The 55,277-nt window shown below is 72.4% G+C and carries 56 protein-coding genes (1 of these 56 running past the window's edge); 17 read left to right on the plus strand and 39 right to left on the minus strand.

The features are described from left to right. The 3 genes from C4V41_RS56165 to C4V41_RS56180 all read left to right on the plus strand — a co-directional run. Window positions 1–888 (plus strand): serine hydrolase domain-containing protein (locus tag C4V41_RS56165; RefSeq protein WP_103964277.1); only part of this gene is annotated, 888 nt, incomplete at its 5' end. Window positions 889–1,059: 171 nt separating this feature from the next. Beyond that, window positions 1,060–2,322 (plus strand): hypothetical protein, encoded by a 1,263-nt coding sequence (locus C4V41_RS63685; RefSeq protein ID WP_200824946.1) that lies wholly within the window; start codon window positions 1,060–1,062, stop codon window positions 2,320–2,322. Beyond that, window positions 2,312–4,459: a DUF6055 domain-containing protein gene (locus tag C4V41_RS56180; protein WP_200824947.1), complete on the plus strand. Its 2,148-nt coding sequence runs from the start codon at window positions 2,312–2,314 to the stop codon at window positions 4,457–4,459. Before C4V41_RS63685 ends, C4V41_RS56180 begins: the two co-directional genes overlap by 11 nt. Window positions 4,460–4,490: 31 nt before the next feature. Here C4V41_RS56180 and C4V41_RS56190 read toward each other — a convergent pair whose 3' ends face one another. The 6 genes from C4V41_RS56190 to C4V41_RS56215 all read right to left on the minus strand — a co-directional run bounded on the left by C4V41_RS56190 (window position 4,491) and on the right by C4V41_RS56215 (window position 8,986). Next, a complete protein-coding gene (locus C4V41_RS56190) occupies window positions 4,491–5,243 on the minus strand; it encodes a DUF1932 domain-containing protein (RefSeq protein ID WP_200824948.1) in 753 nt (250 codons plus the stop codon). A 30-nt stretch (window positions 5,244–5,273) separates the two neighbouring features. After that, on the minus strand, window positions 5,274–6,035 hold the full coding sequence (locus C4V41_RS56195) for an IclR family transcriptional regulator (RefSeq protein WP_235031014.1): 762 nt from the start codon (window positions 6,033–6,035) through the stop codon (window positions 5,274–5,276). A 55-nt stretch (window positions 6,036–6,090) separates the two neighbouring features. Next, window positions 6,091–6,327 (minus strand): RraA family protein, encoded by a 237-nt coding sequence (locus C4V41_RS56200; protein WP_103964279.1) that lies wholly within the window; start codon window positions 6,325–6,327, stop codon window positions 6,091–6,093. Next, complete coding sequence (locus C4V41_RS56205) at window positions 6,303–7,085, minus strand: tripartite tricarboxylate transporter permease (protein ID WP_200824949.1); 783 nt, start codon at window positions 7,083–7,085, stop codon at window positions 6,303–6,305. Before C4V41_RS56205 ends, C4V41_RS56200 begins: the two co-directional genes overlap by 25 nt. Then, window positions 7,085–7,609 (minus strand): tripartite tricarboxylate transporter TctB family protein, encoded by a 525-nt coding sequence (locus tag C4V41_RS56210; RefSeq protein ID WP_103964280.1) that lies wholly within the window; start codon window positions 7,607–7,609, stop codon window positions 7,085–7,087. The genes C4V41_RS56205 and C4V41_RS56210 overlap by 1 nt, the downstream gene beginning before the upstream one ends. Before the next feature lie 441 nt (window positions 7,610–8,050). After that, window positions 8,051–8,986, minus strand: a complete 936-nt coding sequence (locus C4V41_RS56215) for a zinc metalloprotease (RefSeq protein ID WP_200824950.1) — start codon at window positions 8,984–8,986, stop codon at window positions 8,051–8,053. 117 nt (window positions 8,987–9,103) lie between these two features. Between C4V41_RS56215 and C4V41_RS56220 the strand changes: the two genes are divergently transcribed. Further along, window positions 9,104–9,889, plus strand: coding sequence for a MerR family transcriptional regulator (locus C4V41_RS56220; protein ID WP_103964281.1), 786 nt, complete (start codon window positions 9,104–9,106; stop codon window positions 9,887–9,889). A gap of 25 nt (window positions 9,890–9,914) precedes the next feature. Continuing rightward, a complete protein-coding gene (locus C4V41_RS56225; RefSeq protein ID WP_103964282.1) occupies window positions 9,915–11,969 on the plus strand; it encodes a prolyl oligopeptidase family serine peptidase in 2,055 nt (684 codons plus the stop codon). Here C4V41_RS56225 and C4V41_RS56230 read toward each other — a convergent pair. From C4V41_RS56230 to C4V41_RS56250, 5 genes are read right to left on the minus strand one after another with little or no spacing between them, the layout of a single operon-like run. Then, window positions 11,956–14,613, minus strand: coding sequence for a sugar-binding protein (locus C4V41_RS56230; RefSeq protein WP_103964283.1), 2,658 nt, complete (start codon window positions 14,611–14,613; stop codon window positions 11,956–11,958). The two genes, C4V41_RS56225 and C4V41_RS56230, sit on opposite strands and share 14 nt — an antisense overlap. A gap of 15 nt (window positions 14,614–14,628) precedes the next feature. Further along, window positions 14,629–15,429, minus strand: a complete 801-nt coding sequence (locus tag C4V41_RS56235) for a carbohydrate ABC transporter permease (RefSeq protein ID WP_103964284.1) — start codon at window positions 15,427–15,429, stop codon at window positions 14,629–14,631. Continuing rightward, window positions 15,426–16,304: a carbohydrate ABC transporter permease gene (locus C4V41_RS56240; RefSeq protein WP_103964285.1), complete on the minus strand. Its 879-nt coding sequence runs from the start codon at window positions 16,302–16,304 to the stop codon at window positions 15,426–15,428. Before C4V41_RS56240 ends, C4V41_RS56235 begins: the two co-directional genes overlap by 4 nt. A 1-nt stretch (window position 16,305) precedes the next feature. After that, window positions 16,306–17,682: an extracellular solute-binding protein gene (locus tag C4V41_RS56245; RefSeq protein ID WP_103964286.1), complete on the minus strand. Its 1,377-nt coding sequence runs from the start codon at window positions 17,680–17,682 to the stop codon at window positions 16,306–16,308. Window positions 17,683–17,687: 5 nt separating this feature from the next. Further along, on the minus strand, window positions 17,688–18,899 hold the full coding sequence (locus tag C4V41_RS56250; protein ID WP_103964287.1) for a PfkB family carbohydrate kinase: 1,212 nt from the start codon (window positions 18,897–18,899) through the stop codon (window positions 17,688–17,690). A 132-nt stretch (window positions 18,900–19,031) separates the two neighbouring features. Here C4V41_RS56250 and C4V41_RS56255 point away from each other — a divergent pair, with 132 nt between their 5' ends. Together C4V41_RS56255 and C4V41_RS56260 are read left to right on the plus strand one after the other, a co-directional pair. Next, window positions 19,032–19,790 carry a DeoR/GlpR family DNA-binding transcription regulator gene (locus C4V41_RS56255; protein WP_103964288.1) on the plus strand — a complete coding sequence of 253 codons (759 nt, stop codon included), beginning with the start codon at window positions 19,032–19,034 and terminating at the stop codon, window positions 19,788–19,790. Window positions 19,791–19,800: 10 nt separating this feature from the next. Next, window positions 19,801–21,141, plus strand: coding sequence for a 6-phospho-beta-glucosidase (locus C4V41_RS56260; protein ID WP_103964289.1), 1,341 nt, complete (start codon window positions 19,801–19,803; stop codon window positions 21,139–21,141). Window position 21,142: 1 nt separating this feature from the next. On the opposite strand, the gene C4V41_RS56265 is transcribed toward C4V41_RS56260, so the two are convergent. From C4V41_RS56265 to C4V41_RS56275, 3 genes are all read right to left on the minus strand, one after another. Further along, entirely contained in the window at window positions 21,143–23,551 is a 2,409-nt protein-coding gene (locus C4V41_RS56265) for a PQQ-dependent sugar dehydrogenase (RefSeq protein WP_103964290.1), read from the minus strand. Window positions 23,552–23,767: 216 nt separating this feature from the next. Next, window positions 23,768–24,541, minus strand: coding sequence for an SDR family oxidoreductase (locus C4V41_RS56270; protein ID WP_103964291.1), 774 nt, complete (start codon window positions 24,539–24,541; stop codon window positions 23,768–23,770). A 194-nt stretch (window positions 24,542–24,735) separates the two neighbouring features. Next, window positions 24,736–25,203, minus strand: coding sequence for a MarR family winged helix-turn-helix transcriptional regulator (locus C4V41_RS56275; RefSeq protein ID WP_200824951.1), 468 nt, complete (start codon window positions 25,201–25,203; stop codon window positions 24,736–24,738). 84 nt (window positions 25,204–25,287) lie between these two features. On the opposite strand from C4V41_RS56275, the gene C4V41_RS56280 reads away from it, so the two are divergent. Further along, complete coding sequence (locus C4V41_RS56280; RefSeq protein WP_235031015.1) at window positions 25,288–26,547, plus strand: hypothetical protein; 1,260 nt, start codon at window positions 25,288–25,290, stop codon at window positions 26,545–26,547. Here C4V41_RS56280 and C4V41_RS56285 read toward each other — a convergent pair. Continuing rightward, window positions 26,519–26,944 (minus strand): type II toxin-antitoxin system PemK/MazF family toxin, encoded by a 426-nt coding sequence (locus tag C4V41_RS56285; protein WP_103964293.1) that lies wholly within the window; start codon window positions 26,942–26,944, stop codon window positions 26,519–26,521. The two genes, C4V41_RS56280 and C4V41_RS56285, sit on opposite strands and share 29 nt — an antisense overlap. A 457-nt stretch (window positions 26,945–27,401) precedes the next feature. Then, a complete protein-coding gene (locus tag C4V41_RS65705; protein WP_268808927.1) occupies window positions 27,402–28,655 on the minus strand; it encodes a helix-turn-helix domain-containing protein in 1,254 nt (417 codons plus the stop codon). A 118-nt stretch (window positions 28,656–28,773) separates the two neighbouring features. Here C4V41_RS65705 and C4V41_RS56300 point away from each other — a divergent pair, with 118 nt between their 5' ends. Continuing rightward, the gene (locus tag C4V41_RS56300; protein ID WP_103964294.1) at window positions 28,774–29,127 is read left to right on the plus strand and encodes a VOC family protein; all 354 of its coding nucleotides are present in this window, start codon (window positions 28,774–28,776) and stop codon (window positions 29,125–29,127) included. Here the strand turns inward: C4V41_RS56300 and C4V41_RS56305 are convergent. Next, window positions 29,111–30,190 (minus strand): epoxide hydrolase family protein, encoded by a 1,080-nt coding sequence (locus tag C4V41_RS56305; RefSeq protein ID WP_103964295.1) that lies wholly within the window; start codon window positions 30,188–30,190, stop codon window positions 29,111–29,113. The genes C4V41_RS56300 and C4V41_RS56305 overlap by 17 nt on opposite strands. A 50-nt stretch (window positions 30,191–30,240) precedes the next feature. Between C4V41_RS56305 and C4V41_RS63690 the strand changes: the two genes are divergently transcribed. Together C4V41_RS63690 and C4V41_RS56320 are read left to right on the plus strand one after the other, a co-directional pair. Then, on the plus strand, window positions 30,241–31,185 hold the full coding sequence (locus tag C4V41_RS63690; RefSeq protein WP_200824952.1) for a helix-turn-helix transcriptional regulator: 945 nt from the start codon (window positions 30,241–30,243) through the stop codon (window positions 31,183–31,185). Window positions 31,186–31,189: 4 nt separating this feature from the next. Further along, window positions 31,190–31,963 (plus strand): thioesterase family protein, encoded by a 774-nt coding sequence (locus C4V41_RS56320; RefSeq protein WP_235031016.1) that lies wholly within the window; start codon window positions 31,190–31,192, stop codon window positions 31,961–31,963. 9 nt (window positions 31,964–31,972) lie between these two features. Here the strand turns inward: C4V41_RS56320 and gndA are convergent, their stop codons facing one another. Continuing rightward, a complete protein-coding gene (gene gndA / locus C4V41_RS56325; protein ID WP_103964296.1) occupies window positions 31,973–33,397 on the minus strand; it encodes an NADP-dependent phosphogluconate dehydrogenase in 1,425 nt (474 codons plus the stop codon). Window positions 33,398–33,459: 62 nt separating this feature from the next. Then, window positions 33,460–34,152: an HAD family hydrolase gene (locus C4V41_RS56330; RefSeq protein ID WP_103964297.1), complete on the minus strand. Its 693-nt coding sequence runs from the start codon at window positions 34,150–34,152 to the stop codon at window positions 33,460–33,462. Between the two features lie 23 nt (window positions 34,153–34,175). Here C4V41_RS56330 and C4V41_RS56335 point away from each other — a divergent pair, with 23 nt between their 5' ends. Beyond that, window positions 34,176–34,808 carry an SDR family oxidoreductase gene (locus tag C4V41_RS56335; protein WP_103964346.1) on the plus strand — a complete coding sequence of 211 codons (633 nt, stop codon included), beginning with the start codon at window positions 34,176–34,178 and terminating at the stop codon, window positions 34,806–34,808. Here C4V41_RS56335 and ptsP read toward each other — a convergent pair. Genes ptsP through C4V41_RS56370 form a run of 8 tightly spaced genes read right to left on the minus strand, consistent with a single transcriptional unit; the run spans window position 34,798 to window position 41,341 of the window. Next, window positions 34,798–36,465: a phosphoenolpyruvate--protein phosphotransferase gene (gene ptsP / locus C4V41_RS56340; protein ID WP_103964298.1), complete on the minus strand. Its 1,668-nt coding sequence runs from the start codon at window positions 36,463–36,465 to the stop codon at window positions 34,798–34,800. The genes C4V41_RS56335 and ptsP overlap by 11 nt on opposite strands. Then, window positions 36,458–36,739 carry an HPr family phosphocarrier protein gene (locus C4V41_RS56345; RefSeq protein ID WP_103964299.1) on the minus strand — a complete coding sequence of 94 codons (282 nt, stop codon included), beginning with the start codon at window positions 36,737–36,739 and terminating at the stop codon, window positions 36,458–36,460. The genes ptsP and C4V41_RS56345 overlap by 8 nt, the downstream gene beginning before the upstream one ends. Before the next feature lie 11 nt (window positions 36,740–36,750). After that, window positions 36,751–37,755 carry a zinc-dependent dehydrogenase gene (locus C4V41_RS56350; protein ID WP_103964300.1) on the minus strand — a complete coding sequence of 335 codons (1,005 nt, stop codon included), beginning with the start codon at window positions 37,753–37,755 and terminating at the stop codon, window positions 36,751–36,753. Then, window positions 37,752–38,177 carry a PTS sugar transporter subunit IIA gene (locus C4V41_RS56355; protein WP_103964301.1) on the minus strand — a complete coding sequence of 142 codons (426 nt, stop codon included), beginning with the start codon at window positions 38,175–38,177 and terminating at the stop codon, window positions 37,752–37,754. Before C4V41_RS56355 ends, C4V41_RS56350 begins: the two co-directional genes overlap by 4 nt. Further along, a complete protein-coding gene (locus tag C4V41_RS63695) occupies window positions 38,170–38,478 on the minus strand; it encodes a PTS lactose transporter subunit IIB (protein WP_200824953.1) in 309 nt (102 codons plus the stop codon). The genes C4V41_RS56355 and C4V41_RS63695 overlap by 8 nt, the downstream gene beginning before the upstream one ends. A gap of 3 nt (window positions 38,479–38,481) precedes the next feature. Continuing rightward, window positions 38,482–39,588 carry a PTS mannitol transporter subunit IICB gene (mtlA, locus tag C4V41_RS56360; RefSeq protein WP_200824954.1) on the minus strand — a complete coding sequence of 369 codons (1,107 nt, stop codon included), beginning with the start codon at window positions 39,586–39,588 and terminating at the stop codon, window positions 38,482–38,484. A 32-nt stretch (window positions 39,589–39,620) separates the two neighbouring features. After that, the gene (gene pfkB, locus C4V41_RS56365) at window positions 39,621–40,583 is read right to left on the minus strand and encodes a 1-phosphofructokinase (protein ID WP_103964302.1); all 963 of its coding nucleotides are present in this window, start codon (window positions 40,581–40,583) and stop codon (window positions 39,621–39,623) included. Next, on the minus strand, window positions 40,580–41,341 hold the full coding sequence (locus tag C4V41_RS56370) for a DeoR/GlpR family DNA-binding transcription regulator (RefSeq protein WP_103964303.1): 762 nt from the start codon (window positions 41,339–41,341) through the stop codon (window positions 40,580–40,582). The genes pfkB and C4V41_RS56370 overlap by 4 nt, the downstream gene beginning before the upstream one ends. 108 nt (window positions 41,342–41,449) lie before the next feature. On the opposite strand from C4V41_RS56370, the gene C4V41_RS56375 reads away from it, so the two are divergent. Then, the gene (locus C4V41_RS56375) at window positions 41,450–42,310 is read left to right on the plus strand and encodes a D-alanyl-D-alanine carboxypeptidase family protein (RefSeq protein WP_103964304.1); all 861 of its coding nucleotides are present in this window, start codon (window positions 41,450–41,452) and stop codon (window positions 42,308–42,310) included. Here the strand turns inward: C4V41_RS56375 and C4V41_RS63700 are convergent. Both C4V41_RS63700 and C4V41_RS63705 read right to left on the minus strand, forming a co-directional pair. Beyond that, on the minus strand, window positions 42,303–42,494 hold the full coding sequence (locus C4V41_RS63700; protein WP_200824955.1) for a hypothetical protein: 192 nt from the start codon (window positions 42,492–42,494) through the stop codon (window positions 42,303–42,305). The genes C4V41_RS56375 and C4V41_RS63700 overlap by 8 nt on opposite strands. Beyond that, on the minus strand, window positions 42,491–42,745 hold the full coding sequence (locus C4V41_RS63705) for a hypothetical protein (protein ID WP_200824956.1): 255 nt from the start codon (window positions 42,743–42,745) through the stop codon (window positions 42,491–42,493). Before C4V41_RS63705 ends, C4V41_RS63700 begins: the two co-directional genes overlap by 4 nt. 21 nt (window positions 42,746–42,766) lie before the next feature. Between C4V41_RS63705 and C4V41_RS56385 the strand changes: the two genes are divergently transcribed. Further along, window positions 42,767–43,633 carry a hypothetical protein gene (locus C4V41_RS56385; protein WP_200824957.1) on the plus strand — a complete coding sequence of 289 codons (867 nt, stop codon included), beginning with the start codon at window positions 42,767–42,769 and terminating at the stop codon, window positions 43,631–43,633. A gap of 33 nt (window positions 43,634–43,666) precedes the next feature. Here the strand turns inward: C4V41_RS56385 and C4V41_RS56390 are convergent, their stop codons facing one another. The 5 genes from C4V41_RS56390 to def form a co-directional block, all read right to left on the minus strand. Beyond that, on the minus strand, window positions 43,667–44,026 hold the full coding sequence (locus tag C4V41_RS56390) for an MmcQ/YjbR family DNA-binding protein (protein ID WP_103964305.1): 360 nt from the start codon (window positions 44,024–44,026) through the stop codon (window positions 43,667–43,669). A 9-nt stretch (window positions 44,027–44,035) separates the two neighbouring features. Continuing rightward, window positions 44,036–44,452, minus strand: a complete 417-nt coding sequence (locus tag C4V41_RS56395) for a CBS domain-containing protein (RefSeq protein WP_103964306.1) — start codon at window positions 44,450–44,452, stop codon at window positions 44,036–44,038. 84 nt (window positions 44,453–44,536) lie between these two features. Continuing rightward, the gene (locus C4V41_RS56400; protein WP_103964307.1) at window positions 44,537–45,940 is read right to left on the minus strand and encodes a pyridoxal phosphate-dependent decarboxylase family protein; all 1,404 of its coding nucleotides are present in this window, start codon (window positions 45,938–45,940) and stop codon (window positions 44,537–44,539) included. Further along, window positions 45,933–46,553 carry a helix-turn-helix domain-containing protein gene (locus tag C4V41_RS56405; protein WP_103964308.1) on the minus strand — a complete coding sequence of 207 codons (621 nt, stop codon included), beginning with the start codon at window positions 46,551–46,553 and terminating at the stop codon, window positions 45,933–45,935. The genes C4V41_RS56400 and C4V41_RS56405 overlap by 8 nt, the downstream gene beginning before the upstream one ends. Before the next feature lie 7 nt (window positions 46,554–46,560). Then, the gene (gene def, locus C4V41_RS56410; protein ID WP_235031017.1) at window positions 46,561–47,094 is read right to left on the minus strand and encodes a peptide deformylase; all 534 of its coding nucleotides are present in this window, start codon (window positions 47,092–47,094) and stop codon (window positions 46,561–46,563) included. A 140-nt stretch (window positions 47,095–47,234) separates the two neighbouring features. Here def and C4V41_RS56415 point away from each other — a divergent pair, with 140 nt between their 5' ends. After that, the gene (locus tag C4V41_RS56415; protein WP_103964310.1) at window positions 47,235–48,032 is read left to right on the plus strand and encodes a class I SAM-dependent methyltransferase; all 798 of its coding nucleotides are present in this window, start codon (window positions 47,235–47,237) and stop codon (window positions 48,030–48,032) included. Between the two features lie 51 nt (window positions 48,033–48,083). Here C4V41_RS56415 and C4V41_RS56420 read toward each other — a convergent pair whose 3' ends face one another. Together C4V41_RS56420 and C4V41_RS56425 are read right to left on the minus strand one after the other, a co-directional pair. Beyond that, window positions 48,084–48,596 carry a hypothetical protein gene (locus tag C4V41_RS56420; RefSeq protein WP_235031024.1) on the minus strand — a complete coding sequence of 171 codons (513 nt, stop codon included), beginning with the start codon at window positions 48,594–48,596 and terminating at the stop codon, window positions 48,084–48,086. Window positions 48,597–48,674: 78 nt separating this feature from the next. Next, window positions 48,675–49,610, minus strand: coding sequence for a hypothetical protein (locus C4V41_RS56425; RefSeq protein ID WP_103964312.1), 936 nt, complete (start codon window positions 49,608–49,610; stop codon window positions 48,675–48,677). 133 nt (window positions 49,611–49,743) lie between these two features. Between C4V41_RS56425 and C4V41_RS56430 the strand changes: the two genes are divergently transcribed. Both C4V41_RS56430 and C4V41_RS56435 read left to right on the plus strand, forming a co-directional pair. Further along, a complete protein-coding gene (locus tag C4V41_RS56430) occupies window positions 49,744–50,691 on the plus strand; it encodes a GNAT family N-acetyltransferase (RefSeq protein ID WP_103964313.1) in 948 nt (315 codons plus the stop codon). Between the two features lie 36 nt (window positions 50,692–50,727). Beyond that, window positions 50,728–51,489 (plus strand): arylamine N-acetyltransferase family protein, encoded by a 762-nt coding sequence (locus C4V41_RS56435; RefSeq protein ID WP_103964314.1) that lies wholly within the window; start codon window positions 50,728–50,730, stop codon window positions 51,487–51,489. A gap of 22 nt (window positions 51,490–51,511) precedes the next feature. Here C4V41_RS56435 and C4V41_RS56440 read toward each other — a convergent pair whose 3' ends face one another. The 3 genes in view from C4V41_RS56440 to C4V41_RS56450 are tightly spaced (each overlapping or abutting the next) and all read right to left on the minus strand, a layout consistent with a single transcriptional unit that may run on beyond the window. Then, window positions 51,512–54,193: an ATP-binding protein gene (locus C4V41_RS56440; RefSeq protein WP_103964315.1), complete on the minus strand. Its 2,682-nt coding sequence runs from the start codon at window positions 54,191–54,193 to the stop codon at window positions 51,512–51,514. Continuing rightward, window positions 54,193–54,939 (minus strand): nucleotidyltransferase domain-containing protein, encoded by a 747-nt coding sequence (locus C4V41_RS56445; protein ID WP_103964316.1) that lies wholly within the window; start codon window positions 54,937–54,939, stop codon window positions 54,193–54,195. The genes C4V41_RS56440 and C4V41_RS56445 overlap by 1 nt, the downstream gene beginning before the upstream one ends. Next, window positions 54,936–55,277: the 3' portion of a nucleotidyltransferase domain-containing protein gene (locus tag C4V41_RS56450; RefSeq protein WP_235031018.1), read on the minus strand. The gene runs 297 nt beyond the window's last position; only the last 342 of its 639 coding nucleotides appear in the window; its start codon lies beyond the right edge, outside the window — the gene reads right to left on this strand; its stop codon occupies window positions 54,936–54,938. The genes C4V41_RS56445 and C4V41_RS56450 overlap by 4 nt, the downstream gene beginning before the upstream one ends.

Below are 55,277 nucleotides of genomic sequence, written 5' to 3' on the forward strand. Positions count from 1 at the left end.
CGGCGGGTGCTCAAGAGCATCGACGCCCCGCTGGAGGAGACCGTGCCGGCCCACCGCTCGATCACCGTCCGCGACCTGCTGACCTTCACCTTCGGCTTCGGGGCGGTGCTGGCGGCGCCGGACACCTACCCGATCCAGACCGCGATCCACGAGCTCGGCCTGGACACCACCTCACCGGACTTCGGGCCCGATGAGTGGATCCGCCGGCTGGGCGAGCTGCCGCTGATGTACCAGCCGGGCGAGCTGTGGCAATACCACACCGGCGCCGACGTGCTCGGCGTGCTCATCGGCCGGGTGAGCGGGCGGACGCCGGAGGAGTTCCTGCGCGAGCGGCTGTTCGGCCCGCTGGGCATGCACGACACCGGCTTCCACGTGCCCGCCGCCAAGATCGACCGGCTGCCGACCAGCTACGCGCACAACCCCGAGAACGGCGAACCGGTCGTGTGGGACGAGGCCGCCGGCGGCAAGTACAGCAAACCCCCGGTCTTCGAGGCCGGCGGCGACGGGCTGGTGTCGACCGTGGACGACTACCACGCCTTCTACCGCATGCTGCTCAACAAGAGCGACCAGCGGATCCTGTCACGCGCCTCGGTCGCGCTGATGACGATGGACCACCTGACCCCTGCGCAGAAGACCGAGAAGGACGCCTTCGGCGACCACTTCGGCCGGCACGGCGGCTACGGCTTCGGCATGGCCGTGCGCACCCACCGCCGCGACCTGGCCTCACCCGGCCAGTTCGGCTGGGACGGCGGCCTGGGCACCACCGCCTACGCCGACCCGGCCGAGGGCCTCGTCGGCATCCTGCTCACCCAGAGCGCCATGGACTCGCCCCACACCCAGCTCCTGCACCGCGACTTCTGGACCACCGCGTACCAGACGCTCGCGTAAGTGAGGTGTGGAAGTTTCACCCCGGGCCGCAGGTCACTGACAGGCCTTCCTGACGATGGCGGCGCGGGCCTTGACAAGGCCCGCCGCTGCGCCAACACTCTCACTCCACCGCAAGTGTGTGACATAGCACTTCGGGGCCCAAGGTGTTAGCGTTAACAGGGAGAATCCGCAGTGAGACGATTAGCGTCCGTCATCCTCGCCGGGCTTGTTGGCGCCGGCCTGTTCCTCATTCCCGCCGCGCCCGCGTCGGCGGCCCCCGTCAACCTGGCCCCCTCGGCCACCCCGACCGCGTCCTACACCTCCTCCTGGGAGAGCGTGGCCGCGATCAACGACAACATCGACCCGCCGAGCTCGAACGACACCGTCAACCGCCGCTGGGGCACCTGGCCCAACACCGGCGAGCAGTGGGCGCTGCTGACCTGGTCGCAGGCCCAGACACTCACCTCGGCGCAGGTCTACTTCTTCGACGACAACGGCGGCGTGCGCGTGCCGGCCTCGTGGAAGCTGCAGCGGTGGACCGGCAGCGCGTACGCCGACATCCCCGGCAGCTACCCGGTCGCGATCAACGCCTACAACACCGTCAGCTTCTCCGCCGTGTCCACGACCAGGCTGCGCGTCCTGCTGCAGAGCGGCCAGGGCTCGGTCGGCCTGCTGGAGGTCAAGGCCATCGGCGAGGGCACGCCGCCGCCCCAGACCGGCTGGAACCCGCCCGCGAACCTGGTCACCCCGCTCAACCAGGTGTGGCAGCACGTCGAGAGCACCTACCCCAACCTGTACGGGTTCCGCAACTACGGCTGGGACCAGGTCATGGCCAACAAGGGCTCGATCAACTACTGCGTCCGCTGGGACACCAGCGCCACGGTGACCGCCGCCCAGCGTGACCAGATCCACGCCACCCTGACCCGCCAGTTCAAGAAGTGGATGGACCTCATGGTCGGCCACAACGGCTGGCCGTACAGCAACGTGCCGCTCAAGGTGGTCGGCTGGGCCGTCAGGGACCGCGCGCAGCTCCAGTGGAGCGACAACTCGGTCGACATCTACGTGAACAACATCCGCGAGAACGCGCCGCAGTGCGCCGAGCCGTGCGGCCGCTTCTTCAACCAGAGCGGCAACTACCCCAACTGCCCGGGCGGCGCGTCGCACCACTACGACATGTCGCTGTGGCTGACCGCCGGGTTCGGCGGCGGCGCCGGAGGCGACTGGGGGCAGCGGATCGGCAGCGAGTACTACATGTCGAACCTCAACACCGACAACGTGCACATCCTGCTGCATGAGATGGGCCATTCCTTCGGCCTGGACGACTTCTACGACTGGACGCCGAGCGGCGTGGGCGGCTTCCTGATGAAGGCCGGCAGCGCCGCCCAGATCACGGAGTTCGACGCCTGGATGTTCCGTGACTGGTGGCGCCATCTGAGGAGCCGGTATGGCGTCTAGGGTCGCGGCGGTCCTCTGTCTCATCCTCGCGCTGCTGGTCACACCGGCGGAGGCGGCGACGATGGCGAAGACCGTCTACATCCCCGCCCGCTGGCAGAGCACCGGCGAGGTGCCGTGGGTCAGCTCCCGCACGAAGGAGTCGGCCAACTTCATCCTGCTCTGGGGCGACCGCTCGGGTACGAACCCCGCGAGCGCCCCCGAGCCGTACCGGTTCGACCCGGACAACGTGCTGAGCCAGTTGGAGAACCTGTACTCCTTCTACGTGAACACCATGAAGTTCACGCCGGAGACCGGCCTGCTGGCCCAGCACAAGATCATCGTCATCGTCACCAGGACCTGGTCGAACGCCCCGCTTGACGCGTGGGCCACGGGCGGTTCGACGGACGGCAGGGTCGGCGTCATCAACATCGCCCCGGGGGCCGCGCTGCCCGGGTCGTGGGGGCTGGCGCACGAGCTCGGCCACGTGTTCCAGAACTACACCTTCCTCGGCCGGTCGGGCTACGGGTTCACGCACGCCAGCGCCGGGACGTTCTGGGAGGCCAGCGCCGAGTTCATGGCGATGCAGGTCTATCCGAAGACGGCGGCCGGCGACCTGACCAGGTTCATCCGCACCGAGAACCTGGCCTACAGCAGCAGCCGCCACCACTACGGCGCCTGGATGCTGCTGCAGTACATCAAGGAGCGCGACGGCCTGGCGATGTTCAACCGGATCTGGAACGAGGCCAGGAACACCGAGCACCCACTGGAGGTCTACCGCCGGATCTCCGGCATCGACCAGGCGGAGCTCAACCGCCGCCTCGGCGAGTACGCCCAGCGCAACGTCACCTGGGACTACGTCAACCGGGCCGACTTCATGCCGTTCATCAACAGCCTGTATCCGTTCGTCACCGCCTACAACGGCGTGGCGGTGGAGCCGGTCAACGCGGCGGCCGGGCACTTCCGGATCTCCGACGCGCTGGCCCCCTCGGACTACGGCTACAACAAGATCCGTCTCGTGCCGAGCACCGACGGCGGCCTCATCCGGATGCGGTTCAGGGGCCACGTCAACGCGGCGGCGCAGTCGGGCTGGTCGTACGGCTTCGTCGCCGTGCGCAACGGCACCCCCCGCTACGGGCCGATCCACAGCTCGTCGAACGGCGAGGTGACCTTCCAGACCCAGCCGGGCGAGAAGGACGTCTACCTGGTGGTCGTCGGCGCGCCGGGCACCGTGCACAAGTACGCCTTCCTCGACGGCTACCCGCGCAACCACCGCTACCCGTACCAGTTCCGCCTGCAGGGCGCCACGCCGTGGGGGCACGAGCCGGGCCACGTCCGGCCGCCCGCCCCGGGCAACGGCCGCTGGCACTCCAACGGCGGCGGCTGGGTGGACAACCGGGCCAACGTGGCGGCCACCGCCTACGTCGGCCCGCGCGCGGCCGTCTACGGCAACAGCACGGTCAGCGGCAACGCCCGCGTCGAGGACCTGGCCTGGGTGAACTCCGGCGCGACCGTGACCGGCAACGCCGTGGTCAAGAACAGCGCCCTGGTCCAGGGCGGGGCCAACCTCAGCGGGAGCGTGGTCATCGGCGGCGACGCCGAGCCGGCCACGGCGTGCGGGTCGGGGACGTACCTGATGTTCAACCCCGACCGGCGCTGCGACGGCGCGGGCGGTGAGGCGGACGTCAACCCGGCGCACCCGATCTTCAGCGACAACGACCTCGCCTTCGGCGGCGGTGGCGACCCCGATCCGACGCCGGTCAACCTGGCCGGGAGCGCGACCCCGTCGGCGTCGTACACCTCGCCGTGGGAGAGCGTCGCGGCGATCAACGACGGGGTCGTGCCCAGCCCGCGCTGGGGGACCTGGCCGGAGACCGGCGCCCAGTGGGCCGAGTTGACCTGGCCGTCGGCGCAGACGATCAAGTCGGCGGAGACGTACTTCTTCGACGACGGCGGCGGGGTGCGCGTGCCCGCCTCGTGGAAGCTGCAGTACTGGAACGGCGGCGCCTACGCCGACGTGCCGAACCCGAGCGGCTACGCCACGACGCCCGAGACCTACAACAAGGTCACGTTCGGCGCGGTGAGCACCACCCGGCTGCGGGTGGTGCTGCAGAGCGGCCAGGGCTCGGTCGGCCTGCTGGAGGTCCGCGCCTTCGCCTGAGACGCGGGACCCGCCACGCGGGTCCCGCACCTCAGTTCCGGGACAACCGCAGCAGGGTCTGCTCGGCCGCCCGGGTCATCTCGGCGGGCACGCCCAGATCGTCCAGGTACGCGCCCGTGTCGCGCATCTCCTGCGCCCGCCGTACGGCATGCGTGCGGGTGCCGGTCAGGAACCGGTCGATGACCGCCTGGCCGTCACCCGCGAGCTGCCGGGCGACCTCGTCTCTGATCCACCGCTCGTCACCCGCGGCCCGCCCCGCGGACACGGCCTCGCACACCACCGAGGCCAGCCCCTTCATGAACACGCTGCGCAGCAGCTTGCGGGCCATGGCCGAGCCCGGCGGCCCGTCGAGCACCTCCACCGGCGCGCCGAGCGGGCGTAGCAGCCCGGCGATCGCCTCCGCGCCCGGACCGCTGGCCAGCAGCGGCACCAGGTGCCCGTGCAGCGGCACCGGGCCGAGGATGGCCACGTCGGCGAAACCGGCGATCGTGCCCCCGAGCCGCTCCATGACGGCGGGGGCCGCGGTGGTGAAGTCGGCGTAGCAGGCCCCCTCCGCCAGATGCGGCCGGCACTGCTCGGCCACCGCCGGGGCGGCCGAGGCCGAGGTCAGGACGAGCACGTACGCCGACCCCTCCACGGCCTCGCGCGCGGTGGCGGTCCTGGTGACGCCCTCGGGAGTGGCGGTGCCCGCGGGGTCGTGACCGAGCACCTCGTGCCCGGACGCGGCCAGCGCGGCGGCATAGACGCCGCCGGCCTCCCCGAGGCCGATGACGGCACAACGCATGATTCATCAATCCTTGCTCATGAGAAATGGTCAGAGGTCGCGCCGGCGGCCCAGCGCGGCGGCGGCGCGGCGCAGCTCGGGCACCCAGCCGAGCATCTCGCTCTCCGGGTGGCGCTCGGCGGGGCCGGAGACGCTCACCGACGCGATGGCGCCGCCTTCGGGGCGCGGGACCGGCGTGCTGATGCCCGAGGAGCCCAGCACGCGCTCGTTGATCGAATAGTGGTAGCCGCGCTCGCTGATCAGCGCCAGCTCGGCGCGCAGCTCGGTCTCGCTCACGGGCCGGCCGCCCGCGGTGCCGAGATCCCGCACGGCGGCGATCAGGGCGGCCAGCTCCTCCTCCGGCATGGCCGCGGCCAGCACCTTGCCCGCGCCGAGGTGCAGCGGCAGCCGGTGGCCGATCGGGAGCTGGTAGCGCAGCGGGTCGGCGCCGTCGACCCGGGCGATGACGATGCGCTCCAGGCCCGACCTGATGTGCAGGGTCGCGGTCAGGCCGGTGGTCGCGGCCAGCTCCTGCAGGACCGGCGTGGCGGCGCGGCTCAGGCCGTCGGTGACGAGGAAGCCGTGCGCGGCGCCGAGCGTGGCCGGTCCGAGGTGGTAGGCCTGCTGCTCGGCGACCACGTACCCGCGCCGCTGCAGCACGCCGAGCAGGCGCAGGGTGGTCGCCGGGGACAGCCCGGCCCGCCGGGCGACGTCCGAGAGCCGCAGCGGCTTGTCGCTGCGCTCCAGCACCTCGATCACGTCGAACGCGCGCTCGACCGAGCGCATGGACGCCTGTGGCTGCCCGGCGGTCATCGGCGGAACCCCTTCGCCTTCGCGGTGCCGGACCCCCGGCACGACATCATGGTGATCACGCGGATTCAAGAATGGCAGCCCGTTTGCCCTCTTCGAGCGAGAAGACCGCCTCCGCCCCTTCCGCGATCCGCTCGGCCTCGCCGGCCGGGACGACCACCACGCCGTCGGCGTCCCCGAGGATCAGGTCGCCCGGCGCGACGGCGACGCCGCCCACCGCGATCGTGCGGCCGAGGTGGCCGGGACCGTTCTTGTACGGCCCGGCCGACGTCACCGCCCGGGCGAAGACGGGCATGCCCAAGCCGGGGCGCTGCGCCGCAGGTCGGTACGGCGGGGCAGGAGCGCCCGCAGCCCCGGCGCGACCGCGTGGGCGGTGCCGCCCCTGGCGGTCGTGAGGATCTCCGACAGGCCGAACAGCCCGATGATGACGGCGACGAAGCTGATGCCGTCGAGCAGCCGCTCGCTGCCGAAGGTGAACCGGGGTGCCCCGGCCACGGGGTCGATGCCGACCATCGAGATCAGCAGGCCGAGCACGCCGGAGATGAGCGCCCTGGTCATGGAGCGGCCGGCGAGCGCGACGAGCAGCGAGATGCCGAGCACCATGAGGGCGAAGAACTCGGGCGGCCCGATCCGCAGGCCCAGGTCGCCGAGGGGCTTGGCGGCGATGACGAGCCCGATGGTGGCGACGGTGCCGCCGACGAACGAGCCGAGCGCCGCGATGGTCAGCGCCACTCCCGCGCGGCCCTGCCGGGTCATGGCGTAGCCGTCGATCGTGGTGATCGCGGAGGCGGCCTCGCCGGGGGTGTTGAGCAGGACGCTGGTGATGGTGCCGCCGTACTGGGTGCCGTAGAAGATGGCGGCCAGCATGATGATGGCGCTGGTGGCGTCGAGGTTGAGGGTGAGCGGGATCAGCAGCGCGACGCCGGCGACGGGGCCGATGCCGGGCAGCACGCCGATCAGGGTGCCGAGCAGGCAGCCGATGAACGCGTACAGGAGGTTCTGCGGGGACAGCGCGGTCGACAGACCGCCGAGCAGGTCGGCCAGGACGTCCATCACAGCCCCCAGCCGGCCAGGAACGGGATGCCCGACGGCGGGAGCTGCACCATCAGGCCGTGCCCGAAGCCGTAGTAGAGGCCCGCGCTGCCCGCCAGGGCGAGCACGAGCGACAACGCCCAGCTCCGCCTCGCCCGCCACTTGAGGTGGAACATCAGGAACAGGAACACGCTGATCTGGTAGCCGAGCACGTCCATGACGGCCGCGAGGATCAGGAGGCTGCCGAGGACGGCGGCCACGTGCCCCACCTCGAACCGCTCGGCGGGCGCGGCCTCGTCGCGGCCGGCCCTCACGGACTGGAGGAACCAGGCGATCGCCAGGGCTCCGAGGGCGAGGGCCAGCACGAACGGGAAGAAGCCAGGACCGGGGCCGAACGAGGTCCACAGGCTGAGGCTCAGCGACTCGGCGGCGACATAGACGGACAGGGCGACGAGGACCGCCTGCGCTCCCGTTCTCAGCCGCGCCGCGGAGGGTGGCGCGGGTGGGTCCTGCTGATGCCGAGCGAGTGCGGGTTCGTGGCTCATGGGGGTGTGTCCGCCTTTTTCACACGATTTCTTTTCACACAATGAAAAGCTTTTCCATTTCATGACAAGCCTGCTGGGCGACGGGCCGGCGTGTCAAGGGTTGCGCCGCGGTTTCCGGCTGTGTACAAATGCGTGACACGACGTCCGGAAATTCATGAAGTGACGAAGACGCCCGCCAGGTGCGGAACCGCGGTGAGGCGAGACCTGGCGGGCGACAAGATGGCACAACGACCCGGCGCCGGGCTCCTGGGGGAGGTGCTGGACTTCGCGGCCGGCCAGGTGAGGAGTTGCGTCAGGGCCGTCGTCTTCCGGCATGATCCGGTGGCCGTGCTGGGGTGGCGGGCGAACGGCCTGCGCCGCCCCCAGTCGAGGGCCGGCGCCCGCTGCGGCTCACGTGGTCGCAGGGGCGCCTGGCCGTCGAGCCGGGCTGAGACCCGGGGGTCAGACGGGGATGCCCGCCCGCATGCTCTCCCGCAGTTGCGACGGCAGGAACGACGAGCGCGGACCGGCCAGCGCCGCGTCCATCCGCTCGGCCTGGCCCTTCGTGAACATGAACATCGCCGCGTCCTCGACGTAGTCCATGTAGTTCATGAACATGTCGCCGTTGGGCGCGTTGTCGCAGCTCGTCTTGGGGAAGTCGGGGGTGCCGCGGTTGGCCCCGCCCTGGTTGGGGGTGTCCTCGACGAAGTCGGAGCCCGCGCAGCCGGTGCCGTCGTCGCCCCAGATGTGGCGCAGGTTGAACCAGTGGCCGATCTCGTGGGTGGCGGTCCTGCCGCCGTTGTAGGGGGCCGTCGCGGTGCCCGTCGTGCCGAACGCGGTGTAAAGGATCACGACCCCGTCGGTCTCGGGCGGGCCGCCGGGGAACTGGGCGTAGCCGAGCGCGTCCTTCAGCGGGCACACCCACACGTTCAGGTAGCGGTCGGCGGGCCAGGCGTTCGAGCCGCCCCGGTCGTTGAACTTGACCGCGTCGCCGTCCGGCGAGAACTCGGCGACCGAGGTCTCCTTGCGCACCACCCCGGAGGTGGGCTCGCCGTCGGGGCCGGTGGTGGCCAGCGCGAACTCCAGCAGCGCGTCGGCGGCGAGGTCGCGCCACACCTCGGGCACCTGGCCGGCGTCGGGGTTGGCGCGCCTGAAGTCCTCGTTGAGGATCTTGAGCTGGCTGTCGATCTGCTCCTGGCCGATGTTCTGCTCGTCGGTGTTGTAGACGACGTGGACCACGACGGGGATGGTCACCACCTCCTCTCTGGCGGCCGCCCGTGCCGTCTTCCTGGCGAGCGTCTCGTTCTCGAGGGCGGCCAGCGCGACCGCGTAACGCGGTGTGGTCGCGAGCAGGTGGTGGTGGACGGGCATGGTGGCACAGCGGTCGGAGCCGGACACGGAGGTTTCCCTTTCGTGGGGGATCGGTTGTCCGAACCTTCTACCCGTACCGTGTTTGTTTAATCACTTAGAGTAATGTCTTGAACCTCCCGTGACGGGAGGTCTTACGGTCGTACCGTGACCGAGAACGACCGCAGGTGGAGCATCGGCGAGGTGGCCAAGGCCACCGGTGTCACCATTCGCACGCTGTACCACTACGAGGAGATCGGCCTGGTCCCGGCCAGTGAGCGGACCGCGTCGGGGCATCGCCGCTACACCGAGGCCGACCTGCGGCGGCTCTACCGGGTGCGGGCGCTGCGCGGGCTCGGGCTGTCCCTGGAGGAGGCCGGCGGCGTCCTCGACCGGCCCGGCGACGACCTGACGGCGCTGCGCGCGCTGCTCGGCGCGCAACTGGCCGAGCTGGACCTGCGGGCCGCCCGCATCGTGCAGCTCAAGGAGCAGATCAGCGGGCTGGTGTGGCTGCTGGACCAGGAGGTCATGCCGGACCCCGAGCGGTTCATGGCCACGCTCGAACTGCACTCCGTGTACGAGTCCTACTTCGGCCAGGAACTGCGCGACCACCTGGCCCGGCGGCGGGCCGAGCTCGGCGAGGAGCACATGACCGCCGTCCGGGACGGCTGGCTCGCGATGGTGCGCGAAGGCCGCCGATACATGCTGGACGGCGTCCCCGTCGAAGACCCCCGGGTGCAGGCCCTGACCGCGCGCTGGGAGGCGATGGTGGCCGGGATCCAGACCGGCGACCGGCAGGTGGACGAGCGGCTCACGGCCGCCGGCATGGAGCTGTGGCGCAACAGCGGCGCCGAGGTCGTCGAGGCGGTCGCCCGCCAGATCGACTGGCTGGACGCGGACGACCTGCCCGCCTTCTTCGGCTACCTCGAACGCGCCAGGAAAGCGCGCGAGTAGCCCCTACCTCAGCGAGGAGAGCAGCGTGAGCGTGCCCTATCCCGCCGCGCCGGTGCGGCCGGAGCGCAACGAGGTCGGCGGGCTGGTGTTCGACGACCCCTACCAGTGGCTGGAGGACGACGCCGGCGACGGCGTGGCGGAGTGGCAGAAGGCCCAGGACGAGCTGGCCCGCGCCTCCGTGCACGGCTGGCCGCACTACGACGCGCTCGCCGGCCGCGTGGGCGAGCTGGTCGAGCAGATGGACGCCAGGAACCTCGTGGTGCCGGTGCGCTACGGGCCCCGCTGGTTCCGCGCCCGCATCCCCGAGGGCCGCGAGCTGATGGTGTTCGAGACGGCCGGCGAGGTCACCGGCCCCTGGCGGACCGTGATCGACCTCAACGAGCTGTCCGACGGCACGCCGCTGCGGATGGGCCCGCAGCCGTCGCCGGACGGCGCCCTGCTGGCCTACTCCCTGGACGCCTCGGGCCGCGAGCTGCCCGTGCTCAAGGTCATCGAGATCGACACCGGGAAGGTCCTGCTGGACGGCGTGCCGCAGCAGCGGCCCGGCCTGGTGGCCTGGCTGCCGGACGGCGGCGGTTTCTTCTACATGGCCAACGACCCGGCGCCCGGCGCGCCGCTGCGGTGGCGGCTGTACTTCCACCGCCTCGGGCAGCCGCCGCCGGCCGAGCCGGAGCCGCTCGACATCCCCACCATGTGGGCGATCCCCAGGATCTCCCGCGACGGGCGCTGGGCGGTGCTCCAGGCCGACCACCTGCGGCCCCGCCCGCACTTCGTGACCCGGCTGGACGAGCCGTGGCGGTGGCGGGAGTTCATCACCGACACCGAGCACCTGTACAAGGGCGTGGCCGTCGGCGACTCCTACGTGGCCGTCACCACGCTGGGCGCGCCGCGCGGCCGGGTGGTCCGCATTCCCCTCGACGGCCCCGGCGACCCGGCGGACTGGGAGGAGCTGGTGCCCGGCGGCGACACCGTGCTGACCGGCGTCACCCTGGTGGGTGACCGCCTCGTGCTCGGCGAGCTGGTCGACACCGTCTCCCGCGTCCGCGTCCTGGACCTCGACGGCAAGGAACCGGCCGAGGTGCCGCTGCCCGGCCCGGGCTCGGTCAGCTCCATCGCCCAGGGCGTCATCGCGCTCGGCGTGATGGACCAGGTCGTCGGCTGCGAGGACGCGATCACCTTCGGCTACACCTCCTACACCCAGTCGCCGACGGTCTACCACTACGCGCTGGAGACCGGCGCGCTCACCAGGCTCCAGGGGGCGGGCCACACGCTGCCCGGGCTGGTCACCCGCCGCGTGTGGGCCACCTCGGCGGACGGCACCCGCGTGCCCTGCACCCTCGTGCATCACGCCGGCCTCGACCGCTCACGGCCGCGGCCCACTCTTCTGCACGCGTACGGGGGCTTCAACATCGCCGAGCTGTCCTCGTACCTGGGGCCGCTGGCCGCGTTCGTCGAGGCGGGCGGCGTGTACGCGCACGCCCACGTCCGCGGCGGCGGCGACTTCGGCCTCGCGTGGTGGGAGGGCGGCCGCCTGCACCACAAGCAGAACACCTTCGACGACCTCTACGCCATCGCGGACCTGCTGATCGCCGACGGCGTCACCGCCCCCGACCGGCTGGCCTTCCACGGCGTCTCCAACGGCGGCCTGCTCGCGGGCGTCGCCGTGACCCAGCGGCCGGAGCTGTGGCGGGCCGTCGTGTGCGGCGTGCCGAAGCTCGACCTGATGCGCGTCGACCGCGACCCCCTGGGCACGGCCGCGACCCTGCCCGAGTACGGCGACCCCCGCGACCCGGCCGACGCGCCCGTGCTCATGGCCTACTCGCCCTACCACCACGTCGAGCCTGGCACCCCTTACCCGGCGATCCTGCTGGACGCGGGGGCCAACGACCCCCGCTGTCCCGCCTGGCACTCCCGCAAGTTCGCCGCCAGGGCCCAGGCCGCCACCACCTCAGCGCACCCGGTGCTGCTGCGCGTGTGGTCCGGCGCGGGCCACGGCGGGACCGGCTGGAGCACGATCGTCGCGCAGCAGACCTACTGGCTGGCGTTCGTCATGCGGGAGCTCGGCCTCACCCCCCGCTGACCGGGACCCGGGAGGCCGTGGTGCCGCCGCTCGCCGCCTGCCAGCCCGCGACCACCGCCGGTTGACCGGCCAGGGCGCGGGTGAGGGGCACGGTCACGGTCGTGGTGCCGCGCGGCACGGTCACGACCCGGCCGCCCGCCGTACCCTGCGCGTCACGGACGAACAGGTGCGCCTTACCGCCGGCCGCGGCGCGCAGCGTCACCCGCACCGCGCCCTGCCGGACCGTCGCCGCGACCACCCGGCCGCTCTCGGACTCCCGCGCCGCCGGGCCACCGGCCAGCGGCAGCCGCACCCGGACGGCCTGCTCCAGAGACTGGGGCGAGTCCAGGCTGGACAGCGCGACGTCGGGGATCACCGGGGGAGTGGCCGGCCGGTCCGCGGGAGGCTCGAAGCCGGCCAGGGCGGCGACGCCCCACCGGTACGGGTCGCCCTGCACCCCGCCCCACGTCGACCAGCCGATCCGGGTCTGGCCGGTCTTGTCCTGGGTGTCGGAGTCGTACACGAGGATGTTCAGCCCGAGATGAGCGGGATCGACGTCGTCCGGCAGCACCGCCATCGGGATCGCCATCTCCACCGCGTACGCCCCGGCGGACACCACCGACGCCACCTTCATGCCCGGCGCCGCCGTCTCGCCAGGTCCCTGGCGGTTGTCGGCGTCGCGCAGGAAGCACGCCGGCCCCTCGGCCGTCACCGGCAGCACCGCGGCCTTGAACGTCGTCGAGGTGTTCTCGGACGTGCCGCGCGGGTCGAGGGCGACCTCCACCGCGTCGGTACGCCAGTGCCGCTTGCAGTCGGAGGCCGCCAGCCGGGTGCCGAGCACGTCGTCCTTGACCTGGACCAGCAGGTAAAGGGTGTCGTCGTGCCAGGACACCTTGGCCGTGCCCGAGCAGTCCGCCGCCGACGAGCACGCGGTGCCCTCCCACAGGCGGGAGACGTCGAGGGCGGGGCCCGCGTACTCGCCGTCGCCCTCGGCCCCGTCCACGGCGGGCGCCGACGACGCCTCCGGGACGGACGTGGCGGGGACCAGCTCCAGCGCGGGCTTGCTGGTGGCGCCGTCCACGGTGATCGTGTAGGCGTAGTCGCCGCCCTCGTTGGAGGTCTTCAGCGAGGGGTCGGAGTTGGTGACGGTGAAGGGCACCGTCGCCGACGCGCCCGCGGCCAGCCCGCTGTACGGCGCCTCGGCCCGGTCGGCGGTGAACCCGGCGGGCAGGTCCAGCCGCACGGTTCCCGACCTGACGGCGTCGCTCACGTTGGTGACCACGACGCCGACCTGCCGGGAGCCGCCCGACGGAAGGGTCAGCACGGGCGGCACCAGGCCGCGCACCTGCGGCACGCCGACCTCGGTGGTCCACCGCTCGTACTGGGCGACCTGGGGGAGCGGCTGCTGCGCGGCCCGCACGGGCGGGCTGACCTCGACCTGCCGGTCGGTGTAGCCGCGTCCCCGCTCGGTGGTGAGCACGGCCGCCACGCGGGCCCTGCCGTTCGCGCCCTGCGGCGTGACCTGGAACTCCACGGACCCGGTGCGCCCGGCCCCGATCCGTCCCAGCTCGCCGGAGCCGCTCACCCGCCAGCCGGCCGGCACCCGCAGCGCCACGGCCGAGCGGCCCAGCGCCTCACGGGGGGCGGTCACCTCGGCCTCGACGGTGAACGGCGTGCCGGGCAGCACGTCGAACGTCCTGGTCCGCAGCCCGAACCGGGTGCCGAGCGGAACCGTGCCCGCGGCCCTGGTCAGCGCGCCGTCGAGGATCGCCGTCGGCGCGGCGGCGGCCGCCGTGCCCGGCTCGGGGAACGGCACCCGCGCGTCCACCTGGGTGAAGAAGTCGCAGCCCAGCCTGGCCGGATCCGTCGGCAGGTCGGGGAAGCCCGCCCAGCCCTGGGAGGCGTACACGCGCTGCGCGTCGCGCTCGACGGCGGCCCACGTCGTGCCCCGGCTCGGCGAGGCGCGCCCGCTCCACACGCCGAACACGTTCTGCGCCGGGTTGGCCGGGCGGAACGTCGAGGCGCACTCCTGGCCGGTCTGCGACGTGCCGCGCGCGCCGCCGGTGAGCAGGCGGGCGGGCGCGAACGGGCGCAGCCCCTCACGGGTGATCTGCTCGGGGAACGCCTTCGGGTCGGCCGCCGCGTAGAACGCCTCCACGGCCAGCCGCGCGGCCTGCTGGTGGTTGCCGTGGTTGCCCGGCGTGGGCGCCGGATCCATGGTCAGCAGCACCTCGGGCCGGGTCTGCCGGACGAGCCTGACGACCTTGGCCAGGGTGTCGCCGCCCCACACCTGGTCGGTCAGCGGCGCGCTCACCGTGTAGTAGAAGTCGACGTCGTCGAGGTTGAACACCTCGGTGACGCCCGCCTTCCCGACCGCCGCCCGCTCCTCGGCCTCGCGGATCAGGCCGAGCGCCGGGCCCTCCTCCGGGCCGACGGCGTTGCCGCCGCCCTCGCCCCGCGTGACGGTCACGACGCCGGTGCGCACGTCGTGGTCCTCGTTCCACTGGCCGAGCGTGGACAACGTGAACGCCTCGTCGTCGGGATGGGCGCCGACGAACAGCGCGTCGAGATCGACGGGCGCCGGCTCACCCGCCACGGCCGGAGCCGGCGCCTGGATGAGGGCCAGCGCCACGGCGGCGGCCAGCAGGATCGGTCTGGTACGCATCGAGCCTCCGGGGGGTTACTCGCGGACCGCCCCCTGGAGCAGGCCGCGGACGAAGTGACGCTGGAGGAACAGGTAGAAGATCACGACCGGGGTCGCGACGATGACCGAGCCGGCCGCGAGGAGCGTGAAGCCGGAGGTGTACTGGCCCTGGAAGAAGGCCAGCCCCAGCGGCGCGGTCCGCAGCGACTCGCTGGTCACCATGATCAGTGGGATGAGGAACTCGTTCCACGTCCACATGAAGACCAGCACGGTCAGCGTGATCACGGCGGGCCTGGCCGGGGGCAGCAGCACCTGCCACAGCACGCGCCAGCTCGACGCGCCGTCGATGCGGGCCGCCTCCACGATCGCCCGGTTCGAGGCCCGGAAGTAGGCCCGCATCCAGAACGTGCCGAACGCCACCGACAGCGCCACCTGCGGCAGCGAGATCGACCAGAACGTGTCGATCAGGCCCAGCGAGCGCAGGTCGAAGTAGAGCGGCACCGCGATGGCCTCGCTGGGCATCATGATCCCGAGCATGAACAGGTAGAACAGGATCGACTGGCCGCGGAAGCGCATCGTGCCGAAGGCGTACCCGCTCATGATCGACAGCACCACGCTGACGACCACGACGAACGCCGACACCATCAGGCTGGTCCGCAGATAGGTGCCGAACCGGCCGATCTCCCACGCCGCCGCGAAGTTGCCCAGCCCGGCCGTGCCGCCGCTGTCGGCGGGACCGAGCGCGGCCGACAGGATCACCACGATCGGATAGAGCGCGAACGCGGCGAACACCGACAGGATGACGTAGTTGGCCACCCGCTCCCCGCGCGAGATCACGAGGTCCTCCTGTCCGCGAAACGGTTGATCCCGAACGAGATCGCGAAGATGACGATCGTGAGCGTGACGCCGATGGCCGCCGCCGAGCCGATCTGGCTCAGGCCGAAGGCGCGGTGGTAGACCTCGTACGACGGCACCGAGGTGGAGTCGCCGGGGCCGCCGCGCGTGGTGACGTACACGAGGTCGAAGGTGCGCAGCGCGGCGATCACCGTCAGCGTCAGCGCGACCGCGATCTCGCCGCGCACCGACGGCAGCGTGACCGCGAAGAACTCGCGCACGGCCCCGGCGCCGTCGAGGCGGGCGGCCTCGTACAGGTCCGGCGGGATGCGGCTCATCCCGGCCAGCAGCAGCACCGTCACGAGGCCGGTCTCGAACCAGGTGCCGACCACGCCGACGGCCGGCAGCGCGAAGGTGTAGTCGCCCAGCCAGCCCCGCGTCAGCGATTCGAGTCCCAGCGCTTCGAGCAGGCCGTTGAGGGTGCCGTCGGGGGCGTACACGCGGCGCCAGGCGACCGCCACCACGACCATGGCGATCACCTGCGGCAGGAACACCACCGTGCGGAAGAAGCCCAGCCCGCGCACCTTGGCGTGGTTGAGGATCGCGGCCAGCGTCAGCCCGATGACCAGCGGCCCGGCCGCGTAGAACACGATGAGGACCAGCGCGTGGACGAACGCGGCCCGCAGCCCCTCGTCGGCCACGATCGCCACGTAGTTGTCCAGCCCGGCCCAGCGGCCGAGCGACAGCCCGTCCCACTCGAACAGCGAGATCTGCACCGCCCGGCCGATCGGGAAGAGCAGGAACGCCGCGTAGATGGCGAAGGCGGGCAATATGTACAGGTAGGCGACGCGGCGAGGCTCCCCCGGTGGGCTCGCCATCCTAGCCGTTGCTCTCGGCGAAGGTCTTGTAGTCCTTCTCCAGCGTGCCGAGGAACTCCTGCGGCGTCGCCTTCTTCGCCAGCAGGTCCTGCAGCGCCGCGCCCAGCGTGTCGGCGAACGTCGGCGTCGCGTAGTCGAGATACGGCACCAGCCCGTCCTTCCCGCTCACCGTCCCGAACGCGGTGAACACGTCCTGCTGCGGCCCCGCCGGCACGCTCTGCGCGGCGGTGTCGGCGACCGGCAGGTTGCCGGTGTCCGCGAGCACCTTCATCGCGTCCGCGTTGGTGATGAAGTCGATGTACGCCGCCGCCGCGTCCGGGTTCGGGCTCTTGGCCGTGATCGCGAACGGCAGCCCCGTGCCCCCGGTCGCCACCGGCGGCGCGTCCGGCGTGGCGCCCGGCGGCAGGACGAAGCGCAGGTCCGCGCCCAGGGCCTTCTGCAGGTCGGCCAGCAGCCAGGTGCCGCCGATCAGGAACACGCCCTCGCCCTTGCCGAACGCCTGCCAGGCCGCGTCGTAGCCCTGGCCGTTGAAGCCCTTGTTGAAGTAGCCCTGGTCCACCCAGCCGACGAGCTGCTCGGCGGCTTTGACGTTCTCGGGCGTGTTCCAGGAGGCGCCCTTGCGGCCGAAGGCCAGCGTGGCGATCTGTTCGGCGGGCACGCCACGGCTCTGCACGGTGCCGAACACGTGGATGGCCGGCCACTTGTCGAGGTTGCCGAGCTGCAGCGGCACCTCGCCGGCCGTCTTGGCCTTGGCCAGCGCGGCCTCGAACTCGGCCCACGTCTTCGGCGGCCGCAAGCCCAGCTTGGTCAGCTTGGCGGCGTTGTAGAAGACGCCGACCACCTCGCCGACCTGGGGCAGGCCGTACAGGTTGCCCTCGCCGAACAGCTTGCCGTCGGCGCTGTAGCGCGAATACTTCAGCACCGAGTCCGGGTAGCGCTTCGCCCATCCGTACGCCTCGGCGTAGGCGTCCATCGGGCGCAACTGGCTGGCCTTGACGAACGCGCCCATCGACGAGCGGCCGTTGTTGGCCTCGACGACGTCCGGCGGCTCGTTGCCGCTCAGCGCCAGGCGCAGGGTGGTGTTCAGGTCGTCGAAGGAGCGGGACACCCGATTGAGCTTGATGTTGGGATATTTCGCCTGGAAGGCGTCGTTCAGCTTCTTCATCTGGGCGGCCTGCCCGCCGCGTACCTCCTGGTCCCAGACGGTCAGCGTGACGTCGCCGAGCGCGGCGGGGTCGGTGCGGACCGGCGCCGCCGCGCTCGCCGGCGCGGTGGTCGAGGCCGGTGGGGCGGAGGAGCCCGGCGCGCACCCGGCCAGCAGCGCCGCGCCCATGGACAGTGCGGCGAGTGTGCTGGTACGTCGCGTCTGGGGGGTCATGGTCGTCACTCCTTCTGCACCGGCACGCGGGGCGTGTCCGGGTCCTCGGGGTCCTCGAGCCGTGCGGGATCCTCGCCCGGGCGCTTCCCCGGGGACGAGGGAGTCATGCCCACGTCGGCGTACCGGGCGATGGTGGCGGCGGCGCGGCGTACCGCGCCCACCGGGACCGTCGGCACCAGCCGGTCGAGGAAGGCGTAGCGGCGGGCCAGCGAGCTGCCGTAGGCGCCGCTGTGCCCGGCCGCCTCGCGCACCTCGTGCCACCAGTCGGCGATGTCGCCCCAGCCGGGCGCGGCCAGCGAGCCGCCGAACTGCTGAACGGCCAGCGCCGCGCACACCCCGGCGAACGCCAGCCGGTCGGCCAGCGGCCACCTGGACAGCGTGCCGAGCACGATGCCCGCGCCGAACACGTCGCCCGCGCCCGTCGGGTCGAGCGCCGTCACCCGTGGCGCGGGGACGAACGCCTCCTCGCCCGTCGTCGAGTCGATCGCCATCGCGCCGTTGGCCCCGTCGGTCACCACGGCAAGGGGGACCTTGTCGGCGATCGCGTACAGCGCGTCGCGCGGGGTGTCGGTGCCGGTGTAGGCCATGGCCTCGGTCGCGTTCGGCATGAACGCGTGGCAGACCGAGAGCTGGTCGAGCAGCGAGCGCGACCACACGCCCGACGGGTCCCAGCCCACGTCGGCGAAGATGAGCGCGCCGTTGCGGTGCGCCAGCTCGGCCCAGTTGGCGGACCCGCCGCCGAGCGGCTCCTCGGCCGACAGCGTCACGATCACGGCCCGGGAGCGCGGCGGGGAGCCGATCATCTCGGAGGCGGCCATGGGCGCCGGGTGGCCGTGCGTGACCATGCTGCGGTCGCGTTCGACGGCCATCGACACCGTCACCGGCGAATGCCAGTGCTCGAAGCGCCGCGATCTGGACAGGTCCACCGACTCCTGCTGCTCCAGCGTGCGCCAGCAGAAGTCGCCGTAGTCGTCGTCACCGAACGCGGCGGCCAGCGACGTGCGCAGGCCCAGCCGGCTGGTCGCGATCGCGAGGTTGGCGATGCCGCCGGGACACGAGCCCATGCCCTCGGCCCAGATCTCGGTGCCCGCCGCGGGCATCGCCGGCAGGCCGGTGAAGATGATGTCCAGGAACACGGTTCCGGCCAGGAAGACATCGAACTGCGGACCCTCCGGGGTCCGCTCACCGGCGAGAGGGTCGTACGCCTGGACAGACACGGGAATGGGTCCTCCTCGACACACCGAGATGTGCGCAATCTTGCACGTTTGCTCGCGTACTTCAAGTGTTACGCGCGAGTTTATGAGTCAAGATGCTTACTTGTGCGCGAATCTGACTGATAGACTCCGGCCGTGCTCCAGCGCCTCAGGCATGCCGAGATCATGCGCCGCGTCCGCACGTCAGGCGCCACCAGCGTCCGGGATCTCGCCAGCCAGCTCGGGGTGAGCCCGTCCACCATCCGCAGGGACCTCGAGGTGCTCGACCGCGACGGCACGCTGCGGCGCGTCCGCGGGGGCGCCCTGCCCAGCGTCGACGCCGACACCGACCGGCCCTTCGCCGAGGTGGCGGCCACCGACGGGCAGGACAAGGAGGCCGTGGCCGCCCGCGCCGCCCGGCTCGTCGCCGACGGCGACGTGGTCCTGCTCGACATCGGCACCACGACGATGTGCCTGGCCCGCCGGCTGCGCGGCCGCCGGGTCACCGTGGTCACCTCCAGCCTGGCCGTGCTCGACGCCCTGCGCACCGACACCGAGGTCGAGCTGCTGCTGCTCGGGGGCATGGTGCGGCGGCCGTACCACTCGCTGGTCGGGGTGCTGACCGAGGCCGCGCTGAGCCAGGTGGTCGCCGACCGGGTGTTCCTGGGCGCCAGCGGCGTGCGGCCCGACGGGCAGCTCGTCGACACCACGCTCGCCGAGGTGCCGCTGAAACGCGCCATGATCGCGGCCGCCGGGCAGGTGGTGCTCGTGGTCGACCGGCACAAGTTCCCCGGCACCGGCGCGCTGCGGGTGTGCGGGCCCGAGGACATCGACGTGGTCGTCACAAATGAGGGCGCCGACCCGGCGACGCTGCGCAACTGCGCCGCCGCCGGCGCCGAGGTGCTGCTCACATGAGAGGTTTCGAATGAAGCTGGCCGTTCTCGGCGGTGGCGGGTTCCGGGTGCCGCTCGTGTACGGCGCGCTCCTGCGCGATCGGGCCAAGCCACGCGTCGAGGAGGTGGTGCTCTACGACGTGTCGCGGGAACGGCTCGACGTCATCGCGCACGTCCTGCGTCGGCTCGCCGCCGGGCACGACGACGCGCCCGCGGTCCGGGTCACCACCGACCTGGACGACGCCCTGCGCGACGCCACCTTCGTCTTCTCCGCCATCCGCGTCGGCGGCCTGGCGGGCCGCACCGCGGACGAGCGGGTCGCGCTGGAGCTGGGCCTGCTCGGCCAGGAGACGACCGGTCCTGGCGGCATCGCCTTCGGCCTGCGCACCGTGCCCGTCGCCGTCCACGTGGCCGAACGGGTGGCGGCGCTCGCGCCCCGCGCCTGGGTCATCAACTTCACCAACCCCGCCGGGATGATCACCGAGGCCATGCGGGGCGTGCTCGGCGACCGCGTGATCGGCATCTGCGACTCGCCCATCGGCCTGATCAGGCGCGCCGCCGCCGCGCTCGGGCTCGACCCGGCTCGCGTGTCGCCCGACTACGTCGGCCTCAACCACCTCGGCTGGCTGCGCGGCCTCACCTACCAGGGGCAGGACGTGCTGCCCCGCCTGCTCGCCGACGATGACGCGCTGCGCCAGGTCGAGGAGGCCCGGCTGCTCGGCGCCGACTGGGTGCGCACCCTGGAAGCGCTGCCCAACGAATACCTGTACTACTACTACTTCACCCGTGAGGCTGTCGCCTCCATGTCCGGCCGGACACGGGGCGAGGTCCTGCGGGGGCCGCAGGACCGGTTCTACGCCGCCGTACGCGACCGGCCCGGCCAGGCCCTGGAGGAGTGGAACCGCACGCGGCGCGAGCGCGACGCCACGTACATGGCCGAGGCGCGCGACGCGACCGACGCCGGGGAGCGCGACGCGGCCGACCTGGAGGCTGGCGGCTACGAGGGCATCGCGCTCGCCCTCATGGCCGCCATCTCCAGGGGCGAGCCCGCCACCATGATCCTCAACGTCCGCAACGGCACCGCCGTCCCCGGCCTGCCCGCCGACGCGGTCGTCGAGATCCCGTGCGCGGTCGGCGGGTCAGGCGTCCACGCCCTGGCCACCCGCCCGCTTCCCGGGCGGTTCCTGGGCCTGGTGCAGCAGGTCAAGGCGGTGGAGCAGACGGTCATCGAGGCGGGGCTGACGGGGTCGCCGCGGCTGGCGGTCGCGGCGTTCGCGCTGCATCCCCTGGTGGACTCCGTGGCGACGGCCAGCCGGCTGTTCGACGCTTACCGCGCCCGCATTCCCGAGCTGGCCGCCGTCTTTCCCGGCTGATCTACTGGATGTTCGAGCGGCGGATGGTGTCGGCGGAGCCGTCGCCGTTGTTGTCGGAGTTGGTGGTGCCGAACCAGAGGGCGGCGGCGCCGGGCACCTTCTCGACCGCGCGGAGGCGGCCGTAGGTGGTGTTGAAGTAGGCGTTGACGGTGGAGACGTTCTCGCCGTTGAGCACGATCCGCCACAGCCGCTGGCCGCGCAGGGCGGCCATGAAGATGGTGTTGTTGACGATGGCGATGCCGCTGGGTGAGGCCTCGGCGACGCTCCAGGTGTGTTTGGGGTTGGTCATGCCGGAGGTGTTGCAGGTGCCTTCGCAGGTGGGCCAGCCGTAGTTGCGGCCGGGCTGGATGAGGTTGAGTTCGTCGCGGGAGGAGTTGCCCAGTTCCGATGACCACAGCCGGCCGGCCGAGTCCCAGGCCAGGCCTTGGGGATTGCGGTGGCCGTAGCTGTAGACGCGGGTGCCGAACGGGTTGCCGGGGGCGGCGGCGCCGGTCTTGGTGATGCGCAGGATCTTGCCGTTGAGCGAGTCGAGGTCGGGGGCGTTGCCGGACTGCTGGGCGTCGCCGGTGGCGACGTACAGGTGGTTGTCGGGGCCGAACCGGATGCGGCCGCCGTTGTGGTAGCGGTTCTTGTCGATGCCCTGCAGGATGCTGGCGTAGCCGGTGAGCGTGGTGCCGTTGAAGGTCATCTTCGCGACGCGGTTGCCTTCGGCGGCGGTGTGCATGAAGAACACCTCCTGGTCGCTGGTGCCGTTCCAGGTGGGGGAGAAGTCCAGGCCCATCAGGCCGCCTTCGCCGTTGGTGGTCTGGGTGCCGGGCACGGTGCCGACCTGGGTCTTGGTGCCACTCGGGGTCACCTTGAAGACTCGGAAGGTGTCGCGTTCGGTGACCAGGGCGTAGGAGCCGTCAGGGGTCCAGGAGATGTCCCAGGGCACGTCCCAGCCGCCGGCGATGCTGGTGGGCGTCTGCGGGACCGTGCCGCAGCCGCCGGTGGTGAACGACGCCGACGGCGCGCTCGGGGTGGAGACCTGGCCGGCGGTGTCGCGGGCGAGGACGTGCAGTTGGTAGGTGCGGGCGCATTCCAGCGGCACGCTGGCCGTCGTCGTCGGCGGGGTGCCGGTGATGGTGGCGAGTACGGCGTTGGTGGTGTGGTCGCGGATCAGGTAGGCGCGCACGCCGTTGTCGTCGGTGGCGGCGGTCCAGGTCACGGTGGCGGAGGTGGCCTGCACGCCGCTGACCGTGGGCTGTCCCGGCGTTGACGGCGGGTCGTCGGCGGGTGCGGGCAGGGTGCGGCAGCCGGCTTCGGGACTGCTGAGGGACACGTTGCCGGAGGCGTCGCGGCCGAACACCGACAGCTGGTAGGCGAAGTCGGGGTTGAGGCCGGTCAGCCGATACGGCGGGGCGGGTGCGGTGGCGATCTGCTGGCCCTGGTGGTAGACGTCGTAGGCCACCACGGCGATGTTGTCCGTGGACGGCGGCCAGTCCAGGGTGAGCGCGTTGTGGGTGATGTTCGAGCACACCGGCTGGCCCGGTGGGGTCGGCTTTTCGGTGTCGCCGGGGCCGGTGACCCGGAGCCGGTCGAGGTTGGGTCCGCCGCCGGCGGTGGTGGCGGTGGCCCGGATCGTGTTGCCGCCCGCGGCCAGTGGCGCGTCGAGGCTGATCTCCTGCCAGGTGGTCCAGGCACCGGTGCCGGGGAAGTCCGTGGTCTGCACGGTGGTGCCGTTGACGGCGATGGTCATCGGGCGGTTGACGGTGGTGCCGTTGGCGAAACGGAAGGTCAGGCTCTGGGTGCCCGCGGTGGCCGCGCTGACGGCGAACTCCACGGACGAGCCGACCACGTTGTCGTAGTTGACGAACCCGGAGCCGGTGAACCCGGCATGGTTGGACTCCACCACGCCCTGCGCGATGGTCGCGGACTCCGCCTGGTAGTCGGTGAAACTCGCCGACTGGACCTCGGCGTCGAGGTAGTCCCAGTTCGGGTTGCCGCCGGCGCCGGTCGCGGTCGCCTTGACGGTGTTGGTCCCCGCGGTGAGCTGCGCGGTCAGGGTCACGGTGGCCCACGTGGTCCAGGCGCCGGTGGCGTGGAAGCTGCGCGCTGCGGCGATGGTCGTGCCGTTGACCGCGATGTCGCTGGGCCGGTCGGCGCCGGTGCCGTTGGCGTAGCGGAGGGACAGGGTGGCGGAGCCGGCGGCGGGGGCGTTGATCGTCCACTCGGTGGCGGAACCGGCCACGTTGTCGCCGTTGACGAAGCCGGTGCCGGAGTAGCCGGCGTGGTTCGACTCGACGACGCCTTGGGTGATGGTGGCGTTCTCGGCTTCGTACCGGGTGGGCGCCGCGCTCGCCGGGACGGCTGTGAATCCTGTCGCGAGTAAGCAGGCGATGACGCAGGCCCGGGACTTGCTGAAGTTCATCGGGCACTCCTGGCTGAGAGTGATGCTTCGAGTAAGGAAGGGAGTCATCCAAACGTTTGCCGCAGTGCGATAGGCGCGTCAAGACGTGGAACGCTCCATATTTAGGAAACTTTCCTAACTCGGTTTGGCGTGATACATCGGATGTAACCGGGTCGGCTATGTCAGACGTATGCCTGGAGGTGTCACATTGCGGAGAGACATGGGACGTCTTCGCGCCTATGGGGTGAAGACGTCGCGGCGGCGGGAGAAGGGGGCGGTGGCGAACCGATAGGCGATCTTGGCCGGGGTCAGCCGGCGGACGCGGGCGCCGTTGCGGGCGCGGCTGATCGCCCGTTCGGCCAGCCAGGGGGCGACCGTGTCCACGCGGTCGGCCAGGATCGACAGCACCCTGGCCGCGCGGCGGCGCTCGGCGTCGGAGTAGCCGTGCGTGAGCAGGCCGGTGACCACCATGCCGGGGCTGAGCAGGCCCACGCCGACCCCGTCGGGGACCTCTTTGGCCAGGGCCGTGGTCAGGTAGGCGACGGCCCGCTTGGTGGCGCCGTACCCGCCGAGCCCCGGCACCACGCGGCCGTCGCCGCCCAGGCCGTCCATGTTCCACACGTGGCCGCCGCCCTCTTGTGCGGCCATGCCGCTCACCGCGACCGCGCAGCCGTTGAGCACCCCGAGCAGGTTGACGTCCACGACGCGGCGGGCCTGCTCGGCGGGCAGGCGCCAGAGGGGTTCGCGGGTGTGCGAGACGCCCGCGTTGTTGATCCAGACGTCCACGCGGCCGTACCGGCTGGTGGCGGCCTCCCAGAGTGCGGCGAGCTGCTCCCGGTCGGCGACGTCGGCCACCCGCGCCATGATCCCGCCCAGCTCGGCCCCTGCCTGCTCCGTCCGCTCCGGGTCGGTGCCGCAGACCACCACCTGATGGCCACGCTCCAGCAACGCCCTGGCCAGCCCGAACCCGAGCCCCCGCGTCCCACCGGTGATCACGACGGTCCTCGTCACCTGGCGGCCTCCACTCTGGCGGTCGCGACGGTCCTCGTCACCCGGCAGCCTCCACTCTGTCGTCACGGCGGCACTCGTCACGCGGAGCCCGCCGACCTGCTGGTCGTGACGGCGCCTGTCACCCCGGCTGCCCTCGGTCTGGCGCTCGCGATGATTCCTGTCACGCGGGAGGTCTTGAGCCTGGACGGTACCTGTCACTCGGCCGCCTCCAGCCTGGCCGTCGCGGTGGCTCGGATGCTGTCGCTCAGGAAGCGCCCGATGACCCGTCGTTCCTCCTCCGTGAACCCGTCGATCGCCCCCGCCAGATGGCGCGCCAGTGGGGTGAAGAACTGGCGGGCCAGCTCGGCGGCCTGCTCGTCCAGGACCACCTCGACCTTGCGGCGGTCGGTGGCGCTGCGCCGGCGCTCGACGTGACCGGCCTGTTCGAGCCGGTTGATCAGGGCGGTCGTGGCGGGTGGGCTGAGGTTGAGCGCCCCGCCCAGCCCGCCCGGGGTGAGCGGCCGCCCGGCCCGTGCGGCGTCGAGGATGACGACCAGGGCGTTCAGGTCGGTACGGTGCAGCCCGTGCAGGGCCGCGAAGCGCTCGATGAACCGATCGCTCTCGACGTTGAGCGCACGAATCATGACCATCAGCTCGACGGCGCTGGGGGTGTCCGGCGTCACGAGGCGCCTCGGCTTGCTGCCATGCCCCTCATCATTCCATAATCGAAACATTCCATGATGGAAATACTTCGATCGGAGCACCCCATGGCATGGCGCGAGACGTCGCCGCGTGACGTGAGCGCGGGGCGCGCCCTCGTCCTCGGCGTCGCGGCCAGCGCCGTCATGACGGGGCTCGTCTGGCTGCTCGGCCAGCGGCTGCACGGCATCACCCTGCTGCCCGACCAGGGCGCCTCCTGGTACTACTGGAAGCTACCCGACCCCACCGTCTGGACCCGCCTGTCGGCCTGGACGGGCTACGCGGCCCACCAGGTCGCCTTCTGGGGCCTGATCTACTACGCGCAGACGAGGGTCCGCCGCTATACCGCCGGCCTGCACCCGGTGAACGTCACCGCCCTGGCCGTCAACACCGCGTTCATCGCCCTGCACACGCTGCAGACGCACCTGTTCTACGACGGGCTCGCCCAGGATGTGTCGATCTTCAGCTCGCAGGGCTCGGTGATCCTGCTGCTGGTCGCCGTCCTGCTGATGGAGAACCGGCGGCGCGGCCTCTTCCTCGGCAGGCCCGCCCCCATCGGCAGGGCCGTCGTCGACTTCGCCCGCCGCTACCACGGCTACCTGTTCAGCTGGGCGGCGGTCTACACCTTCTGGTACCACCCGATGGAGGGCACCAGCGGCCACCTGATCGGCTTCTTCTACATGTTCCTGCTGCTCCTGCAGGGTTCGCTCTTCCTCACCAGGGCGCACACCAACCGGTGGTGGACGTTCACCCTGGAGGCGATGGTCGCCGTGCACGGCACCCTGGTCGCCGTCGTGACCTCGGGCCCGGACGGGGCATGGCCGATGTTCCTGTTCGGCTTCCTGGGCGTCTTCGTCATCACCCAGATGCACGGCCTGGGCCTGTCCACCACGACCCGCTGGCTACTGACCGCCTGTTACGCCGGGGCCGCCATGATCGTGTACGGCCTGCGCGGCGACCTCGCCGGTGCGGTGAACGAGGCGGTCAGAATCCCGGCGATCGAGTACGTCCTCGTGGGCGTCCTCGCCCTCCTCCTCTGGCTACCCCTGCGCACCGCCACCGTCCTCCGACGGGCGCGGGCCACCTCACCATCCGGCCCGCAACTGGATCCGCCATCCGATTCGAAACTGGATCCGGTATCCGCCCCGCAGCCGGATCCGGTATCCGATTCGGAGTTGGATCCGGTATCCGGTTCGGATCCGCGCTTCGAGTCGCCTCCCGATTCGGATCCGCGCTCCGAATCGCCACCCGATTCGGAGCCGGATTCACCATCCGCTTCGCCGGCCGAGAAGACGAGCGTTAGACCTTCCACCCGTAGGACTTCATGAGCCTGGCCGCGACCCTGGCAAAGCGGTCGGCGTCGAGCACGGCACCCTCACGCCGGATGTCGTCCTCGTCCAGCACGAAGGCCCGGTCCAGACGGACGTACGACACCCGGCCGTCACGCCCCCACGGCCCCAGCTCCAGCCAGTCGGGCCCATCATCGCCCCTGCTGGACAACATCATGCCGAGGAGCCTGCGCCCGGTACGGCCGACGATCAGCAGCGGCCGGTCCTTGCCACGGTTCGGGTCCTCCTCATAAGGCACCCAAGCCCAGACGATCTCGCCGGGATCGGCCAGACCGTCGAGGTCGGGAGAGTAGGCCAGGGTGGCGGGGCCGGTGAGGGTATGGATCTCGCGTACCGCGCCCCTGGACGGGCGGGGGTCATCACCTAGATCGCGCATTGGGGGAGCCTATGGCGACGGACAGGTGGAAATCCACTCGTTCCCCGATCCCCGGCCACCCAGCGAAGCCGACCGCGTCAGCCGACGGCGGACAGCCCCACGACCGCGTCGGCCGACGGCGGCAGGCGCACGACCGGGTCGAGCGTCGGCGGCAGGCGCATGGCTGCGTCGGGTGGCGGCGGTGGTAAGCGCGCGGCTGTGCCGGGCGGTGGTAACGGCGGGTGGTCGGTGGTGGCGAGTGTATGGCCTTCGGGGGAAGGCGATGGTGGGTGGGCGGCTGTGCCTCGTGGTGGTGGCTGGTGGCGTTCGGTTCTCGGATGGTGGGTGGGCGGCTGTGCCATGTGGTGGTGGCAGGCGGCGTACGGTCCTCGGGGCGGCAGGGGTTTCCGAGCGTGTCGGGCGGAGACTGCGTACGCACGGCCTCGACGGGCGGCGGTGGCAGGTGCGGCTTCGGCGGTCAGTGGCTGTGGGAGGGCGTGGCTGTGCCGGGTGGTGGTGGCAGGAGGCGGCGTACGGCCGTTGGGGTGTGGCCGAGGTGGCGGCGGATGGTGCGGGTCAGGTGGGCCTGGTCGGAGAAGCCGAGGTCGGCGGCCAGGGTCGCCAGGCTGGCCTCGCCTTGCTCCAGCCGGTCGAGCGCCTGGCCGACGCGGACCCGGTTGCGGTAGTGGGTCAGGGAGATGCCGAGCTCCCGGGTGAAGGCGCGGCTGAGCCTGTAAGGGGAGACGTTCAGGAGTGCGGCCAGGGGGAGCAGGCCGGTGGCGGCCGGGTGACCTGCGGTGATGGCCTCACGGGCGGTGCCGGTGATGGCGGCGGCCGCTCCTCCTGCCTCTGGTGTGGTGGCGATCGGGCCGAGGGCCTGGGAGAGGAGGCGAAGTAGGGATTCGGTCAGTTCGAAGGCCGTGTCACCGTCGCGGGCGGCCCGCAGGACGCGGCGGTGAGCGAGGTCGAGGCGGGCGTCCACATAGAGAGTCGAACGCGACGGCCGGACACCGCCGCCGCCGGTCCCGGCATCGGCCGCGGCGCCGGTGAGGGTGCAGACGGTTGTGGCATCGAGGGCGCTGGCAGAGGTGTCGGCGGAGGATCTGGCGGGGGTGCCAGTGAGGGCGATGGAGGAGGTGACAGCGAGGGGGCCGCAAAGAGGGCCCTTGAGGGCCTTGGGGGCGGCGTCGCCGGGGGTGTCGGTGATGGCGACGCTGGTGAAGGCGGTGGTGACGGTGCCGACAGGGACGGTGCCGACAGGGACGGTGGTGGCGTCGGTGAGAGTGTCGGCGGGGGTGATGGCGGTGGCGCTGGCGAGGGTGCCGGTTGGGGTGATGGCGCTGGGGAGGGTGCCGGTGGGAGTGATGGCAGTGGCGTTGGGGAGGGTGCCGGTTGGGGTGATGGCGGCAGGGCTGGCGAGGGGGCCGGTTGGGGTGTCGGTGCAGGTCAGGGTGTGCCACAGCGCGGGGGACAGGGACAGCGAGGTGCACACGTCGCCGCCGGATGGATGGGCGAAATGTTCCTCGTCACCGGGCAGGCCCAGATAGGCCATCGTCGGGTCGGCGACGGCGGGCCGGCCGTTCGCCATGCGGCGGAAGGTGCCGCGCCGCACCAGCACCACCCGGTAGCTCGTGCCCACCTCCGCCGGCGACCACCCGCGATGGTCGTCGACGCAGGTCACGGCGTCGATGCTGAACCCGGGCCCGGCGGCCAGAAGGACGGAGGAACGCACCCGCAGAACGCTACGCCCCCGGTCCGACAATCTCCGGGTGCGCCCCCACCGCGACGGTCTGCGGGGGCTGCAAGGATGTTCAAGACCGCCGCGCCCCGCCCCAGGCAGGCTGGGGCGCATGACAGCAACGCTTTCCTCCATAGTCATCGACAGCGCCGACCCCGCCGCCCTGGCCGCGTTCTACGCCAAGGCGACCGGGTGGCGCGTCACCGGTGACGACGCCGACTTCGTGTCCGTCGAAGGCGGCCCCGTCACGCTCGCCTTCCAGCGCATCGACGGCTACCAGGGCCCGGGCTGGCCGAACGACGGCAAGCACCTGCACCTGGAATTCACCGTCCCCGACGTTGAGGCCACCCTGCAGGAGCTGATCGGGCTCGGTGCCACCGTGCCGGACGTTCAACCGGGCGGCGACTCCTGGACCGTGCTCCTCGACCCGGAAGGCCACCCCTTCTGCCTCATGCGAGGCCAGTGAAGAACGTCCGGATATCGTCCGTCAGCAGCGCGGGGGCCTGCAGGGCGGCGTAGTGGCCGCCGGTGGGGAACTCCGACCAGTGCACCACGTTGTGCACCTGCTCGGCGTACCGCCGCACGGTCGTGTCCCCGGGGAAGACCGCGATCCCGGTCGGCGTCGGGTCCGGTGAGGCGGGCGGCGTCCAGTCGGGGGCGCTCTCCCGGTACAGGCGCCCGGCCGAGCCCGCGGTGCCGGTGAACCAGTAGATGGCCACGTTCGTCAGGAGGTCGTCAGGAGACAGAGCGCCGATGTCCTCGCCCCACGAGGCGAACGCGTCCAGGTTCCAGGCGAGCTGCCCGGCGGGGGAGTCCACCAGGCCGTAGGCGAGGGTCTGCGGCCTGGTGCCCTGGATGACGGCGTACCCGGAGACCTTCTGCCAGTCCGCCACCCCGGCGGCGCGCGCCTTCTCCTCCTCCGTCAAGCCCGACAGGTCGTCGGTGGGGAACGCGGTGACGGACGCGTTCAGGTGCACCCCCGCCACCCGGCCGGGCGCCGCGCGGCCCACCGCTGCGGAGATCAGTGAGCCGAAGTCGCCGCCCTGGACGCCGAAGCGCGCGTACCCGAGGCGGTTCATCAGCTCGGCCCACGCGGCCGCTATCCGCCGCACGCCCCAGCCGCGCTCCCGGGTGGGGCCGGAGAAGGCGAAGCCCGGGATCGACGGAATGACCAGGTGGAAGTCGCGGCTGAGCGGCCCTGCCACGTGCGAGAAGTCCGCGAACGAGCTGGGCCACCCGTGCGTGAGCAGCAGCGGCAGCGCGTCCTGGCGGGCCGAGCGCACGTGCGCGAAGTGCACGAGCTGCCCGTCGATCACGGTCGTGTACTGCGGCAGCGCGTTCAGCCGCGCCTCGTGCGCCCGCCAGGAGTAACCCTCCAGCCAGTACGCCGCCAGCTCCCGGACCGCCTCCGGCGGCACCCCGTACGACCATCCGGCCCCGTCGAGCGCGTCCGGCCAGCGCGTCCGTGCCAGCCGCGCACGCAGATCGTCGAGCCGGTCCTGCGGTATGTCGATGACGAATTCGTCCATGCCGGGCACCCTAGGAACCAACGCGGCCAGGATCAGGCCACAATGGTGGCGTGCTGGACACCTCCGCGAGACTGCTGCGCCTGCTGTCCCTTCTGCAGACCAGGCGCGACTGGCCGAGCGCCGAACTGGCCGAAAGGCTGGGCGTGGCCGCGCGGACGGTGCGCCGCGACATCGACCGGCTGCGCAGCCTCGGCTACCCGGTGCACTCCACGCCGGGCGTCGCCGGCGGCTACCGCCTGGGTGCGGGCGCCGAGCTGCCGCCGCTGCTGCTCGACGACGACGAGGCCGTGGCGGTCGCGGTGAGCCTGCGCACCGCCGCGAACGGCACCGTCACCGGCATCGAGGAGACCTCCCTGCGCGCCCTGGCCAAGCTGGAGCAGATCCTGCCCGCCCGCCTGCGGCGCCGGGTCAACACGCTGCAGACGCACACCGTACGGATCAACCGGGCGGGCCCCACCGTGGACGCCGACGTGCTGACCCGCGTCGCCGCCGCCTGCCGCGACCGCGAGCAGCTCCGCTTCGACTACACCGACCACGGGGGCGAGCGCGCGCCGCGCCGGACCGAGCCGCACAGCCTCGTCACCAAGGGCAACCGCTGGTACCTCGTCGGCTGGGACCCCGACCGCCGCGACTGGCGCACCTACCGCGCCGACCGGATGGACCTGCGCACCCCCAACGGCCCGCGCTTCGCCCCGCGCGAACCGCCCGGGCCCGACGTCGCCGCCTGGGTCCAGCACCGGCTGGCCCACGCGATGTGGCCGTACGAGGCCCGCTTCCTCCTCCACGCCCCGGCGGCCGAGATCGACGGCCAGACCTCGGGCACCGTCGAGCCGGTCGACGAGCGATCCTGCCTGCTCACCCTGCGCGGCGACGACCTGCACCTCATCGCCGTGACCGTGGCCTTCATGGGCGTCGGCTTCGAGGTGCTCGAACCGGCCGAGCTGAAAGATCACCTGGACGCGCTCGGCCGCCGCCTGCTGTCCTCTAGAATCTGATTCTGTGTCGTCAGCGTTCTTCACACGGAAGCGGGACGAGCTCGTCCCCTCGCCGCACGCCCGCGGTCCCTGGTCCCCCGACATGCTGCACGGACGCCTGCTCGGCGGCCTGGCCGCCCGCGCGATCGAGGAACGGCACGCCGAGCCGGGGCTGCGCTTCGCCCGGCTGACCGTCGACCTGTTCCGTAACAGCCCGCTGCTGCCGGTCACGGTGGAGACCACCCTGGTCAGAGACGGGCGCCGGATCCGGGTCGCCGACGCGACCATCGCCACCGACCAGGGCGTGATCGGCCGGGCGAGCGCCGTGCTGCTGCGCGAGGGTGAGCAGCCCGAGGGCGAGCGCGCGATCGTCACGCCCGCCTGGGACGAGCCGCCGCCCGCCGACCCGCCCGTCAACGGGGCCGGATGGAAGCCGCCGTTCGACATCTGGCGACTGACCCCGTGGGGCGAGCCGGGGCCCGCGCGGGTGTGGATGCGGGAGCGATATCCGCTGGTCGACGACGAGCCGCTGACCCCGTTCGTCCGCGCCGCGCTGGCCGCCGACTTCGCCAGCCCGCTCAGCAACGCCCAGCCCGAGGGCCTGCGCTTCATCAACGCCGACTACACAATGACGCTCGCCAGGCCGGTCGAGGGCGAACTCGTCGGCGTCGAGGCCACCGGGCACCTCAGCGCCGGCGGCGTCGCGACAGGTCAGGTGACCATGCACGACACCGCCGGCCCCGTCGGCTTCTGCGTGGTGACCGCCGTGGCCAACACCATGGCGCCGGGCGGCCGATAGTCAGGAGGGCTACGCCGGCCGCTCCGCGCGGTCGCCTGACCAGTCGGTGTGGTAGGTGCCCTCCTTGTCCACCCGCCGGTAGGTGTGCGCGCCGAAGTAATCGCGCAGTCCCTGTACCAGCGCCGCGGGAAGGCGGTCGCGGCGCAGCCCGTCATAGTAGGCCAGGGCCGAGGAGAAGCCGGGCGTGGGCACGCCGATCTGCACGGCCGTGGTGACCACCCGCCGCCACGACTCCTGCGCGGCGTCCAGCGCGGCCGCGAACGTCGGGTCGGCCAGCAGCGTCGGCAGCGCGGAGTTGGCGTCGTAGGCGGTCCTGATCCGGTCGAGGAACTTGGCCCTGATGATGCAGCCGCCCCGCCAGATCGTGGCCATCGCGCCGAGCTCCAGGTCCCAGCCGTACTCCTTCGAGGCCGCGGCCATCTGGTCGAAGCCCTGCGCGTACGCGACGATCTTGGAGGCGTAGAGGGCCTGGCGCACGTCCTCGACCAGCTCGCGGCCGCCCACCCCGGACAGCTTCGGCCCCTGCAGGGACGCGGCCGCCGCGCGCTGCTCCGGATGCCCGGACAGCGCCCTGGCGAACGTCGCCTCCGCGATGCCCGTCACCGGCACCCCGAGGTCGAGCGCGCTCTGCACCGTCCAGCGGCCGGTGCCCTTCTGCTCGGCCTGGTCCACCACGACGTCCACGAACGGCTTGCCCGTCTCGGCATCGACCTGGTCGAGCACCTCGGCGGTGATCTCGATCAGGTAGGAGTCCAGCTCACCCCGGTTCCACTCCCTGAACACCTCGGCCAGCTCGGCCGGCGTCGCCCCCAGAGCCTGCCGCAGCAGGTCATAGGACTCCGCGATGAGCTGCATGTCGGAGTATTCGATGCCGTTGTGCACCATCTTCACGAAGTGCCCGGCACCGTCGGGACCCACGTGCACCGCACACGGCACGCCGTCCACCTTGGCCGAAATGTCCTGCAAGATCGGGCCGAGCGCCTCCCACGACTCCTTCGACCCGCCCGGCATGATGCTGGGCCCGTTGAGCGCGCCCTCCTCGCCGCCCGAGATGCCGGTGCCGACGAAGTGCAGGCCCCGCTCCCGCAGCGCCGCCTCGCGCCGCCGGGTGTCCTCGAAATGCGCGTTGCCGCCGTCGACGATCATGTCGCCGGGCTCCATCAGGTCGGCCAGCGCGTCGATCACCGCGTCGGTGCCCGCGCCCGCCTTCACCATGATGATCGCCCGCCGCGGCCGCTTCAGCGAGGCCACGAATCCGGCCAGCTCCTCGGACGGCACGAACGTGCCCTCCCCGCCGAACTCCTTGACCAACTGCTGGGTGCGGCTGTGCGAGCGGTTGTGCACCGCCACCGCATAACCGTTCCTGGCCAGGTTGCGTGCCAGGTTGCGCCCCATGGTCGCGAGGCCGGTGACGCCGATGTCTGCCAAGTCCATCTCAGCTCCTCTGTGGGGGATACGCATGATCCAGCTCGGGGGTTCGGAGGGATATTCCCACCTCAGTCGCTCAGTCGCACCCCGAGTTCGTCGAGCCGGTCCAGCATGTCGGCCGGATCGGCGTAGACCCTGAACGCCCCCGCTCGTTCGAGCTCGTCCCTGCCGTACCCGCCGGACAGCACCCCGATGCCCAGCGAGCCGGCGCGGCGGGCCGCGAGCAGGTCCCAGACGCTGTCGCCCACCACCATGGCATGCGCCGGGTCCACCCCGGCCAGCGCCGCACCGGCCAGGAACAGGTCGGGGTCCGGCTTGGCGCGCCGCACCAGGTCGCGGGTCACCATCGGCGTGTCCTCCGGCAGCCCCAGCATGCCCAGCGCGAGCCGGGCCGTACGCGCGTAACCGCTGGTCGCGATGGCCCACGGCACGCCGCGCGCGCTCAGCTCGGCCAGCAACTCCGCCGCGCCGGGCAACGGCTTGACGGAGTCGACCTGCTGCTCGTACGCCTCCGCGTGGGTCGTCTGCAACTCCGCGATCTGCTCCCGGCTCAGCTTCAGCCCCGTCTCCCGCAGCAGCGCGCTGACGAACAGTCCGCCGCTCATGCCGATCCTGCGGTGGATCCGCCACACCGACAGGTCGATGCCCATCCCGGCCAGCGCTTGCCGCCAGGCCACGACGTGCTGGTAGACGCTGTCGATCAGGGTGCCGTCCAGGTCGAACAGAAACGCGGGAGTCGGAGCCTCCGGGAATTCACGCATGCGTCCATGACACCATGGCCGACATGCGGATCATCATCGCGGGTGGCCACGGTCAGATCGGGCTGCGGCTGGCCGCCCGCCTCACAACGGGCGCGGTCGGGCTGGTGCGCAACCCGGACCACGTCGCCGACGTCGAGGCCACCGGGGCCGAGGCCGTCGTGTGCGACCTGGAACGGGCGAGCGTCGAGGACGTCGCGGCGATCCTCGAAGGCGCCGACGCCGTGGTGTTCGCCGCCGGGGCGGGACCCGGCAGCGGCGCGGCCCGCAAGGACACCGTCGACCGAGCCGCGTCCGTGCTGCTCGCCGACGCCGCCGAACGGGCCGGTGTGGGGCGTTTCATCCAGATCTCGTCCATGGGCGCCGGCAAGCCGCCCGCCGGCGGCGACGAGGTGTGGGCCGCCTACATCAAGGCCAAGACCGAGGCCGAGGAGGACCTGCGGGCCCGCGACCTCGCCTGGACGATCCTGCGGCCCGGCCGCCTCACCGACGAGCCCGGCACGGGCCTGGTCAGGCTCGCTCCCGAGGTGGAGCGGGGCGCGGTGCCGCGCGACGACGTGGCGGCCGTCGTCATCGCCCTTTTGGCCGACCCCGGCACCGCCCGCCGGACCCTGGAACTCGTCTCCGGCGACACACCCATCGCGGACCTCACTCCATAGCCGCTCGGGCGCGCTCCTCGCACTCCGCCAGGGTGAGCCCGGCCAGCGCCTCGCGGACGAGCGGCACGCACACCGGGGCCATGGACAGGCTCGTCACGCCCAGCCCTGCCAGCAGGGGCGCGATCAGCGGGTCGCCGGCCGCCTCGCCGCACACCCCGACCGGTTTGCCCGCCTCACGGCCCGCCGCCGCGCACATCGCGATCAGGTCCAGGAGGGCGGGCTGGCGGGGGTCGAGGAGGTCGGCCAGGGCGGAGTGCTGGCGGTCGGCGGCGAAGGTGTACTGGGCCAGGTCGTTGGTGCCGATGCTGAGGAAGTCGACCTCCCGCAGCAGCCGCCCGGCTCGCAGCGCCGCGGCCGGGACCTCCACCATCGCCCCCACCCTGGCGATGCCCGTCGCCCTGGCCCGGCGGGCGAAGGCGGTGGCCTCCGCGATCGTGGTGACCATGGGCGCCATCACCCACGGGCTGGTGCCGGTCCGGCGGGCCGCCTCGGCGATCGCGTCGAGCTGGGTGTCCAGCACCTCGGGCAGGAGCCGGTCCACGCGCAGGCCGCGTACGCCCAGCGCCGGGTTGTCCTCGCCGGGCAGCCCCAGGAACGGCAGCGGCTTGTCGGTGCCGGCGTCGAGCGTGCGCACGATCACGTTCTCCACCTGGCCGAACACTTCCGCGTACGCGCTGACCTGCTCCTCGAACGACGGCGCCTGCGCCCGGCCCAGGAACAGGAACTCCGTGCGGAACAGGCCCACCCCCTCCGTGCCCTCCGCACCCTCCGTGCCCGGAGCCAGGTCCTTGGCCGAGCCGATGTTGAGCAGCAGCTTGACCGGATGGCCGTCGGCGGTCCTGCCCGGACCCGCACCGGCCGCCAGCCGGTCTCTGCGCCGCCGGTCGGCCGCGCCCACCTCGGCCGCCTCCGCCTCGGTGAGGCCGATCGCGAGCTCGCCGGTGCTCCCGTCGACGCCGATCACCGTGCCGTCGGCCAGCTCCAGGACGCCCGCGCAGGCCACCACGGCGGGCAGGCCCCGGCCGCGGGCCAGGATCGCGGTGTGGCTGGTGGGGCCGCCCCGCTCGGTGACGAGCGCCAGCACGTCGGGGCCCAGGCCGGCGGTGTCGGCGGGGGAGAGGTCGGCGGCGACCAGCACGTACGGGTGGCCGGGAGACGGCAGGCCCGGCATGGGCAGGCCCAGGGCGAAGGCCAGCGCGCGGTGCTTGAGGTCGTCGAGGTCGGCGGCCCGTTCGGCGAGGTAGCCGCCGAGCGCGGCCAGGGCCTCGCGGTGCCCGGCGAAGGCGGCGTCGAGGGCGTGGGCGGCGTCGGCGCCCTCGGCTGCCAGGCGTTCGGCCTCCTCCAGCAGCATGGGGTCGTCGGCCATCATGGCCAGCGCCTCCAAGATCTCGGCGGCCTCGCCCCGCGCGGCGGCGGCACGCCGGTTGAGGTCGGCGGCGACCGCCTCCAGCGCCTTGGCCGCCGTGGCCGCCTCCGCGCCGGGGTCGGTGACCGGGCGCGGCGCGGGCAGCTCCGGCGGGCCGGCCATCCGGATCACGGGCCCCGCGGCCCGCCCCTGGCTCACCCCCAATCCGCTGAGCCGCCCGGCGGCCCCCGCCCAGGGGCCGCTGTCAGGCCGGGAGCCACCGGACGGGGGCGGGGATGCCTTTTCACCCATCGACGACCTCTTCCGCGTCCAGGTCGCGCGCCAGCAGTGCCGCCAGCGTGTCCAGGGCCTCCTCGGCTCCGGGCCCGTCCGCCTCCAGCGTGACCTCCGTGCCGCGTACCGCCCCCAGGGACAGCACCCCGAGCATGCTCTTGGCCGGCACCGCCTTCTCGCCGAGCCGGATCGTCACCGGCACCCCCGCCTTCACCGCCGCCTGCACGAACAGCTTGGCGGGGCGGGCGTGCAGGCCGCTGGCCGAGGCCACGGCCACCGTTCGCTGGGCCATCACGTTCTCCTTCAGGGTTCTATCGTGACCTTAATGGCGGCACCCCGGCTGACCAGGCCGATCCCGTCCAGCACCTGGGGCAGCGGCAGCCGGTGGGTGATCAGGTCCGACACCACCACGGCCCCTTCCGCCACCAGCCGCAGGGCCTCGGCGTTGTGGGCGGGGCTGGAGCCGTTCGCGCCGACGATGGTCAGCTCGCGGTAGTGCACCAGGTTCGCGTCCAGCGCGATGACCGGGTCGTCCTTGGGCAGGCCGCCGAAGAAGCTGATCCGCCCCTGGCGGGCCGCCATCCGTACGGCCTGCTCCTGGGCCGCGCCCGACGCCGCCGCGGTGATCACCACGTCGGCGCCCCGGCCGCCGGTCAGCTTGAGCACCTGCTCGACCGGGTCGGCGTCGATGGCGGCGTCGGGGTGGACGAGTTCGGCCGCCATGGCCAGGCGCTGGGCGTTCACGTCCACCAGGAACACCCGGGCGGCGCCGCGCGCCCGCGCCAGCCGTGCGTGCAGGCAGCCGATCGGGCCCGCGCCCATCACCACCACGTCGTCGCGGGGGCCGACGCGGGCCAGCGACTGGCCGTTCAGCACGCACGCGAGCGGCTCGGCCACCGACGCCTCCGCGAAGCCGACGCCGTCCGGGATCGCGTTGATGCCGTTGACGGCCAGGACCTTCGCGGGGACGATCATGTACTCGGCGAAGCCGCCGTCGTAGTGGTAGCCCATCGACTCCTGGTACGGGCACACGGTCTGGCGGCCGAGCCGGCACTCGGTGCACGTCCCGCACGGGATCGCGGCGATGACCTGCACCCGCGCGCCGGTGTCCACGACCTCGCCGGAGATCTCGTGGCCCATCACGCGCGGGGGCACGATGTGGTGGTGACCGAACTTGTAGATCTTGGCGTCGGTGCCGCAGGTCGAGCAGTTGCGTACGCGGATCTTCAGCTCGCCGGGCCCGGCGACGGGCTCGGGCGCGTCCTCGATCCTGATGTCGCCCGGCGCGTGGAATCTGGCGACCTTCATGTGAGCTCCTTCATCACCTGCGAGACCTCCGTGGCCTCGCGCAGCGTCCTGGCGCGGTCGGGGTCGAGCAGGATCTCGGCCAGCGCCGCCAGCAGCGGCACGTGGCCGTCGCCCTTGGCCGCGATGCCGACGCACAGCGTGACCCGCTCGCCGTCCCAGTCGACGCCATCGGGGAAGCGGACCACGCAGATCGCGTCCCGCAGCACGGCCTCCTTGGAGGTGTTCGTGCCGTGGGGGATGGCCACGCCCTCGCCGACGTACGTGGAGATCGTCCGCTCGCGTTCGAGCATCGCCGTCACGTACGGCTCCGCGACCGCCCCCACCTCGATGAGCGCCCGCCCGCAGCGCCGGATCGCGGCGTCGCGGTCGGGGGCGCTCTCGTTCAGGAGCACGGCCCGCGGGTCGAGCAGGTCGTCACGCATCGACCGTGCCGCCGTTCTTGATCGTGTTGACCAGCCGGGTCACCGCCGGGTCCCCGAGGAAGATCTGGAACGACACCAGCACCTTCCCGGGAGCGGCCGCCCTGGCCCTGGCGGCCAGGCCCGCGTGGCACACGACCACGTCGGCGTCGTCGGGGATGGAGTTGACCGGGGTGTGCTCGACGGTCACGCCGGTGTCCTTGAGCTGCTTCCTGAGCGTGGAGGCGAGCATCACGCTGCTGCCCATGCCCGCGTCGCAGGCCACGATGAGCTTGTGGATGTCCTTGCTGTCGATGCCGGCCATGGCTCAGCCTTCCTTGGCGGTAGCGGGTTCCTCGGATTCGGAGGACTCGGATGGGTCGGCCTTCTCGCCCCTGCCGAAGCCGAGCAGGAGGGCGGCGACCGCGAACGTCACGCCCGTGGCCACCAGGATCCCGAGGCTGGAGGAGAGCCAGCCGCCCTTCGGGGTGACCGCGAGGTAGGCGAAGATGCTGCCGGGCGACGGCGTGGCGACCAGGCCGGCCCCGGTGATCATGAAGGTGAACACGCCGGCCGCGCCGCCCGCGATGACGGCAAGGATGAGGCGGGGCTTCATGAGGACGTACGGGAAGTAGATCTCGTGGATGCCGCCGAAGAAGTGGATGATCATCGCGGCGGGCGTGCTCGGCCGCAGCTCGCGCGGCCCGAACAGCAGATACGCCAGCAGCAGCCCCAGCCCGGGACCCGGGTTCGACTCCAGCATGAACAGGATCGACTTGCCCTGCGCCGCGGCCTCGGCGACGCCCAGCGGGCTGAGCACGCCGTGGTTGATGGCGTTGTTCAGGAACAGCACCTTGGCCGGCTCGATCAGCACGGACGCGATGGGCAGCAGGTTGTTGGTGATCAGCCAGCTCACCGCGTTGCCGGCGCCGGTGGTGATCGTCTGCACGATCGGGCCGATGCCCAGCATGCCGACCACGGCCATGGCGCCGCCCACGATGCCGGCGGAGAAGTTGTCCACCAGCATCTCGAAGCCGGCCTTGGTCCGCTGCTCCGTGAACTTGTCCACATATTTCAGGATCACGGCGGTGAGCGGGCCGATGATCATGGCGCCGAGGAACATCGGCGCCTCCGTGCCCACCACGACGCCCATCACGGCCACCGCGCCGACGACCGCCCCGCGCTGCCCGTGCACCATCCGGCCGCCGGTATAGGCGATGAGGATCGGCAGCAGGGTCGAGATGATCGGATTGACCATCTTCGCCAGCGTCTCGTTGGGCAGCCAGCCGGTCGGGATGAAGAGGGCGGTGATCAGGCCCCAGGCGATGAACGCGCCGATGTTCGGCATGATCATGCCGGCCAGATAGCCGCCGATGCGCTGGATGGTGGCCTTGACCCCGGTTCCGACGACCGGGGGAGTGTAGGTGTCGGCCATGGACTTGCTCCTTCGGGGGGATGAGCAGTTGATCAGCCGGGCGGTAGGGGAGCGGTGAGGGGGCGTGCGGGGTCGGGCGGGTGGACGGTGACGGCCCGCGGGTCGATGTCGGCGGGGCCGGGCATGCGACTACCGGGCAGGCGTACTGCGGCGGCGCCCCAGGTCAGTGCCCGGGCGAGGGCGTCAGGGCCGTGCCCGCCGGCGGCCAGGAAGCCCGCCAGCATGGCGTCGCCGGCGCCCACGGAGCTGCGCGGCTCGGTCACGGCGGCCTCGCCGTACCAGATGCCGCCCTCTTCGACGAGGACGGCGCCGTCGGCGCCCAGGCTGGCCAGCACCGCGCGGGCGCCCGCGGCCCGCAGCTTGCCGGCCGCCTCCACCACGTCGCCCAGCCGGCGGATCGGCATGCCGGTGGCCGCGGACAGCTCCTCCAGGTTCGGCTTGACCAGGGCGGGCGCGGCGCCGAGCGCGCAGGCGAGCGCGGGGCCGCTGGTGTCGACCGCCACGTGGATGCCCGCCCCGGCGAACCTGCGGCACAGCCGGGCGTAGACGTCGGCGGGCACCTCGGGCGGCAGGCTGCCCGAGGCGACCACCCAGTCGGCCCCCTGGCCGCCGGAGTGCGCGGCGGCCAGCACGGCTTCGGCGATCTCGTCGAGCTCGTCCGCCGACAGGGCGGTGCCGGGCTCGTTGATCTTGGTGATGGTGCCGTCGGGCTCGGCGAGCGTGACGTTCGACCGCGTCGGGCCCGCCACGGGCACGGTCACCATGTCGAGGCCCTCGGCGGCGAGCAGCCGGACGAGCTGCCTGCCCTCGTCGCCGCCGTACGGCACCACCGCCCGGCTCGCCACCTCGTTGGCCAGCAGCGCGCGCGAGACGTTCACCCCCTTGCCCCCGGGGTCGAGGTGCGCGGCGGCGGCGCGGATGACCGCGCCCCGGTCGAGGGCGGCGATCTCGATGGTGCGGTCGAGGCTGGGGTTGAGCGTCAGGGTGAGGATCACGCCCTGATCACCTCCGGGCCCGCCGCCGCCAGGTCGGCGGCCAGCGTCAGGTCGAGGCCGGTGTCGCTGATCACCACGTCGATCTCGCCCAGTTCGGCGAACGTGGCCAGGTAGGTGTTGCCGAACTTCGTGTGGTCGGCCAGCAGCACGCTGCGCTGCGCGGCCTTGACCATGGCCCGCTTGATCGCCGCCTCGGCCGGGTCGGGCGTGGTCAGCCCCCGGGTGAGCGAGCAGCCGTTGGTCGCCATGAACGCGACGTCCACGTTGAGGCAGGCCAGCGGCCGCAGCGCCCAGTCGTCCACCGTGGCCAGCGTCTTGCCGCGCAACCGGCCGCCCAGCATGATCACGTGCAGGTTGGCGCGCGCGGCCAGGGCGGTGGCCAGCGGCGGGGAGTTCACCACGACGGTCAGCTCCCGGTCGGCGGGCAGCACCTGGACCAGGCGGCCCGTGGTGGTGCCCGCGTCGATGATCACCGAGCCGTCCTCGGGCAGCTCGGAGAGCGCGGCCTTGGCGATGCGCTCCTTCTCGGCCGTCATGACCTCGTCGCGGGCCGCCAGCGCGGGCTCGAACCCGAGCCGCTCGACGGGGATCGCGCCCCCGTGCACGCGGCGCAGCACGCCCGCCCGCTCCAGCGACGTCAGGTCGCGGCGGATCGTCTCGGTGGTCACGTCGAGCTCGGCGGCCAGCGTCACCACGTCGACGCGGCCCGCGCTCCGCGCCCTCCGCAGGATCTCCTGCTGCCGTTCCTCGGCGTACATGATGTTGGTTCACCGCCGTTTCCGGTTGGTTTCTTCTGTGTTTATACCCGCTTTCGTTGGCCGGTCAAGAGCGGCGGGGCGGAATCTGGTAGTTATAGGCGGGTGCGTATGAAGCCACTGGCCGCCGTGCCCCTCGTCGTCGCCGCGCTCGCGGCACCCGCTCACGCCTCCGAGGTGGCCAAGCCGCCCCGGGTGCCCGCCGGGACGACGGCGGCGTGGGCGGTGTTCGACCGGCAGGCCGGCAGGTTCGTGGCGGTGAAGAACGTGCACCGTAAATACCGCTCGGCCTCGGTCGTGAAGATCCTCATCGCGATCGACTACCTGGAGGGGCGCAAGAGCGTGCCCCCGGCCGACGCCCGCCTGCTGAAGATCATGCTGCGGTCCAGCGACGACGACGCCGCCTCGGCGTTCTGGGACCGCCAGGGCAAGGGGCGGCTCATCGTCAGGCAGGCCCGCAGGCTGGGCCTGTCCGACACCGCGCCGCCGCCCGCCTCGAAGCCCGGGTTCTGGGGATACACCTCGCTGAGCGCGCACGACATCGTGCGCACCTACCGCTACCTGCTCGACAAGGCCGACGCCCGGGTCAGGGACACCATCCTCGGCCACCTGCGGCAGGCCACGCCGTGCGGGACCGACGGCTTCGACCAGACCTTCGGCATCCCCGACGCGGTGCCGAAGCCCTTCGCGGTCAAGCAGGGCTGGTCGGGGTTCGGCACCACGCCGCCGGTCCGGTGCAACGGCGACGCCAGGGCCGTCGGGGCGCCCATCTCGTGGATCGCGCAGCGGGCCACCGGCTCGGGCGTGCCCGACTACGGGCGGCCGGTCCTGTACTCGACCGGCCTGGTCGGCAAGGGCGAGCGCTACGTCATGGCCGTGCTGACCGCCCACCCGGCCGGCGCCACCTGGAGCTCCTCGGTCGGGCGCGTCACCACCCTGACCAAGGACCTCTACCGGAGCCTGCCTAGCTGACGAAGGTGAACATCCGCCCGCCCGGCTCCAGCGGCACGGGCGGGCCGGCGTAGCGGTGCACGCCGACGCCGAAGTCCAGCCCCTCGACGCTCTCGACGGTCACGCGCTCGAAACCGCCGCTCTCGAACCACTCGCAGATCACCGGCACCCGATCGGGCTCGGTCCGGCCCCTGGTCCAGATCACCGTCGCGCCGGGGGCACAGAGCCCCATGCGCGGCGTTCGACCAGCCGGGCGCGCACCTGGGCGCGCCGTGGATGGGCGGCCAGCACCGGCAGCAGGTCGCGTCCCTGCCCGGCGCACAGGCTCACCACCCGCGAGGCCCCCTCGTCGAGCGCCGCCCCGACCCACCTGCGCACGACCGCCAGTCGCCGTTCCAGGGCCGAGCCCGGCACGTCATAGTGGTCATGCCAGGCAACCCAATCGCGATTCGTCATGATCATTGATATTTGTAGAGAATGGCGGAGCGAGCAAGTGCGCTGGACCGGGTGCTCAAGCAGGCGGGCGGGCCGGAGATCCTCGACATCCTGGCCGAGCGCCTGCCCGGCGCCGACCTGACGACGCTGCTGCTGGAGGTGATGCGGCGCCGCTCGCGGACGCTCTCCCCGGCCGACGTCCTGCGCCGCTACGGCCACGACCGTTTCGTCGCCCCCGCGCAGATCCTGTTCCAGCGGCTGCGGCGGGCCGAGGACGCCGTGCTGTCGGCGCTGCCGCCCGGCGTCGAGCTGGTCACGCTCGCCCCGGTCGCGCCGCTCGGCGCCCACTCGGCGCTCGGCCCCGTCGACCAGAACAACGTCGTCTCCACCATCAGGAACAGCGAGGTCGCCGCCGACCCCACCAACGCCCTCGCCCTGGAGGCGGCCTTACGCCGCCGCACCACCCCCGCCGAGCCGGTACGCCTGGCGGCCCTGCAACGCGTCGTCCGCGCCCAGCACTTCACCGGGCCGGTGAGCTACGCGCACTTCACCCTGTTCGCCCTGGTCACCGCCGGTCGCGACACCGGCGGCCTGGCCTTCGAACGGCAGCACGCGGCCGAGCACCTGGCCGTCCTGACCGCCGCCGTCCGCGCCTGCGGCGTGGCCGCCCCCGAGGTCAAGGTGACGGTCCTGGACGAACGCTTCGAACCCGTGGCCGCCGGCCTCGACGCCGGCCGGGATCCGGACCGGGAGGGCGGGCGCGGCTACTACACCGGCCTCTGCTACAAGATCTACGGCGACGGCATGGAGGTGGGCGACGGCGGCTTCGTCGACTGGACGGCCCGCCTGCTCGGCAACCGCAAGGAACGCCTGCTGATCAGCGCCCTGGGCATCGATCGGCTGAGCTGAGGCTCCCGCTGGTTCGGCCGCCCCTTCCGAAGCTCAGAGGCCTTGTCGCCCGGCGGCGAGCTCCTGCTCCAGGCGCACCTTCTTGGGCACGCACATGCGCCACGCGTCCAGCACCAGCTCGCGCATCTCCGCCACGTCTAGGGCGGCCATGCGCGCCTCCACCCAGTGGAAGCGCAGGTCGGACTCCCGTGGCATGAAGAACTTGTCCGGTTCGGCCGCGACCAGCGCCTCGCGTTCCTCCTTGGGGAACCCGAAACCCATCTCCGTCTCGTCACGCGAGAACGCCACGTAGACGATCTTGCCCACGCGGAACTTGACGCGGTCCCGGATCAGGTGCTCCGACGAACGCGGGAGGGTGCGCGCGAACTGCCGTACGTCGTCGACTGTGATCACACGCCCACGTTACCGGTTGCCCTCCGCGGCCGAAATGTCGGCGAGAGCCGAGCCCGGGTCGCGCTCGACGGCCAGGTCGCCGAGGCTCACGATGCCGACCGCGCGGCCGTCCTCGACGACCGGCAGGCGGCGTACGGCATGCGAGCGCATGAGCTGCACGGCCTGGTCGATGCTGGTGTCGGAGCCGACCGCCTCGACGGACTCGCTGCACGCCTTGCGCACGGGCGTGTCAGGCCCCAGGTCCTCGGCGACCAGCCGCACGGCGATGTCGCGGTCGGTCACGATGCCGTGCAGCCGGCCGTTCTCGTTGACGATGATCGCTCCGGTGTCGTTGTCGCGCATGAGCGCCGCCGCGACGGACACCGGCTGCTCGATGTCCACGCACGCGGGGTGGGACGTCATGACGTCTGCCACGGTCTTCGCCATGGGATCCTCCTGTAGGTCGGTCGAGCCGCCCCTACCCCGGGCCCCGCGCGACTCACCGGACTTGGCCGGTTCTGTCGGCTCCCACTACAGCGTCTTGGCCGCCAGCCGGATCTCGTCGAGCAGCACGGCCAGGTCGTTCTCGGTGGTGTCCGGGTGCAGGAAGCAGGCCCGCAGCGCGTCGCGGCCGCCCAGCCGGGTGCCGGTCAGGAAGGCGTTGCCGCGCGCCTGGACGGCGAACGGGATGGCCCGGTTGAGCGCGTCCAGCCCCTCGGTGCGCGGAATGTGACGGAAGGCGGTGATCGAGGTGGTCACAGGGGCGAGCAGTTCGAAGTCGTCGGCCTGCTCGACCATCGCGGCCAGCGTGCGCGCCAGGCCGGTCGTGTGGTTCACCAGCCGCTCGACGCCGGAGCGGCCGAGGTGCGACAGGGTCGCCCACGTCTTCAGCGCGCGGAACGGGCGGGTCTGCTCGGGCCCGTACTCGGCGAACCACCCCAGATCGCCCGCGTTGTCGTCGATCAGGTACGACGGCACCAGGCTGAACGCGGCCCGCGCCGCGCCCGGATCGCGCAGCAGCGCGCACCCGCAGCCCACCGGCACGCCCAGCCACTTGTGCGGGTCGAGGGCCAGCGAGTCGGCCCGCCCGAGCCCCGCGTAGTGCGGCGCGGCATCGTCGGCCAGGACGCCGAGCGCACCGTACGCGCCGTCCACGTGGAACCACAACCCGTGCGCGGCGGCCACGCCGGCGATCTCGTCCAGCGGGTCGACCGCGCCGGAGTTGACGGTGCCCGCGCTGCCCGCCACGCAGAACGGCCGCAGCCCCGCTGCCAGGTCCTCTTCGATCATGGTACGCAGCGCGCCCACGTCCATCCGGTACGCCCCGTCCACCGGCACCGTGCGCACGTGCCGTGCCCCGAGGCCGAGCAACTGGGCCGCCTTGTGCAGGCAGCTGTGCCCCTCCTCGGTGACGTACAGGACGAAGGGCGCCCGCCCCGACAACCCCTCCTCGCGCGCGTCCCAGCCGTCGGCCAGCGCCGCCCGCTGGCGGGCGGCGGCCAGGCAGATCACGGTGGCCATGGACGCGCCGCTGGTCAGCAGCCCGCCGCCGGGCGGATGCGGGAAGCCGACCAGCCCGGCCAGCCAGCGCACCACCGTGCGCTCCAGGTGCGGCCCCGCGTGGTCGCCGCCCGCGCAGCTCGGGTCGAACGCGGCGGCCAGCGGCTCGACGAGGACGCCCGCCGGGTTGGGCGGCGAGTTCACCCAGCCGAAGAAGCGGGGATGCCCGTTGCCCATCGGGTACGGCAGCACGTGCGCCCGCGCGTCCTCCAGCAGGTCGTCGAGCGGGCGGCCGGTCTCGGGCAGCTCCTGGGCGGTGAGCCAGGCCTTTTCCGCGTCCGGCACCGGCCGCCAGACCGGCCCGTCGCCGATGTTCGCGAGATGGTCGGCCATGATCGTGGCCGCCTTCGTCCCTGCCAGGCGCAGCTCATCCATCGGGGGAGTCCCTTCGTGCTTCGTGGTGCCCGGCCGCGCCCAGCTCCATGGCCAGGTAGAAGACGCAGCCGGTGGTGCCGTCGTTGGCGAAGGCGTGGCGGCAGTCGCCCGGGTAGTAGGCCGAGTCGCCGGCCGCCAGCTCGTACGGCGTGCCGTTGATCGTCAGGCGCAGGGTGCCGTGCTCGACGGCGAGATATTCCCGCGAGCCCGGCGCGTGCGGCGCGAACTCGCCCGCGTCGACGCCGGGCCCGATGGTCGTCCGCATGAACTCGAACTCCACCTCGCCCAGCACCGGCGACAGCACCCGCCGCTCCCACCCGGACGGATCGCGCAGCACCCGCTGATCGGCGTGGCGCAGCACCCGCATCGCGCCGTGCGCCGGCTCGTCGAGCAGCCGGCCGATCGAGGTGCCGAGCGCCGTGGCCAGCCGGTCGAGCACCAGCACGGTCGGGGTCTTCGTGCCCCGTTCGACCTCGGAGACCATGCTCCTGCTGATGCCGCTCAGCTCGGCCAGCCGCTCGATGGACAGCCCGCGCGCCCGCCGTTCGGTACGGATCCGCACGCCCAGCTCGGCCATGGACAGCCCGCTGGTCAGGACCCCTTCGCCAGTCATTCCTCCACTATAGCGGTGAAACTTCCGCCTTAGCGGACGCCTCGTAGGCGGCGAGAACCTGCTTGCGGCGCTTGGCCGGCAGCCGGTCGATGTAGAGGTAGCCGTCGACGTGGTCGGTCTCGTGCTGCAGGCAGCGCGCCAGCAGCCCGGTGCCCTCCACCGTGACGGGCTCGCCCGCGACGTCGAAGCCGCGCACGGTGGCCCGGTCGGAGCGGGGGAGGGGCGCGTACTGGCCGGGCACCGACAGGCAGCCCTCGTCGTCGGCGTCCAGCCGCCGCTCGCCCAGGCCGGGCAGCTCCAGCGCCGGGTTGACGACGACGGCCTTGTGCCGCCGCCCGTCCGCGTCGGGGCAGTCGTAGACGAACACGCGCAGCGCCACGCCGATCTGGTTGGCGGCCAGGCCGACCCCCTCCGCCGCGTACATGCTCGCGAACATGTCGTCCACCAGCGCCGCCAGCTCGCCGTCGAACCGGGTGACCGGCTCACACGGGTGATGCAGCACCGGGTCGCCCACGTGCACGATCGGCCGAACCTCTCCCACGACCAACGCCTTTCCTCGGTTGCGAATGTTTGCGGCAAGTGTACGGTCGGCGGCGCCGTCTCGCATATCAAGACCGTTCCTCTTGAATGGTGAGACTAGCGTTAGGGTGGGCGGCGTCGTCGAAACGAGGGAGTTTGCCGATGGACGCCGTCTACACCCACGGCCACCACGAGTCCGTGCTGCGCTCACACCGCTGGCGCACCGCCGAGAACTCGGCCGCCTACCTGCTGCCGCACCTCAAGCCGCACATGAAGGTGCTCGACGTGGGCAGCGGCCCCGGCACGATCACCGCCGACCTGGCGGCCAGGACCGGGCACGTGACGGCGTCCGAGGTGAGCGCGGACGCGCTGGAGCTGGCCAGGGCCGAGGTGGCGGCGCGGGGCGTGGGCAACGTGGACTTCGCCGTGGCCGACGTGCACGCGCTGGACTTCCCGGACGACACGTTCTGCGTGGTGCACGCGCACCAGGTGCTGCAGCACGTGGGCGATCCGGTGCGGGCGCTGCGGGAGATGGGCCGGGTGACGAAGCCCGGCGGGTACGTGGCGGTCCGCGACAGCGACTACACGGCGTTCGCCTGGTATCCGCTGCTGCCGGCGCTCGACGAGTGGATGGCCCTCTACCAGCGGCTGGCGCGGGCGAACGGCGGCGAGCCGGACGCCGGGCGGCGGCTGCTGTCGTGGGCTCGGGCGGCGGGCTTCGAGGACGTCACGGCGACCTCCTCGACCTGGTGCTTCGCCACCCCTGAGGACCGGGCGTGGTGGGGCGGGATGTGGGCCGACCGGATCCTGCACTCGTCCATGGCCGCCCAGGCCCTGGCCACGGGCGCGGCCACGGAGGCGGACCTGCGGCGGATCTCGGAGGGGTGGCAGGAGTGGGCGTCGGCCGCCGACGGCTGGATCTCCATCCTGCACGGCGAGATCCTCTGCCGGCCGGCCTAGCAGGCGCGGATCGCCCCAGAGCGATGGCGCCGCACCGCTCATGCGGTTCGGTCATAGGCCCAGGGTGCGGGCGCGCTGCCATTGCGGGTCGCGGTAGAGGACCATGTCGGTGCCGACCATCTCGTCGGGCGCGGACAGCATGGTGATCTCGCCCGCGGCCTGCATCCGCAGCAGCAGATCACGCACCCGGGGCCCGACGGGCAGGCGGCCGGTGGGCAGGTTGAGGCCGGTGCGCACCGTGTCGGCGATCTCCGACAGGTGGAACGGGCCGTCGAACCCGCTCACGATGCCGCGTATGACGGCCATGGTGATGAGGTGCTCGGCCTCGGCGTACGCGAGCTGCCAGGTGATCTGCTCCTTGCGGCGCCCGGTGCCGGCGCAGGACGTGCAGTCGCGCGTCAGGCCCGGCACCGGCTCCTCCACGGCGGTGCCGAGACAGACCGAGCAGAGGCCGTTCTCGGCGGCGTGCAACTCGGCCGTCATCCGGCCGGCCAGCACGGCGCCGCAGTCACAGGCGAACGTGTCCCCCAGGATGCCGGGCTGCGGCGAGATCACATGCTTCATCACCGGCCCGACTCTACCGGCGCCCACATCTCCCCGGTCACCCACGTCCCTTATGTCCCTCGGGCTAGGCGCCTTAAGTCACCCGCGGACGTCGCCCAGGCCGTGCAGGCGGCGCAGTGCCTTGCGGGCCGCGGCCGCCACCCGTTCCTCCGGATGGTGCTCGATGAGCACCCGCAGCACCCGCCCCGTCCACGGATGGTCCCCGAACGCCAGGATCGCGATCGTCCCCGCCTGCTCGTCCGCGTCCATCCCCATGGCGATGGACTCGACGACCTCGCCCACCTCGCCGCCGAACTCCAGCAGCGCCGCCGCCATGTCCACCAGCACCCAGGCGATCTCGTCCGGCGCGGGCTGACGCTCCTCCCGCCCGGTCCTGGCCGCGATCACCGCGCCCAGCTTCGGCTCCTCCAGCAGCCGGGTCAGGGCCAGCCGCCCCTCCTCACCGAAGTACGCCGACAGCACCTCCACCCCGACCGCCCGGCTCAGCGGGCTCACCGTGCCGAGCACCGACGCGATCTCGGCCACCGCCGCCTCGCTGTCGTCGTCCCGGCCCTTCAGCCACCCCGCCAGCTCGTCGCCGCGCTCGGGCTCCGGATACGACCGCAGCCCGTGCAGCAGCGCCGCCGCGTCGGTGCCGGCCAGTGAGCCCATGACGGGGATGTCCTGCCCGGTGGTCTCGGCGATGATCTGCCGCGCCACCCAGAGGCCGAGCCAGCTCAGCGTGTACGGCTCCGCCTGCCGTACCAGCCCGAGACCCGTCAGCGCCTCGGGCACGTCGCCCTTGAGCGGCTCGCGGGACAGGAACATCCTGATCAGTTCGAGCAGCAGCCCCTCGTCCTCGGCCAGCCGTTCCCGGCACCGGTCCGCCCAGGCGGCCAGCACCTCCCCGTCGTCGCCCGCCGTCTTCAGCTCCCCGGCCAGGGGCGCGGCGCGTACGGCGGCCGCGAGCGTGGCCTCTCCGGGCAGCCGGACCGGCGGCTGCAGGGGCAGGGTGTCGTCGTCGTAGGAGCTCACGTGCCCATCCTGTCGCGATATTTCAGCTAGAGTGCCGCCTGGCACCGAAAAGTCAGAAGAAAGGAGGCGCTGAGATGTTCGGCATTCGCCGGGGCGCTCACCGCGCCCACTTCTTTTACTTCTCGGAGGATTCATGCTTTTCCGTCCCGCGGTCGCAGCCGATCTAGACCGCCTGCTCGGCTGCGTCGTCGACGAGGCCATCAGCTGGGCCCATCCCGACCGGCTGCTGTCGTTCCTGGAGAGCGGCAACTACCGTTTCGACCGCATCTGGCTCGCCCTCGACGAGCAGAGCGGCGAGATCCTGGCCAGAGCCGTCTGGTGGGGTTTCCCCGACGGCCCGAAGCCCCTCGCCCTCGACTGCGTCCATGTACACCCCTCGGTGGCCCACGACCGCGTGGACCTGGCCGCCGACCTGCTGAACCGGGCCCATGAGGCGTACGGGATGGCGCCCGAATACCACGTGTTCGTCCCCAGCGGCTGGCGCGACGACCCCAAGGCCCGTGCGGCCATCGCCTGGCGGTGGGAGGCCGCGGGGCGGGCCGGGCTGACCGAGGAACTGGAACGCCTGCGCTACGAGTGGACGGCCGCCGACGCCCCCGTCCCGGAGCCGTCGGAGCGGCTGGTCTTCCGCGGGGATGACGACGACGAGGCGTTCGTGGCGGCGTTCCGGCGGGTGGCCGTCGGGACGCTCGACTTCCACACCCGCCAGGCCCTGACCACGATGGACCCGGAGACGCAGGCGCGCGAGGAGGTGCGCGACAACCGGTCCATGCAGGGGGATCGGGGGTGGTGGCGGCTGGCGTACGACAAGAACGGGGACCTGGTCGGCGTCGCCCTGCCCTCGGCCAACAACGCGGGGCCCGTGGTCGGCTACCTCGGGGTGGTGCCCGAGCAGCGCGGCCTCGGCTACGTCGACGACCTGCTCGGCGAGATCACCCGCTGCCATGCCGGACGCGGCGTCCAGCGGATCGTCGCCGACACGGACGCGGGCAACCTGCCGATGGCGCGCGCCTTCGAACGGGCCGGCTACCGAACGTTCGCCATCAGGCTGGTCCTGTCGGCGAATCCCGTGAACACGTGATGCCCCGGCGCCCGAGGTCCCGCCATCGTTGATCCCATGACCTGGGACCTCGAAAAACTCGACCTCGACGCCTACCTGACCCGGATCGGCCACACCGGCCCGCGCACCCCGTCCGCCGCCACCCTCCGCGCCGTGCACCTCGCGCACGTGCGCACGATCCCCTTCGAGAACCTCGACGCGGTCCTCGGCCGGGGGATCGAGCTCGACCTGGGCAGCCTCCAGGACAAGCTGGTGACGGGCGGGCGGGGCGGCTACTGCCACGAGCACAACCTGCTGCTCGCCGCCGCCCTGGAACGCCTCGGCTTCCCGGTCACCCGCCACCTGGCCAGAATCCGGCTCGGCCGCTCCCACCTGCCCCGCAGCCACGCCATGCTCACCGTCCAGGCCGACGGCCGCACGTGGCTGGCGGACGTCGGTTTCGGCGGCGAGGGGCTGGTGGAGCCGCTGCCCTTCGAGGAGGGGGCCGAACTGGCGTCCGGGCCTTGGCGATGGCGGCTGGGGCGGGACGAGGACTTCTGGGTGCTGCATGCGGGGGATATGGAGCTGTACGCGTTCAGACCGGACGAACCGCACTATCCGAGCGACTTCGAGGTGGCCAACTTCTACATCGCCAACAGCCCTCGCTCGCCTTTCGTCCGCCACGTGCTCGCCCAGCGGACCACGGCCGACGCCCGGATCCGTTTGGAGGAGCGGACGTTCGCCACGGGGGGCGAGCTGGCGCGGTGGCTGCGCGAAGAACTGACCATCGAAATCGACGAAAGGGACGCCGAAGCCCTCCTGCTCCACCTCCAGCCGTAACCCGGGAACCCCCCAGCCACTCCTAACCCTGGTCCGGTGGTTCGTGGGCCAGCACCTGGCGGGTCAGCTCCACCCGGCTGTTCACCCCGAGCTTGGCGAAGGCGTGCCGGAGGTGGCTGTCGATCGTGTGCCGTGACAGGTACAGGGCCGCGGCGGCCTCCCGATTCGTCATCCCCTGGGCGACGAGCCGCACCACCCGCAACTCGGCCGCCGTCAGCCCGGCCCAGCCCCACCCGGCCCCCTCCACGCGCCCAGCCCGGTCCGAATGTCCGATGCCCTCCGGGGGAGCGGCGTCCCGCACGATCCCGCACGCCCGGTACACCTCAACGGCCTCGTCCCGCCGCCCCGCCTCCTCCAGCGCCGCCGCCAGCCCGAGCGGCCGCGGCCCGGCCCGATACAGCTCGACCGCCTCCTCCAACCGCCCCTCGGCGTGCGCGGCCCCCGCCGCCAGCGACACGACACCAGGGTTGCGCCGAGCGAGCTCACGCGCACACGCCACCACCCCGGGCACCGCCCGCCACCGCGCCGCCATCCACGGCTCCTGCAGAATCAGGTACGCCAGCGCCCAGCCCTCTTCCCCGAAAAGCCCGCCATCGTCCCCGTGAAGCAGTGCGCGTCGCCCGCGTAGTTCCTCGGCCACCAGCCCCGGGCCGTCACCGGCCAGCCGGAGGCCCAGGTCAAGGTGTTCCCGGGCCGCGTGCGGATCTCCCCGCAGCAGCGCCAGTTGCCCGAGCACACCCAGCAGCGCCGGGGCCAGCGCCATGGCCGACAGTTGTTCCGCCACCCGCAGCCCGGCTTCGGCCTCGGCCGCCGCGTCGTCCAGCCGTCCCCAGGACAGCAGCAGCGCGGCCCTGAACCGGTGCAGCAACGGCAGCGACCACGCCGTACCGAGCCGCCCGGACTCCCGCTCGACCACCGCGTACGCGGTCTGGGCCTCCTCGAACCTGTCCGACGCCGCCAGGGCGGCCCCCAGCCAGAGCCGTGGATGCCGATGCGCGGTCTCCCCGCCCGCCGCGTCCGCCAGCCCCACCGACCGCTCGGCATGCCGCAGTGCCGCCGCCAGGTCGCCACGGACGAGCGCCACGGTGGAAAGCGCCTCCAACCCCACCACCTGGGCGAACACCTCGCCCTCCGTCACCGCCCGCGCGGCCGCCCGGTCGGCCGCGTCGATCCGGCCCGTCATCATCAGCGCGTGCGCCCGTACGGCCAGCAGCCGGGCCCGCTCCCGCCCCGGCACCCCGGGCAGCCCCAGCACCCGCCCGGTCCGCCGGATGACCTCCTGATCGTCCCCGGCGTGCTTCAACGCCTCGGCCAGCCCGATCGCCACCCCGGCCTCCCCGGCCACGCTCAGGGGTACGCCGTGCGCGTCGGCGATCCCATGAGCCTCCCGCAGCCGCCCAGCCGACGCCAGCAACCGCACCACATCAGCCACCATCCCCCCACCGGCACCGGCATCGGCACTGGCCTCATCAGCGGGTGCGCCGCCGGGAGCCTGGCCGGCCAGGCCCAGTTCCAGTGCCCGCAGCATCAGGTCCGCGGCGGCTGAGGGTGCGGCGGCCATCACCTCCTCGGCGGCGGCTCGCAGCTCCCGGATCGCCGCCGCGTCTCCGGCCCTGGCACCGTGGCGCAGGTGTTCGGCCAGTTCCGCGGGTGCCCGGCCCTCCGCTCTGAGCACGGTCACCGCCTCCCGGTGCAGCGCGGTTCTGATCGCCGCCCCGAGGCCGCCGTACACGGCCTCCCGGATCAGGTCGTGCCGGAACGCCAGCCGGTCCTCGTCCTCGACGAGCGCACCCGAGCGCAGGGTGCCCTCCACGTGTCCGAGCAGTGCTCCAGGCGCCATCCCGAGCATTCCGGCGGCCTCATGCAGGGAGAACGGGCGTCGCAGCACCGAGCCCACCTCCAGAAGCCTTCGCTGGTCGGCGGACAGATCGCGCAACCGCCTCTCGACGGCCGCCACGAACCCGGCGGGCAACCCCACCCCGCCGGCCACCCCGCCGACCACTGAGGCCGTGCCGTTGGACACCAGGATGCGGCCTTCGTTCCGCAGGCCCGTCAGCACCTCCTCCAGCAGGAACGGGTTCCCGCCGCTGGCCCGTGCCAACTCCAGCACCGATGCATCCGCCCGTGCGCCCAGCAGTGACGCGCTCAGCTCGGCCGACTCCTCCGGTCCGAGTGGTGGGAGCGGCACCCGGTGGGCGCCTTCGGCGATCAGTCGCTCCACCGCCTCCTGCTCCGGCAGCGGTCGCCGGCCCAGCAGCCACGCCACCGGGGAGCCGGCCGGCCCGGGTACGAGCCGGCGCAGCGCCAGGCAGGTCAGCTCGTCGGCCCACTGCACGTCGTCGAGGACGATCACGAGCGGCTGGGAGCGAGTGAAGCGGTCCATCGCCTCACCCAGCCGCTCGATCTCCTGGAACCCGTCACCGGTCCACGAGGATCCGGTCCACGAGGATCCGGAGGCTGGAGGGTCCTTCGGCGCGCCGAGCGGCCCCAGCGCCCGCCGCAACGTCGACAGCGGTGCCACCCGGTCCAGTTCGGTGGCCCGGCCGAAGGCGACCAGCGCCCCGCCGGCCCGCGCCATCCCAGCGGCCTCCTCCAGCAGACGGCTCTTGCCGATTCCGGCCGGCCCCTCGACCACCACGCACCCGGCCCCCGCCCGCAGCACGTCCCCGACGACCGCCAGCGCGTCCTTCCTGCCGACCAGCATCACACCCGCGACCCCGCCGGCCGCGCCCGTACCACCAGATCGTGCAGCGCCCGCTCGGCCGTGGCACGGTCGGGCAGGGGTGAGGAGTCGCGGGCCTCCTCCAGGGCCGCCGTCATCCGCGCCACGTCGGTGTCGAGGTCCGGGGTGGCGGGAGCGGGCGCGTGTTCGGCCGTGCGCTTGGCCTCCACCAGGTCCGGCAGGTACGCGGGCCCGTACGAGTACAGCGACGTCAGGTCCGCCACCAGCTCCCCGGTCCGCATGAGGTGGGTGCCGGTGGCGAGCACGCGGAAGGTGTACAGCAGCGGCTTCAGCTCCCCCGTCTTGCCGAACAGCCCCCACTGCGTACGCGCGAACCCCAGGTAGTGATGGGCGTGATGCCGGGTCACGCACGCGGGCGCCAGCGCGAGGAGCTCCTCGCGCAAGGGGGAGGAGGTCACGACCAGCGGCGACAGTAACTGCTCCAGCACATAGCCGTTGCGCCCCAGCAGCAGCCGGCAGAACTTGGCCAGGTCGTGCGTGACGAGGTCCACCTCCACCCCGTCCCTGGTCCACGTGCGGTCCAGCGTCCCCGGCCCGTCCAGCAGCCCGGCGACCTCCTCCACCGGCAGCACGTGCGCCCCGCGCAGGTCCACGTCGGAGTCCACCGACGGGAACCCGTACAGGTGCGCCCCGCTCACCGTCGCGAACGCCAGCGCGTACGGCTGCTCGCCCGCCACCTCCGCCAGCCACCCGGGCAACGTGTTCACAGGTGCTCCTTCCGCACGCCCACCAGAAACTCCTCCACCCGCGCCCGATCCGGCAGCTCGGGCAGCACGCTCGGCGCGGCGGCCAGCTCGTCCGACAGCTCGGCCCGCCAGGCGTTCACCTCGTCCCACGGCACCTCCCCGCGCCGGATCGCCAGCAGCCGCTCCCGGTAGCCTCCCACCTCCACCAGCGGCTCCCCGTGCCGCACCAGGTGCAGGCCGCTCAGCAGCAGCCGCACCATGTGCATGGCCTGCTTCCACTTGGGCGCGGCGGGGTCGAGGCGGCGGAACTGGGTCTCGGCGTACCCGCCGAACGTGCGGTGCGCCCGCTCGGACAGGAA

It is taken from the genome of Nonomuraea solani (assembly GCF_900108335.1).
Classification (GTDB): Bacteria; Actinomycetota; Actinomycetes; order Streptosporangiales; family Streptosporangiaceae; genus Nonomuraea; species Nonomuraea solani.

Coding starts and splice junctions, on each gene's coding strand:
- C4V41_RS56180 (WP_200824947.1), top strand. CDS start 2,312: ATGGCGTCTAGGGTCGCGGCGGTCCTCTGTCTCATCCTCGCGCTGCTG.
- C4V41_RS56190 (WP_200824948.1), bottom strand. CDS start 5,243: ATGCGTTGTGCCGTCATCGGCCTCGGGGAGGCCGGCGGCGTCTATGCC.
- C4V41_RS56195 (WP_235031014.1), bottom strand. CDS start 6,035: ATGACCGCCGGGCAGCCACAGGCGTCCATGCGCTCGGTCGAGCGCGCG.
- C4V41_RS56200 (WP_103964279.1), bottom strand. CDS start 6,327: ATGCCCGTCTTCGCCCGGGCGGTGACGTCGGCCGGGCCGTACAAGAAC.
- C4V41_RS56205 (WP_200824949.1), bottom strand. CDS start 7,085: ATGGACGTCCTGGCCGACCTGCTCGGCGGTCTGTCGACCGCGCTGTCC.
- C4V41_RS56210 (WP_103964280.1), bottom strand. CDS start 7,609: ATGAGCCACGAACCCGCACTCGCTCGGCATCAGCAGGACCCACCCGCG.
- C4V41_RS56230 (WP_103964283.1), bottom strand. CDS start 14,613: ATGCGTACCAGACCGATCCTGCTGGCCGCCGCCGTGGCGCTGGCCCTC.
- C4V41_RS56240 (WP_103964285.1), bottom strand. CDS start 16,304: ATGGCGAGCCCACCGGGGGAGCCTCGCCGCGTCGCCTACCTGTACATA.
- C4V41_RS56245 (WP_103964286.1), bottom strand. CDS start 17,682: ATGACCCCCCAGACGCGACGTACCAGCACACTCGCCGCACTGTCCATG.
- C4V41_RS56260 (WP_103964289.1), top strand. CDS start 19,801: ATGAAGCTGGCCGTTCTCGGCGGTGGCGGGTTCCGGGTGCCGCTCGTG.
- C4V41_RS56265 (WP_103964290.1), bottom strand. CDS start 23,551: ATGAACTTCAGCAAGTCCCGGGCCTGCGTCATCGCCTGCTTACTCGCG.
- C4V41_RS56280 (WP_235031015.1), top strand. CDS start 25,288: ATGGCATGGCGCGAGACGTCGCCGCGTGACGTGAGCGCGGGGCGCGCC.
- C4V41_RS56285 (WP_103964293.1), bottom strand. CDS start 26,944: ATGCGCGATCTAGGTGATGACCCCCGCCCGTCCAGGGGCGCGGTACGC.
- C4V41_RS56300 (WP_103964294.1), top strand. CDS start 28,774: ATGACAGCAACGCTTTCCTCCATAGTCATCGACAGCGCCGACCCCGCC.
- C4V41_RS56305 (WP_103964295.1), bottom strand. CDS start 30,190: ATGGACGAATTCGTCATCGACATACCGCAGGACCGGCTCGACGATCTG.
- gndA (WP_103964296.1), bottom strand. CDS start 33,397: ATGGACTTGGCAGACATCGGCGTCACCGGCCTCGCGACCATGGGGCGC.
- C4V41_RS56330 (WP_103964297.1), bottom strand. CDS start 34,152: ATGCGTGAATTCCCGGAGGCTCCGACTCCCGCGTTTCTGTTCGACCTG.
- C4V41_RS56335 (WP_103964346.1), top strand. CDS start 34,176: ATGCGGATCATCATCGCGGGTGGCCACGGTCAGATCGGGCTGCGGCTG.
- ptsP (WP_103964298.1), bottom strand. CDS start 36,465: ATGGGTGAAAAGGCATCCCCGCCCCCGTCCGGTGGCTCCCGGCCTGAC.
- C4V41_RS56345 (WP_103964299.1), bottom strand. CDS start 36,739: ATGGCCCAGCGAACGGTGGCCGTGGCCTCGGCCAGCGGCCTGCACGCC.
- C4V41_RS56350 (WP_103964300.1), bottom strand. CDS start 37,755: ATGAAGGTCGCCAGATTCCACGCGCCGGGCGACATCAGGATCGAGGAC.
- C4V41_RS56355 (WP_103964301.1), bottom strand. CDS start 38,177: ATGCGTGACGACCTGCTCGACCCGCGGGCCGTGCTCCTGAACGAGAGC.
- C4V41_RS63695 (WP_200824953.1), bottom strand. CDS start 38,478: ATGGCCGGCATCGACAGCAAGGACATCCACAAGCTCATCGTGGCCTGC.
- mtlA (WP_200824954.1), bottom strand. CDS start 39,588: ATGGCCGACACCTACACTCCCCCGGTCGTCGGAACCGGGGTCAAGGCC.
- C4V41_RS56370 (WP_103964303.1), bottom strand. CDS start 41,341: ATGTACGCCGAGGAACGGCAGCAGGAGATCCTGCGGAGGGCGCGGAGC.
- C4V41_RS56375 (WP_103964304.1), top strand. CDS start 41,450: ATGAAGCCACTGGCCGCCGTGCCCCTCGTCGTCGCCGCGCTCGCGGCA.
- C4V41_RS63705 (WP_200824956.1), bottom strand. CDS start 42,745: ATGACGAATCGCGATTGGGTTGCCTGGCATGACCACTATGACGTGCCG.
- C4V41_RS56385 (WP_200824957.1), top strand. CDS start 42,767: ATGGCGGAGCGAGCAAGTGCGCTGGACCGGGTGCTCAAGCAGGCGGGC.
- C4V41_RS56395 (WP_103964306.1), bottom strand. CDS start 44,452: ATGGCGAAGACCGTGGCAGACGTCATGACGTCCCACCCCGCGTGCGTG.
- C4V41_RS56400 (WP_103964307.1), bottom strand. CDS start 45,940: ATGGATGAGCTGCGCCTGGCAGGGACGAAGGCGGCCACGATCATGGCC.
- C4V41_RS56405 (WP_103964308.1), bottom strand. CDS start 46,553: ATGACTGGCGAAGGGGTCCTGACCAGCGGGCTGTCCATGGCCGAGCTG.
- C4V41_RS56415 (WP_103964310.1), top strand. CDS start 47,235: ATGGACGCCGTCTACACCCACGGCCACCACGAGTCCGTGCTGCGCTCA.
- C4V41_RS56420 (WP_235031024.1), bottom strand. CDS start 48,596: ATGAAGCATGTGATCTCGCCGCAGCCCGGCATCCTGGGGGACACGTTC.
- C4V41_RS56430 (WP_103964313.1), top strand. CDS start 49,744: ATGCTTTTCCGTCCCGCGGTCGCAGCCGATCTAGACCGCCTGCTCGGC.
- C4V41_RS56435 (WP_103964314.1), top strand. CDS start 50,728: ATGACCTGGGACCTCGAAAAACTCGACCTCGACGCCTACCTGACCCGG.
- C4V41_RS56440 (WP_103964315.1), bottom strand. CDS start 54,193: ATGCTGGTCGGCAGGAAGGACGCGCTGGCGGTCGTCGGGGACGTGCTG.